Below are 57,671 nucleotides of genomic sequence, written 5' to 3'. Positions count from 1 at the left end.
AGCGAGACGCTATCGACGCCCTCGGCGCAGCCCTCAGCCCGACCGGTGACGACCCTGACGCCCCACCCGCCGCAGCCGTCGTCCGCTGACGTTGCCGTCAGCGTTGCCGTCAAACGCCACAGGAGCCCCGCCGGAATTTCCTTCCGACGGGGCTCCTCGATTCCCTCAGATCTCTTATCGGGACGCTTTAGTGGCTTATAGATCCCTGGCCTGACGCCCCATTGCCGTGGACCGAAAACAGGGCGCTCTCAATTGCGTCACGAAGATGCGGACGCGCGTTTCCTGCGTCAGCCTTTCCCAGCAGGATCGGAAGGAATTCTGAATCCGGGTAACCATCTCCCTCAGCATCCTTCATAGCCCACACTTGCAGCCAGATGGCGATCATCATCTCGTTGCAAGCTCGGGCTTGTTGCAGTGCATCCGAACTTCCCTCCGAGAAAATTAAGCGCGCCGATATCCCCAGCCGGTGCCCCAAGGCCAGCAGGAACACTTCCTTGGACTCGGACTCCAGGACCGCAAGCACTCGATCTCGAATATTCATTGATCCATGTCCCAGAAATCCTCGTCCGTCATTGGGCGGCTGCTGCCATAGGGTTCGCGAGGCAAGGAATCGACATCGTATCCGCGATCCCGCAGGACCTTGATCCGAGTGTTTCCATTCGCGATCGTCCCGTCCGGCTTCACTCTCAGCGCCTCCTTCGCCCCTGGCCTCAAGGAAAAGAGGATATCTTCCGTGTCTTGCTTGCCCCAGAAGTCCAGCGAACTCTTATCGAGCGAGCTGTCAGGGTGCAACGACTTCAGAGGCGGATCGCAAGGGCCAGAATTGTGAACCAGGACCGGAGTGGCCCCCGCCAGCACATAGTACGTGTGGATGCCCTGGACAGTGAGGTCGTGGGTGCGCTGGCGCTTGGTGAAGGAGCGGACCTCGTCGACGGCGACAGTGGCCCCGTCGGGAGCACGCAGAGACATGCCGGGAGCGAGCTCGCCGGCGTCCAGCCACTTCTCTTCGCTCTCCACCCAGAAGGGGTGGGTGGTGGTGGAGACAAGAGAGGCGGGGCCGTCTTCGGTGGTGATGGCGAGGTCGACGAAGTGCTTGTCGTCCTCGGTGACGATGGTGGCGACGACCTCACGGGTGGTTGTCTCACCGGTCTCGGGATCGGTGACGACGACCTTGTCACCTATCTCGACGTCTTCGATGCTCTTGGTGGTGCCGTCAGCGAGGAGGACCGTGGTGCCTGGAAGGAAGCTGTGACAGGAGGACTTGCTGAGTCCCTTCTTGGCGGTGAGGAGTGAGGCGGCAATGATGGCGAGGTCCGCGCTGGACTGTGCACTTCTCCCGTTGAAGAACCCGGAGGCTATTTCTTCTCCACTGCCCCACATGGCAGTGATCTGCTCTACCAGGTTCTCCCCGTTTAGCGGATGATACTTAAGGAATTTTTCCCAAGCTGCTTCGCACTCCAATGCACTTACACAGTTCCAGCCATCAGAGATGTTACTCTGAATGAATTCAATTCCTCCGTAGAGAAACTCGGCCGCACGATCTTTTCCGTGACTGAGGAAAGTCTCGAACCATCCCTTTCCTCCGCCGCTTCCGCCCGTGTTACCCAGAACGTCGGCGATGGGCTCGTAGTGCCCCCACTTGATCGGGTCTTCCTTCGCCAGCGCGTTCAGGAGCTCACTGCGATCCTCGTTGCTTCCCCAGTCGAGGTATGGACAGGTAATCGGGTCGCAGCCTTCTCCGCCTTCTTCTGCCGGTCGGACGAGGCCGGTGGGATCGGAGTAGGTGATCGGGCTGTTTCCCGCGTAGGCGTAGCCGTGGAAGGACTCCGTGTCGGCCAAGTTCATGATGGGGTCGACGGAGATGAAGCGGCCGATCGCGGGGTCGTACTCGCGGGCGCCGAGGTGGGTCAGGCCGGTGGCGGTGTCGGTGGTGCCGCCGACGAAGCCCTTGGTGCCGGGCCAGAGCTCCGGTTGCTCGCCGCGCGTGCCGCCGAAGGGCAGGCTGCGGCGCTGGGTCATCGACAGGTCGCTCGCGTCGATGGCGAGGTGGCTGGTGCCGTGGTGGTCGGCGATGGTGAAGGAGACCGTGCCGTCGTCCTCGATGACGGCCTGGTGGCCGCCGGGGAGGTCGACGTAGCGGGTGGCCTTCGGCTCCGTGGTGCCCTTGGCAAGGGTGACCTCGGTGTGGCCGAGGTAGAGGGTGGTCTCGGTCGGGGTGCGGCCGATGAGCCGGTTGCCGTCGGCGTCGTAGAGGTACTCGGTGACCTGGTCGTCCTCACCCTCGATGGGTTCGGTGACCTTGGCCAGGTGTCCCTCGGGGTCCCAGGTCAGCCGCTGGGTGTCGCCGCCGAGGGTGCGGGCGGTGGTGTTGCCGGACTCGTCATAGCCGTAGCTGTCGCGGGCCGTGCCGGTCGGTCCGGTGGTGGTCACCGAGGCCAGTGTGTGCGGCTGCGGGCTGCCGGGCGCGGGGTAGTCGTAGGCCCGCTCGATGTCCTTGGCGGTGTCGCCGGTGGTGTCGTGCTGGGTTTCAGTCAGCCGGTTGCCGGTCTTGTCGTAGGTGTAGGAGTGCCAGTAGGGGGCCGGGCCGCCGAGCACGCCGGCGCTCGGGGCGTCGGCGCAGGTCTGGGTGGGCTGTGTCCACGCTTGGGTGAGGCGGCGCAGGTAGTCGTAGGTGAAGCACTGGTTGTCGGTGCCGGAGCGGGAGACGTCGGTGATGGACAGGACGTTGCCGGCCTCGTCGTAGCGGTATGTGTTGTGCCGGTCGACGCCGTTGATGTCCTGCCGCTCCACGCGGGAGGTGGCCAGGCGCTGGGTGCCCTGCTCGTAGGTGTTGGTGATCTCGGTTCTCGGGCTGCTGCCGGAAGCACCGAGTGAGTACATCAGCGGCAGGCCGACGTGGTTGTAGGTGACGTCGGCGTCGTAGTCGCGTCCGAACACCGAGGTCGTGCGCAGGGTGCGGTCGTCGTAGACGTAGGTGGCGCCGCCGCCGGGCAGGGATCCGGCGGCCGAGTAGTTGAGGCTTCCGATCAGACCGGAAGACTTGTAGGAGGTGGCGGTGTGGTAGGTGCCCGCCAGGGCTCCTTCGGCGGAGGGGATTTCAACGGCGGTTCTGATCGGCCGGTAGTACCGGTCATATGCCGTCACCTTGGAGGTGTACGCGTTCCCGTTGTGGTAGCGGACGGCCTCGGCCAGGTGCCCCTTGGCGCCGCTGATGGTGTCGTAGACCCACTTGGCACGCAGTGTTCCCGTCGCCGAACCCTCGCGCAGTTCGGTCTGGCGGCCCAAGCCGTCGTAGACGTGAGCGAGGGTGGTGCCGCGTGCGTCGGTGGCCGATGTCAGCAGGTTGCGGTCGTCGTAGCGGCTTGTCGTAGTGCCCTTGTCGGGGTCCTTGGCCGTGATCTGTCGGCCGAGTTGGTCGTAGGTGTATTCCCAGGTGTTGCCTGCGGCATCGATGACCTTCGACAGTTCGCCTCGTGAGGTGTAGCGGTAGGCAATGGTGTCGTAGGGAGCGTCGGCCGCGCGGAGGTGGTGCCGACGCAGCTCAGTGCTCTGTCCGCGGGCATCGGTGAGGGTGGTGGTGGCCATTCCGCCCTCTGGCGGAATCACAGTTGTGCGGTCGCCGCCGTAGAGCTTCTCGGTGGTGCCCAGAACGGTTCCGCCGGTGCCGTTTCCGGCGATCTGCCGGACCTCGGTCTCCCGGCCGAGGCCGTCATAGGTGTAGTGGGTCTGGGTCTGTACCGACCAGGCGTTGTCAGGGGCGAAGATCGCGGTTCCGGGGTCGCCTGCGCTGTAGTACGAGGAGAAGGTCTTGGTTTTCAGGCCGCGTTCGTCGTAGAAGACGTCCGCGATGAGTCGGCCCCCATCGGGACCGGGGGCCTGGGTCTGGCGTTCGCGGAGGAAGCCGTCGTAGATCGTGTAGGTCGTGTACTGGCCGGTGCCGTTGTTGCGGGTCTTGATGGCGACCGCGACCGGCTGGTTCTCGTTGACGTAGTAGGTGAACTCGTAGTCCGGGGGGGTGCCCGTGAGGCGACCGGCGAGCCAGACCTTGCTGGAGCGGCCCAGCGCGTCGTAGGCGAAAGCCGTCCGGACGTTGTTGGCGTCGTATGTGGCCTTCGGATGGCCGCGTAGCGGATCCAGTTCCGTGATGGTGGTCAGTGCCGAGGTGCTGTCTCCCTCGACGGCTGGCGGGCCTGTCTCTGTGATTTCCGTGGGAAAGCCGGTCGTCGGGCCGTAGGTGGTGGTCGTGGTGCGGCCGTCGGTGCGCGGCGCGCGGATAAGCGTGCCGTCGCCGGAAACTGTGACGGTGGCAGTCAGGTCGGTGGTGGTCAGCTCACGGCCGTAGGAGTCGAAGGTCGCGCCGGATTCCAGGTAGGTGGCCGTGGTGCCGTCGTGTTTCTTCAGCACCGCGCTCGCAGTGGCGTCGCCCTTGGTGGGGGCATCACCGTAGCCACCGCCGTCGTAGGCGGTGCGGATGTCGGAGATGACGTCACTGGAGCGGTCGGGCGTGGTGGCGCAGTCCTTGGTGACGGTCTCCACCCGGGAGGGCAGGGTGAGGATGTTCTTCTCGGTGTTGGTGGCGTAGGTGGTGCGGGTGCACCGGTTGTCTGCGGCGGTGGAGTTGTCGGCCCGGTCGTCCACTTCGGTGATACGTCCGGCGACGGTGTCGTACGTCTTCGACGAGGAGGTGATGCGCCACTGGCTGCCGGCGCCGTCGTCCAGGGAGGTCCAGGTCCTGGTGTGTGAGGTGCCGGTGAGGTTGGCGGTCACCGTGCCCCAGTCTCGGACCTTCCTGGCGGTTTCGTGGCGCCAGGGCCGGTTGACCGTCTTGCCGAGGATCTTTCCGCCGGGCGCGGAGTAGGTGACGGTCTTGTAGGCGAACCCGCTGGCCGCCTCGTGGTCGGTGATGGGGTCTCCCTCGCCCTCGCCGAGGGAGACGGTGACGGTCTTGGTGGTGTCCCCGGAGGTGTCCTTGCGGTCGCCGTGCATGCCGCGCAGGAAGTAGGTGTCCTGCTGCGTCTCCATGCTGGCGGTGTCCTGCCCACCGGTCTGCACCCGCACGTGCCCGTAGCCTCGCCACTGGGACCAGGTCTTGTGCTTCTCTTTGGTCAGACCGTCGTCATCGTCGTAGTGCCAGGCGGCTCCGCCCAGGTAGCTGTAGCGGGTGGCTTGATCCGGTGCTCCCCCGGTGCGGTCGGAGGCGGTGACGGAGGTGACGACGTACTTGTTGAACCAGTGCAGCTCCGGGTCTTCCTCCGCCGATCCGCCGATGTACTGCGGGAAGCAGCGGGTGGTGTTGGTCTGCGGGGTGGGCAGGGAGGCGGAGTCGCAGGCCGGGGTCGAGTAGTCGACGGTGATCTGGCCGCCGGACTCGTCGGCCACCGTGGACAGGCGTTCCTTGACGAACGGCGCGTACCCGTCTCCGGTCTCGTCCAGCCGGTTTTCCATCTGGCTGTAGTCGAGTGTGGTCTTCGGCAGGGTCACCGTCGGGCTGGCCGTGTGCCCGGTGCGCTGGATGCTGTCCAGCAGGAGCTGGTAGTCGATGTCCGCCATGCCCCAGCGGTGGCCGAGTTTCCAGGAGTCGACCTTGCCGTAGGAGCCGTCGGGTTTGAGGACGTGGGTGGAGACCTCGGTCAGCCGCTTGCGGGTCCAGAAGGTGGGCGACAGGCGCTGATCGCAGTCCTCGCCAGCCTCGCAGTTGAGGTCCCAGGGGGTGTCATACCAGTAGAACGCCTGGTCATCGATGGTGTCCGCGGCGCAGCTCACCCCGGTCTTGGGCAGGCAGCGTTCCGAGCTGGTGAAGTCGACCTTGGCCAGCGGCTCGGCGGTGTACATGCTGGAGGACTTCAGCCCGTACTCGATGCGGTCCAGGTGGCCGCCGCGATCGTAGCGGGTGTCGTCCGACGCCTTCAGGTTGCGCCCGTAGGAGTTGGTCTCCTTGTCGTAGTAGTAGGCGACCGCATTGCCGTGCCGGTCGACGACGTAGTCCAGGTTCCAGCGCCATGCCTGCCGGCACCAGGAGTCGGCGAAGGCGGAGGCGTGACAGGGCTCGCCCGCATCGTCGCCGAAGACGGGAACGGTCCAGGTAGAGGCGGTGGTCTCCTTGCCCGACGCCCAGCCCGGGAGGCGGTTGTAGCCGAAGTAGTAGCGATTGCCCTGCGGGTCTGTCAGCCGCCAGTACTCACCGTTGTCGTCGCCGTTGCCCCGGTTGGTGGAAGTGAGCCTTGTGATTCTGGTGCCGTCGTCCCGCTTGAGCTTCCAGTTGTCTTCACCGGCCGGTACCAGTTCGCCGCTCTTTCCGTTGAAGGATATGAAGGCATTGTCATAACCCCAGCACTGGTCTCCGGGTTTGTTTCCGTCCGCGTTCTTCACTCCGTCGTCGGCGCAGGGCTTGTAGCGGCGCTCGATGTAGCCGGGCCACAGTTCGAAGCCGTCGCCCACCCAGGACGACTGGTTGTTCGTCGTTCCCGTCCGGCCGTCGATGGCTCCGGAGGAGTAAGAGAGGCCGACGCTCGGCTTCATGCCTCCGGGGACCTCGGGCACTGGCATGTCGTAGGACCAAGTGAAGTCGCCGGTGTTGAGATTGGTGTTCCAGGTAGCCGACGGGGAGAGCTGGGTGGCCTTGTAGTCGCCTTTCACACCCTGGTCATCGGCGACTGCGGCCAGCACGGTCGGTGCGTCCGAGCGTAGGGTTACGCTGTCAGAGGTCAGCTTCTGCTGCTCAGTGTCATTGGTGGTGGGGACAGCCCGGCGTGTTGAGCATTTTTTCTTCTCCGGGGTTGTCAGCGCGCACTCGGGCAGTTCCACCAGGGTCAGCCGGGAGGCGTAGCCGCCACCGTATGACTGCGCGAAGGCCGAGTAGTCGACTGTTACACCGGTCTTGCCGGATTTGCCGTCGGTCTGCGGTTCAAGGGTGAGAAGCAGGCCCTCCACTCCTGCCTTGGCAGTCTGTTCGCGCCCCCGTACCCGTGCCTCGACGCTCCCTGCAGCTGCGGCCTCGGCAGCCTTGGCCCGTACTCCAGGGTGTCCGGTTTTCGCCTCCGCCGGTACTTCGAGAGCGACCGGCAGCCCCTTCGCTTTTCTGGGAGGAGGCTCGTCGGAACTTCTCGCTGCGGCCTCGGGAAGCTTCACTACGGCTGTGCCGGCCTTGGGCCAGGCCGCCTTGGGCTTCTCTTTCGGGGTCTTCGGCCCTTTGTGAGTATCACGCGGCCTGACCTTGATGCCCTCTTTTCCTGTTACCGGCGTGCCCAGGTCGAGCGACTGAGAAGGGTTCCCGTCATCGGCCACGACTGCGGGTGCGGAGACCGCCTGCAGCAGCGTTCCCACCATCACTGCCGAGACGGCCAGTGCCGTGCGGCGTCGCAACTTCGATCCAGCTCGGATCACCGTTCTGGCACTCATCTCTGTCTTTACTCCTCATCACAAGAGCCGCACCCGGGCGAGGGACAGCCCAGATTGGCGAAGCAACAGAAATCCGGGGGCTGCCAGGAGCAGCTGCCGGTGCGCCGCCAAGGGCAGCCGTGGCACACCGGATCCGTGGTCAGTTCGGGTCCGGTATCTCGGTCGGAGTTCCATAGAACTGCCCGGCCAAGTAAGACACCTGGTCATCACTCAGTGCGCCTTGGAAGATCCATACGTCATCCGCCAGACCAGGCCAGTGCTCACTGCCTGTACCCGCTGTTGTCAGCCTGCCGACCTGCAGAGAACCAGTGGCTTTGAAAGGCAGTACGTTTTCCGCCCACGGAATGCGGTCCGTGCATGAGGCGTCGTCCGCGTCGCCGTTTCCGTCTTCATCGGCGCAGAGGACTTCGTCCAGGACCCCGTTCACATATAGGCGCACTTCCTTGGAGAAGCCGTCATAGACCAGTGCCAGATGGGTCCAGTCTTCGTTCACGCTGTCAAGAGCGGCCGCGTTGTCCACACTGGTCACATCGGAAGTGGTCGAATCCTCACCCGGCATGGCCAGCTGCCAATGTCCTGGGACTTCAGCGTTGCTGCCTGGTGTGTAGCGCACGGCGAAGGCGCTTTGGTGAGAACCTTCCGCACTGAGCAGGGTCACCGGGGCCTCGGGGATCGCGGCGGCCTTGGCCCAGGCTGTCGCGGTGAAGCTGGCGCTGGTATCGACCGGCACAACATCGGTGGCGGCGTAGTCGTCCACGCCGTCCAGCTCCAGGTAACCGGAGTCGATCCACGGATCCATGCCGCTGACCACGCCGCCGTGGAGGGTCATGGGGCGGCCCTCCGAGGAGGAGTCCGGGGTGGTGACCGGGGAGGCCCCGTCGGTGGACTCGAAGTTCCAGCGGCCCTTGACCAGCGGGCGCTGCTTGAACAGCTGCTGGATCTCGGCCGCGGAGGCGGGTCGGTCGAAGAGGCGGACGTCGTCGATGGCGCCGGGGAAGAAGTTGCCGATGACGCCGCTGTAGGAGCCGGCGCCGAGGTACATGGACTGGTTGGCGTAGAAGGCGCCTTCCAGTGTGGTGGATCCGGCCTTGGTGCCGTTGACGTACAGGGTCAGAGTGTCGGCGACGGTGTCGTGGACGCCGGCCAGGTGGGTCCACTGCCCGGCGTGGGCGGTGGCGCCTTCCGGCTGCATGGCGCGGATGAGGCCGGAGCCCGCGCTGTCGGAGGCGTACTGGTTGACCGCCCACCGGTCGTTGGCGGCCGAGTAGTACAACTCGAAGCCGGGGCGTGCCTGGCCCGCCTGGGCGGCGATGATCGCCGCGTGGCCGGGTTTGTCGTCCAGTTTGGCCCAGGCGGAGATGGTGAAGCTGCGTGCGGTGTTCATGTGCGGGCCGCTGGTCTGCCCGATCCTGGCGTAGGCGTCGGTGCCGTTGAAGTGGGCGGCCTTGCCCGCCATGCCGGGCTCGCCGGGGGTGACGCCGCCGTGGAAGCGGGCGGGCAGCACGTCGCCGTGCCCGGTGATCTGGGTGGCGTCCGCCGCCTCGTCGAGAGGGAAGACCGCCACCGCGGGGCGTCCGGGGTCGCCCACCTGCTGGTGGGCGCCGAGTTTGCCGACCTCGTTGGCGGTGAGCGGCTTGTCGAAGAGCTGGAGGTCGTCGATGGCGCCGGGGAAGAAGTTGCCCGTGGTGCCGTTGTAGGAGCCGGCGCCGATGCTCAGGCCGCGGCGGGCGCTCCATGGGGTGGCGTACGGGGTCTGGCCGATCAGGGTCCCGTCGACGAACAGCTCCAGCATGTCCCGGGCGGAGTCGTAGGAACCCACCAGGTGGGTCCAGGTGCCGGCGCTCACCCCGCCGGGGGTGTCGGCCATCGCGCGGACGATGCCCGCGCCGGCCTGGTCGGAGGTGTACTGGTTGAACACCCAGCGGTCGAACGCCTGGGAGTAGTACAGCTCGAAGCCGGGGCTGTGGTTGCCCGGCTGGGCGGCGACGATCGCCGCGCGGCCGGGCATCGCGGAGAGCCTGACCCAGGCGGAGACGGCGAATCCGCGGCTGGTGTCGACCACCGGGATGTCGGTGGCCGCGTAGTCGTCGGTGCCGTCGAACTCCACGGCGGTGCCCTTCTTGCCCGCCGCCCCGGGGGTGGCGCCGCCGTGCAGGGTCGCGGTGCGGGCCGGGGTGGAGCCTTCGGCCTGGGTGGCGCCGGCCTCCTCGTCCATCTGCCAGGTGGCCCGCTCGGGCTGCCCGGCCTTGACCCGGAAGTGGTAGGTGCTGATCTCCGATCCGTTGCCGGCCGCGTCGAAGGACATCACGGTGACGAAGTTCGCCCCTGGCTTCGCCGGGAGCAGGTCGATGTTCCTGGCGTCGCCGCCGGAGGTGGTGACCTGGTTGGACGGCAGGGGGTCGCTGTTGAGGCCGTACCGGTAGCGGGTCACATCCGTCGAGGAGGAGTCCACCGTGAAGGTGCCGTACTGGCCCACCCCGTCGTACCAGGGGTCGTCCGGGTTCTCCGGGTCCGAGGCCGGATACTCGCCCGAGGAGACCGCCGGGGCCTTGGGCTTTTGGGTGTCGTAGACGAAGTAGCAGCCGGTCGGGTCGCCCGCGTAGGACCACGGCGAGTAGTTCCCGTACCCGGTCGAGTCCGTGTCCCGCACCCGCGCGTACCAGTGGATCTGCGTGTGCTTCGGGATCGTCGTCGGCAGTTTGACGGAGAAGCTGGAGCCGGACTTCTTGTAGCCGGTCAGCGACGGTTTCCAGCGGGCGATCAGACCCTTGCCGTCCCCGTTGTCCCACTTGGCCTGGAACTGCACCGCGACGTTGTCGCCGTCGGGGTCGGTGACATCGCTGGCGTAGATCGTGCCCAGGCTGCGCACCCGCGCCGCATCCGCCGGCCGCTTGCAGGTGCCGCCGTACTCCATCGTCAGCTGCGACATCTTCAGCTGGTACGGCGGGCGGTTGTACACCACCCGCAGGAACGCCTTGTCCGAGAACCGCTTCCATCCGTAGCGGTCGGTCTCGCTGGAGGCCCGCAGCCCGAACGTCATCGTCGACCACTTTCCGTTCGCGGCCTGCTGGACCGCCGACTTCACGTTGAACTCGGCATCCTTCGCGGCGCAGCCCGAGTAGCCGTAGGCGAAGGACTCCGTCTTGAGGTGATCGATCCAGAAGTCGGAGTTGTTCTGGGTGTTCCAGGTCGTGGAGGAGGAGATGCCCTTGGTGCGCCACAGCTGCACCCCGCGCGCCGTACATGAGGCCGACCACACGTTACGGACGACGAACTCCGCCGACAGGATCGACTTGCCCGCGAACTTGGAGACCGGTATCCGGTAGAACAGCCGCTTGGTGTCGTACGGCTTGCAGTAGTCCCAGCCGCAGTAGCCCATGCCGGAGTCCGGCTCGCCGTTGAACTTCCACTGCGGGGAGGAGGCCCAGTACTTCGACGCCATCGTCCAGGCCGAGGCGCGCGGCGAGTACCACTGCGGGTCGATGAACACCGGGTAGACCGTGTCCGCTCCGCGCAGCACCTCCTGGTCGGGGGTGAGGATCAGCTCGCTCCCGTCCTCGGGGACCTCCACGTCCAGCGGCGCCAGCTTGCCCGACTCGCCCGCGCCGGGCTCCCCGCCGGCCTCCCCGGTTTGGGCGGCCGTCTCCTGGGACGGAGCCTTCTGCGCCGCCGCCTCACCGGTCCCGCCGGTGCTGGAGTCCCACATCAGCGGCGTCGGCGCCTCGAAGACCACGCCCTTGGCGCCGTCGTCGATCGCCTCCAGCCCACCCTGGGCGGTCTCGCGGACGTCCATCCCGTCGGCCGCCAGGCTCAGGCGCAGCTCGGCCAGCTCAGGACTGGCCGCCGCCTGCGCCGACTTGACCACCAGCAGCTGGGTGAAGCCGTCCTCCTGGGCCCCCATCCGCAGGTCCACCCCGGGCAGAACCTCCGGATAGGTGGCCGTGTCACCGTCCAGCCGCGGCTCCGGGAGCTCCCCCGGCCAGGTCAGGGCCAGCTCGCGTCCGGCCTTCTCCATCCGCACCAGCGGGGCGTCGCCGCCGCCGGAGAACTCCAGCCCCACAGTGGCCGCCTTCGGCGCCACCGCCCCATCGGGGGTCGCGGCCAGACCGGTGTCGACCGGCTGCCACTTGCCCTTCACCCGGGTACGGACCGGACGCAGATACTCGCGCGCCTCCAACTGCCCGTCCGGGGTGGCGTAGACGTCGCTGCTCTCACCGCGCAGCGACAGGACCTCCACGCTCTCACCGGAACGTTTCGCCTGCGCCAGCGCCTCGTCCTCGGAGAACGCCGACGGCTGCTTCGGCTCTCCGTCCTCGGTGAGCACGCGCTGCGGCCGAGACTGAGCCCACGCCTCCTCGGCGAGGCCGGGTGTCAGCCCCGCGACCAGCACGGCCCCCAGTGCGATGACCACCGGGCCACCGAAGCCGCGCGTGCGGGCACGACGAAACATCCCCCGACCCCCCAGAGAAGACATGAAGATCACGTAAAGGTCCGGAGGAGAACGTAAACGCTTCACCACAAGCCCGCCAGCCCCACCAAGCGGACATCTACCTCTCAATGAGGCACCGAACACGGACAGTTACGTGATGTGTGTCACGTGCACGTGCTGGTCGCGGTGGACCTGAGGCACATTGCAGTTGGGAGAGCGCCCCGTACGCTCCGAGACACAGAAGGTCCGCCGCGAGCCTGATCAGCGGCGTTCCCCTCCACGAGGTGTCGCGGTGGATGGGGGCACGCCTCCATCGGGGTCAAGGCGGACCGATACGGCCCCGGTCGCCTGCCGACAGGCGACCGGGGCCGTCTTCGGCGGCGGGTCAGCGGATGCCGAGGCTCCGCAGGGCGCGACACTGGGCCGGGGAGGGCTTTGCCGGGAAGAGGATGTAGCAGATGCCTCCCGTACCGCTTCTGACCTGGCCTTTGGCGTTGTAGCGCTTCGTGCGCAGCCAGATGTTCTCGAACTGCCGGCGCTTGTAGACGCGGCGGACGGCCTCGTTGCTGTCGCTGGCCGGGTCGTTGGCGATGACGTCGCCGTCCTCCGTGAAGCCGATGACGGTCATCAGGTGGCCCGCGGTGCCGTAGCCCGCGCCGTCGAGTTCGGACTCCATGAAGGACTGGGAGGTGATCAGGGGGATGCCGGCGCGGACCAGGAGCTCGGCGTCCGCGAGGGAGTCCAGGCGGGTCACGATGCCCTGCATGTCGCGGTAGGTGGCCGCGTAGGCGGTGTTGAACGGCCAGTTGCCGCAGCCGGAGTACTGGTAGTCGTAGGTGAAGCGGGCGGCGTGGCAGACCTGGGGGTCGGCGTAGTCGGGGTTGACCCAGGACAGATCCTCGGCGGTGGGCCTGCGGCCCCAGTACTCGATGATCATCTGCGAGGAGGTGGGGCTGCACCACGCCTCGCCGCCGTTGTCGTACTCCGGGTACTGGCCGATGTGGGTGTTCTGCGAGTAGCGCGGAACGTCCAGCTCGACGCCCACGGCCACGCCCGGCGCGGAGGCCGGGACCTCGAAGCGGGCGGGGACGTCGGAGCCCATGGCGCCCAGGCGCCAGACCACCGGGGTGGCGTCGGTGCCGGGGGCGCGGTGGAGGGTGGCGCGCAGCCGGTAGGAGGCCAGGCGCAGGCCGGTGGAGGTGTCGTCGACGGCGAAGGTGTCGGTCCAGACGCTGGACTTGCCGTCGCCCTGGTCGTCCACGGAGGTGCGGCGGATGTCCTCGTCGCCGGCGGCCCAGACGCCCAGGGTGTACCAGGGGGTGTCGGTGCCGTCGGTGTAGGTGCCCCGCATCTCGATCCGGATCCAGGTGCCGGCCGGGGTGTGGGCGTTCCAGGAGGCGACGAGTTCACTCGCGGGCACCGGCGGGCGGTGGACGGGCGAGGTCCACACGGCGTACTCCCAGGCGGCGGTGCGCCCGGTGTGCGGGTCGGTGTAGTCGGTGGTGCCCGCGGGTGCGGCGATGGCGATGCCGGGGCGGCGGCCGGCCGCCACGCGGGTGCCCTGTCCGGTGCCGGAGCGCCAGTCGGCGGCGGAGGTCCAGGCGCGGTAGTCCACCGTGGAGCCGACCCGCGGGCCGTTCCCCCCTCCGTCCCGGCCCGCCCCGGGGGTGGAGGGGGAGGCCGGAAGCGGGGAGGCGGCGGCCGGGGAGAGGGCGGTCTGGGATGCGACGGCCGCTGCGGCGGTGGCGACGGCGGCGGCGAGTACGGTGCGGCGGGTGGCCGGTCTGCTGTCGGTCATGGCGGTGGGTACCCCGGTCCTTCCGTGAGTCGGTGCGCGTGCGGTGTCGCGCGTGGGTGCTGCGCCGATACGGCGGCGGTGGTGGTGGTGCCGCGGACGCACCGCGGAGTGTCCACATCTTCCCGCCGCCGGATCTTCGGGGCCAGTGCTGCGGGCTCCGTACGCCCGAAAACATTGGTGTCGACCAGTGGCGTTGTCCGGCCGGTCGTAGGCTGGAGCGGTGATTCCCCGTGCCCGCTCCGATCTGGCCGACCTGAACGGTCCGGACGGCCTGGACGGCCTGGCCGACCTCGTCCGGCGGCTGCGCTCCCTGCCGCCGTCGTGCGGGCCGGTGCGGCTGGTGGCGGTCGACGGGCACGCCGGGTCCGGCAAGAGCACGCTGGCCGGGCGCCTGGCTGCTCGGCTGGGCGGGGCGCCGGTGCTCCATCTGGACGATCTGGCGAGTCACGACGCCCTGTTCGGGTGGACCGGCCGTTTCCTGGAGCAGGTGGCCACCCCGCTCTCGCGCGGTGAGCCGGCCCGGTACGAGGTGTACGACTGGGAGCGCCGGGTGTTCGGCGGAGCGCGCACGCTGCCGCCCGCGCCGGTGGTGCTGGTGGAGGGGGTCGGCGCGGGCCGCCGCGCCCTGCGCCCTCGTCTGGCCTGTGTCGTATGGCTTGAGGTGCCGCGCGAGGAGGCCTGGGCCCGGGGACGGCACAGGGACGGGCCGGAACTCGCGGGCTTCTGGGACGGCTGGGAGCGCGCGGAGGAGCGGCACTTCGCCGCCGATCCCACCCTCCCCCACTCCGATCTCCTGGTACGGCGGTGCGCGCGGGGATATCTGGTGCTTCCGGGGCCGCGAGGAGTTCGGGAGAAGTCCGCCGAGAATTACGGTGGGTGACGTGGCGTCAGCGGTACGCGCTTCAGCCGTACCGGGCCGTGTGTTCCCTCCCGCACCGGCTTGACCGGCCCCCGGTCCTGGTTCTACGTTCTCCCTGGAAGGCCTGCACAGGCCGTTCCCCTACGAAGCCCCCGGTTGTTCCCCCGTGATCGGGGGCTTCGTCCTGTCCGGATCCTGTCCGGATTCCGCCCGGAGGGCTCCGGCGCGTTCTCACCGTCCGTCACCGAACGCCTGCCACCGGCCCGTCGGCGTCCGTCTCACCTCCGGCCCGCCCATACGCCGTCTACGCCCGAAACCGGGGCGCGGGTACCATGCCAAAGGCTGCGGACGGGCTGGGTCCTGCCCTGCTGCCTGCGGCAACTCCCTTTCGCAGCATGGTCGTTGAGCGTCGTTGAGAACCACCGCCGCCGTCGGGTGACCGCCCGGCGCATACCTTCGGGGGACGTTTCGTGGGGGACGTGAGGGACTACGGCACGCAGCACGTCCACGGTCCGCAGGCCCCCGCCGATCTCGCCTGGCTGCGCGGCGTCGACGCGTACACCGTGGGCTCCTACACCCATGCCGAGGAGGAGTTCCGCGCCGCCGTGCGCATCGACCCGGGCATGGCCGACGCCTGGCTGGGGCTGCACGCCCTGCGCGTGGACACCGCCACCGCTCTGCTGCGGATGCACGAGCACCGCCACCGCTTCGGCGAGCAGCGCACCCGGCACGGTCGTGCCCTCAACTCCTGGTACTGGCTGGGCTGGTGGGTGCAGCCGGTGCTGGAGAGCGAGCGCGACCTGCTGCTGGCGCACGCCTCGCACTGGCTGGACGGCCGCCGTACGGCGGATCTGGACCGGGCGCTGGCCGAGTGCCCGCCGGTGGAGGCCGACCCCCAGGTGCGGTTCCTGCACGCCTGCCGTGCCTATCTGGCCAAGGACTGGGAGCTGCTGGTCCGGCACACCGAGCCGCTGGTGGGCGATCCGCTGCTGGGGGTGGAGGCGAGCCTGTTCGCGGGCATGGCCCGGGTGCGGCTGGAGATGTACGGGCAGGCCGAGCCGCTGCTGGCCGCCGCCCTGATGCGCTGCCGCAGCGAGCAGCCGCAGCGCAAGGAGCTGCGCTACTGGCTGGCCCGGGCCCGGGAGGGCACCGGGCGCAGCGCGTCGGCGCTGCCGCTGTACCGGGCGGTGTACCGGGTGGATCCGGCGTTCATGGACACCGCCGCCCGGCTCACCGCCATCGCCGAGGGCGACGGGCTGGACGACGCGCCGGAGGCGGCGTCCGCGGCCGTGACGGTCGTGGACGCCGCCGACGGGGCGGGGGATGTGCCGTTCGACGGCCTGCCGGGTGACATGCCTGCCGGCGGGGGGTGGTCCGCCGACGGTGCGGACCTCGCCGATCCGGCCGCCGGGGGCCTGCTCCCCGGGGGTGCGACGGGCGGCGGCACGGGCGGTGGTGTGAGCGGCGGCGTGAGCGGGCCCGTGCCGGTGGAGGCGGACTGGGCTCGGGAGCGGTCCTTTGGCCGCCGGGGGACGGCCGGGCGCTTCCCGGCGGGGCCGGCCGACCCGGTGCTGCTGGCCCGCGCGATGGAGGAGCTGGAGCGCATGGTCGGCCTGGAGCCGGTCAAGCGCCAGGTGCGGGCGCTGTCGGCGCAGCTGCACATGGCGCGGCTCCGTGCCGAGCAGGGGCTGCCCGTCCAGCCGCCCAAGCGGCACTTCGTCTTCTCCGGCCCCTCGGGTACGGGGAAGACGACGGTGGCGCGGATCCTGGGGCGGGTGTTCTACGCGCTGGGCCTGCTGGGCGGCGACCATCTGGTGGAGGCGCAGCGCTCCGATCTGGTGGGCGAGTACCTGGGCCAGACGGCGGTCAAGGCGAACGAGCTGATCGACTCCGCGCTGGGCGGGGTGCTCTTCGTGGACGAGGCGTACAGCCTGTCCAACACCGGTTACGGCAAGGGCGACGCGTACGGCGACGAGGCGCTCCAGGTGCTGCTCAAGCGTGCCGAGGACAACCGGGACCGGCTGGTGGTGATCCTGGCGGGCTATCCGGAGGGCATGGACCGGCTGCTGGCCGCCAATCCGGGCCTGGGCTCGCGTTTCACCACCCGGGTGGACTTCCCCAGCTACCGCCCGCCGGAGCTGACGGCCATCGGCGAGGTGCTGGCGGCGGAGAACGGCGACGTGTGGGACGAGGAGGCGCTGGAGGAGCTGAGCAGCATCAGCGGCCATGTGGTGGACCAGGGCTGGATCGACGAGCTGGGCAACGGCCGTTTCCTGCGCACCCTGTACGAGAAGTCCTGCGCCTACCGCGATCTGCGGCTGTCGGACTACCCGGGCGCGCCCTCCCGGGAGGAGCTGGCGACGCTGCGGCTGCCGGATCTGATGCAGGCCTATGGCGAGGTGCTGTCCGGCCGCGGCCCCGAGGGACCGCGGCGCGACCCCCCCTCGTTCACCTGACCTCCGCTCCGAGGCGGTGCGGAGGCCCGGTACGGGGCGCGGCCCCGGACCGCCCGGGCCGGAGGGGCGCGGGTCAGTGGGTCGCGGGTCAGCGGGAGGACGGCCCCGTGCCGTGGCTCTCGGCCAGCGCGCGCAGCGCCTTCGCGTCCCGGATGGCCTGCTGTTCGGCGACGCCGGGCTGAATGCCCATGGCGGGCAGGGTGGTGCCGTCGGCGAGGTCGAGGAGGACCCAGGGGTCGCCGGGGCGGAGGTTCACCTTGATGATCTCCGCCCATTCCAGGTGGCGGACGGTGGTGAGGTTGACGACCGTGACGCCGCTCTCCTCGGCGACCACCTTCGGGCGGCTGAGCAGGGCGAGGACGCCGAGGAACAGCAGGCCGGTGAGGACGAAGGAGGCCCGCTCCCCCGCACCGAGCCCTTCCAGCATCATCGCGACCGTGGTGAGGGTGGCCAGGATCGCGACGCCGACCGACAGCAGGACGGCGCGGGTGCGGGCGGGCCGGAAGGTCACCGGCAGTTCGGGGCCGGAGCCGGGGTCTGCGCCGGGCTCGGGGGCGGGGGCGGGCACGTGCGTCGCTCTTTCGGTGGGTCGGTGCTTCGTCGTCTCGGTGCCTCGGTGGGTGCCTGCGGCCTCAGAGGCGGCAGGCGTGGATGCCGGTGGTGAGGATCGCCCGGGCGCCCAGCTCGTACAGGTCGTCCATGATCCGCTGGGCCTCCCCGGCGGGCACCATGGAGCGCACCGCGACCCAGCCCTCGTGGTGCAGCGGCGAGATGGTGGGCGACTCCAGGCCCGGGGTGAGGGCCACGGCCTGCTCGACCTTCTCGGCGCGGATGTCGTAGTCCATCATCACGTAGCGCCGGGCGACCAGGACGCCCTGCATGCGGCGGAGGAACTGCCGCACCTTGGGGTCGTCGGCGGGGGCTCCGGTGCGCCGGATGACGACGGCCTCGGACTCCAGGATGGGCTCGCCGATGATCTCCAGTCCGGCGTTGCGCAGCGTGGTGCCGGTCTCGACCACATCGGCGATGATCTCGGCGACGCCGAGCTGGATGGCCGTCTCCACCGCGCCGTCGAGGCGGACGACGGAGGCGTCCACCCCGTTGTCGGCCAGGTGCTTGGCGACCAGGCCGGGGAAGGAGGTGGCGATGGTCATGCCGCCGAAGTCGCCGACGTCGCCCGCCGTGCCGGGGCGGGTGGCGTAGCGGAAGGTGGAGCCCGCGAAGCCGAGCCGGAGGATCTCCTCGGCGGCGGCCCCGGAGTCCAGCAGCAGGTCGCGGCCGGTGATGCCGATGTCGAGCTTGCCGGAGCCCACGTAGACGGCGATGTCGCGGGGGCGGAGGAAGAAGAACTCGACCTCGTTGTCGCTGTCCACCAGGACCAGCTCGCGGCGGTCCTTGCGCTGCTTGTAGCCGGCCTCATGGAGCATCGCCGACGCAGGCTCGGACAGTGAACCCTTGTTGGGGACGGCGATGCGCAGCATGGGGCGGTCTTCCTTCGCTTCTTCGGGCCGGTGCGAGCGGCGCGCGGTGAGGTCGTGCGGGCAAAGTGGTGCGGGTGGGGAGGCGCGGTCGGCGGTGACGGCGCCGGAGGGGATCCGGGGGACGCTTCCTACAGGTGAGCGTATACGTCGTCCAGGTCGATGCCCCGGGCGACCATCATCACCTGAAGGTGGTACAGCAGTTGGGAGATCTCCTCGGCGGTGCGCTCGGCTCCCTCGTGCTCCGCGGCCATCCACACCTCGGCGGCCTCCTCGACGACCTTCTTGCCGATGGTGTGGACGCCCGCGGCCACCAGTTCGGCGGTGCGGGAGGTGGCGGGGTCGCCGGTGGCGGCCTTCTGCCGGAGCTCGCCGAAGAGCTCCTCGAATGTCTTGTTCGCCATGGTGCCCCCTACCCTACGCCGGTCGCGGGCCCGCTCACCGCCAGGGCTCGGCGACGGTGCGCAGGACGGCGGCCGTGGCGACGGCGGCGGTGACCGCCTCGTGGCCCTTGTCCTCGCTGGAGCCCTCCAGCCCGGCCCGGTCCAGTGCCTGCTCCTCGGTGTCGCAGGTCAGCACGCCGAAGCCGACGGGAACGCCGGTCTCCACGGAGACCTGGGTGAGGCCGGAGGTGACGCCCTGGCAGACGTAGTCGAAGTGCGGGGTGCCGCCGCGGATGACGACGCCGAGCGCGACGACCGCGTCGTAGCCGCGGGCGGCCAGCACCTTGGCGGCGACGGGCAGCTCGAAGCTGCCGGGCACGCGCAGCACGGTGGGCTCGTCGATGCCCAGCTCGCCCAGGGCGCGCAGCGCGCCGTCGAGCAGGCCGCCCATCACCTTCTCGTGCCACTGCGCGGCGATCACGGCCACGCGCAGGTCGCCGCAGTTCTTGACGGTCAGTTCGGGGGCGCCCTTACCGCTCACGTTGCTCCTCGTCGGTGGGTCGTTCGGTGGGTCGTTCGGTGGTGGGCCGGAATGTCCGGTGGGGCCGGTGTCACCGGCCGCCGCAGACGGAAACCGGTTCCCCCTCCAGCCAGGGCAGATCGTGCCCCATACGGTCCCGCTTGGTGCGCAGGTAGCGCAGATTGTGCTCGCCCGCCTGGACGGGCATCGGCTCGCGGCCGGTGACGCGCAGACCGTACCGGGCGAGGGCTCCGGTCTTGTCGGGGTTGTTGGTCATCAGCCGCAGGGAGCGCACACCGAGGTCGGTGAGCATCCGCGCGGCGGCGGCGTAGTCGCGGGCGTCGGCGGGCAGACCGAGCTCCAGGTTGGCGTCGAGGGTGTCGCGCCCCGCCTCCTGGAGCTGGTAGGCGCGCAGCTTGGACAGCAGGCCGATGCCCCGGCCCTCGTGTCCGCGCAGGTAGACCACCACGCCGCGGCCCTCGGCGGCCACGCGGCGCAGGGAGTCCTGGAGCTGGGGTCCGCAGTCGCAGCGCAGCGAGCCGAACACATCGCCGGTCAGGCACTCGGAGTGCACCCGCACCAGGACGTTCTCGGCGCCGTCGACGTCCCCGGCGACCAGGGCGATGTGCTCCACGCCGTCGGTGGTGGAGCGGTAGCCGTGGGCGCGGAAGTCGCCGTGGGCGGTGGGCAGGGAGGTGACGGCCTCGCGGCGGACCGCGGGGAGGTCCGGGGTGGCGGGGGCGGCCTGCTCGCGGGAGCGGCGGTAGGCGATCAGCGCCTCGATGGAGACGATCGCCAGGCCGTGCTTGCGGGCGAAGGGCACCAGCTCGGGCAGGCGCAGCATGGTGCCGTCCTCGCCGGCGATCTCCACGATGGCGGCGGCGGGGCGCAGTCCGGCCAGCCGGGCGAGGTCGACCCCGGCCTCGGTGTGGCCGGGGCGCTCCAGCACGCCGCCGGGGCGGGCGCGCAGCGGGAAGACATGGCCGGGGCGCACGAAGTCGCCGGCCCCGCGGGCCGGGTCGGCCAGCAGCCGGATGGTGGTGGCGCGGTCGGCGGCGGAGATGCCGGTGGTCACGCCGTGGGCGGCGGAGGCGTCCACGGAGACGGTGAAGGCGGTGCCCATCGACTCGGTGTTGTCGCCGACCATCTGCGGCAACTCCAGCCGCTCCAGCTCACCGGCCTCCATCGGCGTGCAGATCAGACCGCGGCACTCGCTCATCATGAAGGCGACGACCTCGGGCGTGATCAGCTCGGCCGCGACGATGAGGTCTCCCTCGTTCTCGCGGTCCTCGTCGTCGACGACCACCACCGGGCGTCCGGCGGCGATGTCGGCGATCGCGCGCTCGACCGGGTCCAGCGCCGGGGCGTCGCCGGCCGCACCGCCGAACGCGTCGGCCGCTGCCCCGGGGTCGGCGGGGCGCGGGTTCCAGGTGTGCAGCACGGTCATGCCGGGGCTCCTTCCAGAGCTGGGTCGTTCGCCGACTTCGCGCGGGAGCGCAGCCACCAGTCGCGCAGGCCCCACAGGACGAGGACGAAGTAGATGACGTAGACCAGGCCGGAGAAGGCCAGGCCGCTGCCGAAGGCGAGCGGGACGCCGACCAGGTCCACCAGCAGCCAGGCGAACCAGAACTCCACCCATCCGCGGGCCTGGGCGACCATCGCCGCCAGGGTGCCGACGAAGATGTAGGCGTCGGCCCACGGGCTCCAGGACAGCTGCGGGTAGAGGGTGAACAGTCCGCCGACGGCGAGGGTGCCGGCGGCCGTTCCGGCCAGCAGCCAGCCGCGTTCGCGCCAGGTGGCGAACCGTACGGTGATCCTGCCGTCGGCGCTGCCGCGCTCCTCCCCGGAAACCGAGGAGCCGCGTCGCCACTGGTACCAGCCCCACACGGCGACGCCGATGACCAGCAGCTGCTTGCCGACGCCGCCCGAGAGCTGGGCGGAGGCGTAGGCGGCGACCAGGATGGTTCCGGCCAGGAACTGCGCGGGCCAGGTCCAGATGGAGCGGCGCCAGCCGAGGGCGAGGGCGATCAGGCCCATGACGTTGCCGACCATGTCGGACCACTTCACGCTCTGGCCGAACGCCTCGAAGGCGGTGCCGTTGAGGGCTGTGTCGAGCCACTCCAGCGCGCTCATCGCAGGACCTCGGCGAGCTCGGCGTCCTCGGCCGCTCCGGCGGTTCCGGCGGTTCCGGCGGTTCCGGCGGTTCCGGCGGCGGCGCGGTGGCCGAGCAGCCGCTCGACGTACTTGGCCAGGACGTCCACCTCCAGATTGACCGGGTCGCCGACGCCCTTCACGCCCAGTGTGGTCAGGTCAAGGGTGGTGGGGATGAGGCTGACGGTGAAGTCCGCCTCGCCCGCCTCGACGACGGTGAGGCTGACGCCGTCCACGGTGATCGAGCCCTTCTCGACGATGTAGCGGGTGAGTCCGCCCGGGGCGGCGATCCTGACGATCTCCCAGTTCTCGCCGGGGACGCGCTCGGTGATGGTGCCGGTGCCGTCCACATGGCCCTGGACGATGTGGCCGCCCAGCCGTCCGCCCAGCGCCATGGGACGCTCCAGGTTGACGCGGTCGCCGGCGGACAGGGCGCCGAGGCCGGAGCGCTTGAGGGTCTCGGCCATCACGTCGGCGGTGAACTCGCCGTCGGCGGTGTCCACGACGGTCAGGCAGACGCCGTTGACCGCGATGGAGTCGCCGTGCCCGGCCCCCTCGGTCACCAGCGGGCCTCGCAGCCGGAAGCGGCTGGACTCGGCCAGTTCCTCGACGGCGACGACCTCGCCCAGCTCTTCGACGATTCCGGTGAACACTCAGGACTCCTTGGGCATGTGGACGGCGGGGGCGGAAGCGGACACAGCGGGTATGGCGGGTACGACGGGTACGGCGTCGATGCGCAGATCGGGCCCGATCCGGTCGACCGCGGTCACCGTCAGTCGCAACACATCGGCGATGGTGGCGATTCCGGCGTCGGCGAGGGCGGCGGGCCCGGTGCCCAGGAGGGCCGGGGCCAGGTAGGCGGTGACCCGGTCCACGGCGCGGGCCGCGACGAAGGCCCCGGCCAGGATGGCGCCGCCCTCCAGCAGCACGGACCGCACACCGCGGTCGTGGAGGGCCCCGAGCAGCGCGGCGACGTCCAGGCCGCCGCCGGGCCCGCTGCCGTGTCCGGAGGGTCCGCCCGTTCCGGCGGCGCGCGGCAACCGCACCACCTCGGCGTGCCCGTCGAGGTGGGCGGTGGCGGCGTCCGGCAGATCGTCGGCGACGGCGATCAGGGTGGGGGCCTCGCCGTCCAGGACACGGGCGCCGGGCCGGACGGCGCGGGCCCCGGTGTCGGCGACGACGCGCAGCGGCTGGACGGCGCCGGGGACGCCGCGCACCGCGAGGTGGGGGTCGTCGGCGCGGGCGGTGCCGGAGCCGACGAGCACGGCGTCGGCCTCGGCGCGCAGCCGGTGGACGTCGGCGCGGGCGGCGCCGGAGGTGATCCAGCGGCTGGTGCCGTCGGCGGCGGCGGTACGGCCGTCGAGGGTGGCGGCGTACTTCCAGCGCACGTATGGGCGGCCCAGGCGCACCGAGGTCAGCCAGGGGGCGTTGACCTCGGCGGCCTCCTCGGCCAGGAGGCCGCCCTCGGTGTCGATCCCGGCGGCGGCCAGGGTCTCCGCGCCGCCGCGGGCGGCGGGGGTGGGGTCGGCGACGGCGTAGACCACCCGGGTGACGCCGGCGCCGATCAGGGCGCGGCTGCACGGGCCGGTGCGGCCGGTGTGGTCGCAGGGCTCCAGGGTGACGACGGCGGTGCCGCCGCGGGCCGCCTCGCCGGCCTCGGCGAGGGCGTGGACCTCGGCGTGGGGGCCGCCGGCGCGCCGGTGCCAGCCCTCGCCGACGACGTGTCCGGCGGTGTCGAGGACGACACAGCCGACGACGGGGTTGGGGCTGGTGGAGCCGAGGCCGCGGGCGGAGAGGGCGACGGCGCGGCGCATGGCGTCGCGTTCGCGCTCCCGCGCGGTGGGCGCTGCGGCTTCGGTGGCCACCGGGTCCTCCTGCCTCTTCGGGCACGGACTCCGGGGCGGTACGGGAAACGAGCGGTCTCACGGGTTGGACGGGACGCCGGAGCGTGGGCCGGATTCTCCGGGCCCCGCGGGGCGCCCGAGGATCCGCCTGCGGCGGCGTACCGGCCGTCTCGCGGCCCGCCGCGCACTGCCTCCCATCCGGACTTTGACCGTCGGTCCAGGAATTTCACCTGGTCAACCGGCCGCTGGCAGCGGCCGGGTCGCGGACTGTAACCGCCGGTTCGGAATTTCACCGACCCCGGAGTGCGCTTGACGTTGGTACGCGGCCAGTGTGCCACGTCCGGATCGGACGGCACCAGAGAGGGCCTGTGGACCGGCTCACAGCGACAAGCGGCGCCCTGGTCCGTACCCGCGCAGGCCGGCCGCTCCGCCGGGCCCGCGGCGGGAGCTGTCCGCATCGCGTCACCGCGGGCTGAACAGCTCCCGCCGTGCCGCGTCCAGGGCCGTCACCAGGCCGCCGCCGAGCACCGGGCTCCCCTCGACCGTGCCGCACAGCACCTCGGTGGCCAGCGGGGACATCCCGGCCAGACGGCCGGCCACCCGTTCCGCGAGCGGTCGCCCTCCGGCCCGTCCCACCTCGCCGCCGAGCACCACGCAGCCGGGGTCGAGGACCGAGGCGACGGCGGCGGCGCCCACGGCGATCCGTTCGGCCAGCGCGTCCAGGAACGCCTCGGCGCCGGCTCCCCCCTCGCCGGCCACCGCGGCGCGGACCACCGCCTCCGCGGCGCGGACGCCGTCCCCGGGGGTGTGCCGCGGCGGCCGCAGGCCGTGCCCGCGCGCCAGCGCGCACACCGCCGCGGCGCCGGCCAGGGAGTGGAAGCCGCCGTCGCAGACCGTCGCCGACGGCAGCCCGGCCGTGCCGGGTACCGGCAGGAAACCGACCTCGCCGGTACCGCCGGAGGCGCCGCGGCGCAGTGCGCCGTCCAGGATCACGGCGGCCCCCACTCCGTGCCCCAGCCAGAGCAGGACGAAGGTGTCGCGGCCGCGCGCCGCGCCGAGGCGGTGTTCGGCGATGCCCGCGAGGTTCACCTCGTTCTCCAGTACCACCGGGACGCCCAGCCGTTCGCGGATCGTGGCCGGGACGCGGGCGTGCCAGGCCGGCAGCGTGGTGCTGCGGCCGAGGGCCCCGGTGGCCGGGTCGATCATGCCGGGGGCGCCGACGGTGACGGTGTGCAGCGTGGTGACGCCCCTCTCGCGCAGCGCCTCCCGCAGGGCGGTCACCGTCCGCTCCACGGGGTCGTCCCCGCGGTCCGCGGCGTCCCCGCCCTCTGTGCCGTCCGCACCGTCCGCGACGGACAGTTCCGCGCCGCCGGCCGCGCCGCCCGCGAGGTCGGCCAGGGTGAAGGAGACGCCGCCGGTGCGGACGTCGACGGCCGCGACATGGGCGCGGTCGGCGACGAGGCCGTACAGCCGGGCGTTGGGTCCGCGGCGGCTCTCCCCCGCCTCGCCGGCGTCCCGGACCAGCCCGTCGTCGGCCAGGCGCCGCAGCAGGTCGGCGACGCTGGGGCGGGACAGTCCGGTCAGCTCCTTGAGCCGGCCGGCCGTCAGGGGGCCGTGCTCCACCAGCAGTTCCAGCGCGATCCGGTCGTTGATGGCGCGGGCCGTGCGGGGCGAGGCGGTGCGCGCGGGACGGACCGGAGGGGTGGGGGCGCCGGGCTCGGGCCGTGGGGGCGTGGTCATGCGGGAATCCTCGCAGATTTTCTTTTTCATTCAGGAAGCCTTCCTGATAGTTTACGCGCATGCCCTCCTCACCCATCGGCCGAGCCCGGCGCTCGGTCGCCCTGGTCTTCGCCCTGCACGGCGCGGTCTCCGGCGGTTTCACCACCCGCATCCCCTGGCTCCGGGACCAGCTCGACCTGAGCAACGGTCAGCTGGGACTCGCCCTGGCCTTCCCCGCGATCGGCGCCTCGCTCGCCATGCCGCTGGCCGGGCGCATCATGCACCGCCACGGCGGGCGGGCGGCCGTACGCGCCCTGCTCGCCCTGTGGTGCGCCTCACTCGCCCTGCCCGCCCTCTCCCCCCATCTGGCCGTGCTCTGCGCCGCGTTCCTCCTCCTGGGCGCCGCCGCCGGGATGGCGGATGTGGCCATGAACGCCCAGGGGGTGGAGGTGGAACAGCGCCACGGCCGCTCGATCATGTCCGGGCTGCACGGCATGTGGAGCGTGGGCGCGCTGCTGGGCTCGGCGGCCGGCGTGGGCGCCGTCCACCTCGGCCTGGACGCCCGGATCCACCTCGCGCTGGCCGCCGCCGTCCTGGCCGCGGCCGTTCCGGCGGCCTGCCGCGGCCTGCTGGACGTACGCCCCGCGCCGGGGCAGGAGGCGCCGCCGCGCTTCGCGCTGCCGCCGCGTTCGGCCCTGCTGATCGGTGCGGTGGGCATGTGCGCGGTGCTCGCCGAGGGCGCCTCGATGGACTGGTCCGGGGTCTACCTGCGGGACGTCACCGGCGCGTCGGCGACGGTCGCGGCCGCGAGCTACACCGCGTTCGCCTGCACCATGGCCGCCGCCCGCCTGGCCGGCGACGCCGCCGTGCGCCGTATCGGCCCGGTGCGCACGGTGCGAATCAGCGGCGTCCTGGCCACCGTGGGCGGCGCGCTGGTGGTGACCGCGCCCGGCCCGGTGGCGGGCGTCGCCGGGTTCGCCCTGCTGGGCGTCGGGATCGCCGTGGTGGTGCCGCTGGCCTTCGCCGCCGCCGGGCACAGTGGTCCGGCTCCCGGGCAGGCCATCGCCGGCGTCGCCACCATCACCTACACCACCGGGCTGGCCGCGCCGACCGTCATCGGTCTGCTCGCCGAACTGGTCTCGCTGCGGGCGTCGTTCGCCCTGGTCACCGCCGCCACCGCCGTCCTCGTCCTGGCCGCCGGGGTGCTGGGCGCCCCGCGCCGGGGCGGTGTCGTCGCCCAAAGCGCCGGGGAGGCGCGGGCGGAACTGCGGGGAGGCTGACCGAAACGGCACGGGCGGGCGCGAGCACGGGAGAGCGGCGGGCACGGGAGGACGGTCAGGAAAGGCCGTCCGCGAGACGGGTGATCAGATCGTCCACCTCGGGCCGGCCGCTCCACCGGGCCACCAGCCTGTCCCGCAGCCCCCGCAGTTCCCGGCCGATCATCACGCTGGACGCGGCGGAGGCCTCCGCCAGTACCGGCCCGGCCACGGCCACCGCGGCCTCAGGGTCTCCGGCGCAGGCGTGTCCGTCGGCCAGCCGCAGTGTGAACAGCAGCCGCGTGGGGCGCGTACGCGGTCCCAGGTGGTCCAGCGACGTCCGCGCCGCCTCGACGGCGAGACGGGCGACCGACCTGTCCGAGGTCATGGCGGCGATGTCGCGCAGCGCCCCGGCGGCGCCGGACTCCACCCGCACCGGCCCGGGGAAGGTCGCCAGCCAGGGCACCTCCGCGGTGCCCCGCTCCCCGAAGCGGTCCAGGCCGTCCCGGGCGAGGGCGATGTGCCGCAGGCACTGCCGTACGTCGCCGCCGAGCGTGTGACCGCGGGCCTCGCACAGATGGGCCATGGTGGCCGCCCAGTGGCGGCCGGGGGCCGCCTCCCTGATCGCACGCGCGTAGGCCAGCGCCGAGGGGGCGTCGTTCTCCAGCTTCGCCAGCGTGCTCATGTCGATGAGCAGGGCGACCCGCATCGCGCTGTCCCCGCATGCGGCCGCCCAGCGGACCCCCTTGTCGAACCAGGCCATCGCCAGCCCGTTCTGACCGTGCAGCATCCGCAACTCGCCCGCGAGCTCCGCGTAGGCCGCGGCGAGGCGGAGCAGTGCCCGCCTCGCCGGTTCCCGGCAGCCGGCCGTCTCCAGCCGCCGCACGATCGCGTGCAGGGTGCGCTCGACCTCCGCGGCCAGTGCGGGCGAGGGCCGCTCGTCGCCGGCCCGCTCGTACACCGCCAGCAGGCCGGCCAGGACGTGCACGGTGTCGATGTCGGCGCCGGCGCCCGGCGGGGCCCCTGGGGCACGGAAGGCGCCGTGGATCGCGGACGCCTCCTCAAGGGGCGGCACCGCGCAGTCCTCCCCGCCGTGCAGCGGGCACGTCATGGCGTAGCTGGGCAGGCGCGAGGGCCACACCAGCCCGTCCGGCAACGCCAGTCCGATGCCGCGCGCCGCGCCCTCCCCGGGCAGCGGGGCCGCCCGGAGCACGCCGGCGGCCGGGGCGCAGGAGCGCGCCTCGGCCACCGCCGTCCAGACGGCCACCAGTTCCCCGCCCGCTCCCAGAACCTCGTCCAGGCGGCGTACCAGTGGGGGCAGCGGCTGGCGTACCCCGCTCTCCAGTTTGCTGATCGCGCTGTGGTCGTAGCCGACCCGGGCGCCGAGCTGGGCCTGCGTCAGTCCCAGATTCCGCCGCCAGTGGCGCAGCCTGCCGCCGAACTCGGCCCACGGCTCCGGGGCACGGGACGGGGGTGTGCGCTTCGGTGTCTCGCCGTCGTCCACCGGACCTCCTGGGCGCCGCGGGGAGGGGGGGAGACGGGGTGGGTGTCCGCCCCGTCGCCCGCGCGCTGGGCCGGGGATTCTAGCGCGCGCGGTCCCCGGCCGGAACCGCCCCGCGCCCGGTCAGGGGCGCGGGGCTCCGTCTCAGGGCACGGCGGTCGTCCCGGACCGCCGCCGGGCGCGACCGGCGCTCTCGTCGTGGAGCGCCGCCAGGTACCGCTCGGCGTCCAGGGCGGCCGCGCATCCGCTGCCGGCCGCCGTGACGGCCTGGCGGTAGGTGTGGTCGACCACGTCCCCGGCCGCGAACACCCCCGGCACTCCGGTACGGGTGGACGGGGCGTCAACCAGCACGTACCCGGCCTCGTCGAGGGCGAGCTGCCCGGTGAACAGCTCGCTGCGCGGATCGTGGCCGATCGCGACGAACAGCCCCGTCACCGCCGTCTCCTCCGTGGCGCCGGTGACCGTGTCCCGCAGGGTGATGCCGGTCAGGCCGGTATCGCCGTGCAGGGCCGTCACCTCGCGTTCGAAGGCGAAGGTGACCTTGGGGTCGGCGAAGGCCCGCCGCTGCATGGCCTTGGATGCCCGCAGGGTGCCGCGGCGGTGGACGACGGTGACCGAGCGGGCGTACCGGCTCAGGAAGGTGGCCTCCTCCAGAGCGGTGTCGCCGCCGCCGACCACGGCGACGTCGTGGCCGCGGAAGAAGAACCCGTCGCAGGTGGCGCACCAGGACACCCCCCGTCCGGACAGCTCGTCCTCGCGCTCCAGGCCGAGTTTGCGGTAGCCCGACCCGGTGGCGACGATCACCGTCCGCGCCCAGTGCCGCCGGCCCGCGCCGTCGGTGATCTGTTTGACCTCCCCCGCCAGGTCGACGGCGGCGACGTCCTCGTCGACCAGTTCGGCGCCGAACCGTCCGGCCTGTGCGCGCATGGCGTCCATCAGGTCCGGTCCCTGCACGCCCTCGGGGAAGCCCGGGTAGTTCTCCACCTCGGTGGTGGTGGCCAGCGATCCGCCGATGAGGGCCCGTCCGCAGAAGACCAGCGGGCGCAGCGCGGCGCGGGCGGTGTAGAGGGCGGCGGTGTAGCCGGCGGGGCCGGAGCCGATGACGGCGACCTCCCGGATCCCGGCGCTCACCGGTCCCCCCGCCCCTCCGTGCCCTCGGGCCGGCCCGTGTACAGCAGCAGGTTGCGGGAGTCCGGTCCCGCGTCGCGCACCCGGTCCTCGGTGGCGGCGTCGGCGAGGGCCTCGTCCAGTTCCTCGGGTGTCGCCCCGGGGTGCTCGGCCAGGTGGACCGCCGCGGCGCCGGTCACCTGGGCGGTGGCGGCGGAGGTGCCGGAGAGTCCGGTGTAGTGGCGGTCGCCCCGGGAGCCGGCCGTGGTGATGCCGGTTCCGGGGGCGAACAGGTGTACGCAGTAGCCGTAGTTGGACCAGGCGGGACGGCTGTCGTCGCGGTCGGTGGCGGCCACGGTGATGGCGGTGGTCTGCCGGGCCGGGGTGGTCTCGCAGGACTCGATCCCGTTTCCGGACCCGTCGCCGTTGCCGGCGGCCGCGGTGTACGCGATCCCCTTCCGCGTCATCTCGTAGAGCTGGAGGTCGAGCACCGATCCGGGCTCGCCGGAGAAGCCCAGGTTGACCACCGCGGGCCGCCGGGCGTTGGCGGTGATCCAGTCGACGGCGGACATGATGTGCTCCATCGTCCCGGTGCCGTCGCAGCCGAGGGCGCGCACCGACTCCACCGTGGCGCCCTTGGCGACACCGGTCCACCGTCCGGCCGCGATGGCCGCCGTCGCGGTGCCGTGCCCGTGGCAGTCGCCGTCGCCGCCCGGCCCCGGGGTGATCGCGTCGTACGCGCCGCGCGCCCGGCCCGCGAACTCCCCGTGGCCGGTGCGGACTCCGGTGTCGACGACGTACACATGCGTCCCGGCTCCGGTGCCGTGGAAGGCGTAGACGCCGTCCAGCGGCAGGTCCCGCTGGTCGATGCGGTCCAGGCCCCAGGAGGGCGGCCATATCTGGACGCCGCCGGCGGCGGCGGACACCGCGCCCCCGTGCTGCAGTCCGGCGACCCGGTAGACGCGGTCGGGGGTGATGGAGCTGACGCGGGTGTCCCTGTAGTAACCGGCCAGCTGCTCCTCGGTCAGCGAGACGGAGAACGCCTGCGAGGCCGCGTAGTACACCCGGCGCAGTTCGCCCCCGTGGTCGGCGGTCAGCTGCCGGGCCCGTTCGGTGACCGCCTCCCGTGTCGCCTCCGTGCCGTGGACCTGGACGATGTGGACGGCCGGCGCGGAGGGAGCGAGGGGCGCGGAGGAGGGCCGGTCGGCCGGGGCCGCGAGGGCCACCGGGCCGGCGACCAGGAAGGGCAGTGCCGCGCCGACCGCGGCGACCGCCGCGGCGGCGGCCCTCGGCAGGGATCTCTTCATGGGGGGTCGGGCCTTTCGCTTACGGTCGCGGGGAGCTGACCCGCGAGAGTGGGAGACGGGCGGACACGCCGCACCGCCGGAGGGCGAGGGGGGCGTGCCGGCCGCCGCGGCGGCCGGCACGCGGGGGCGTCACAGGTTGTTCAGCCAGATACGCAGCGAGGTCGGCCCGTCGTAGCCGACCATGCGGCTGCCGGCCTCCCGGCCGCTTTGGATGTTGAGCAGGGCCGGGATGCCGCGGACTCCGTACCTCCGCGCCAGGTCGGGGTTGCGGTCGACGTCGACGCGCGCCCAGACCCAGGCGCCGTTGTCCTCGGTGTTGTACTTCTGGAGGTAGGGCTTCTGCCTCTGGCACCAGTAGCACCAGGAAGCGGTGAAGTCGAGCACCACGGGCTTGGTGTACGACCACTCCATGACCTGGGCGTAGTTGGCCGAGGTCACGTCGACGACACCGGGGATGCTGTCGGCGGCGGACGCCTGGGCCGCCGCCGCGGGAGCGGTGGGAGCGGCGGCGGCCTGCGCGGCCGCTCCTGTGAACAGCAGCGCGACGGCGGACGCCGCGACGGCCAGTCTGCGAATCATGATCCTTTTCCTTTCGTGGGGTGGAACAGGATGGGGCGAGCACAGCGGCGGGAAGCCGCCGCACAGATGGGGGGGAAGCGGGTCCCGGTGGGGAACGGGCCCCGGGCCGGTGCTCAGGCCTCGGAGGTCTCCGTGGGCAGGCCGTGGGCGACCCAGTCCTCGATCCCCTCGCGGTACTTGCGCACGTCCGTGTAGCCGAGCGCCACCAGCCGGGCGCCGACGAGTTCGCTGTTGCGGCACGGCACGTTCGCGCAGTACACGACTACGGGGACGGTGCGGTCCGGCAGTACGGCGGGCGCGAGTTCGTCGGTGAACCGCTGCGCGTCCTCGTAGGGGAACCCGGGGATGTTCACCGCGCCGGGCAGGTGCTCGCGTTCGTAGTAGGCCGCCGGCATCGTGTCGACCACGACGGTCTTCCCGGCGTCCATCTCGGCCTTCAGTTCGTCCCTCTTCACCAGGGGTAGCACGTCAGCCTCCTGTCTTCGTCATGCCGCTTTCGGGAAGGTCCGGGAGCCCGGAGCGGCCGGGAGGAGGGGTCCCGGGGGTGCGGGAGGCCCGCGGGCCCCTGCGGACCGCCGCCCGGCCCGCCACCGCGTAGAGCGCGAAGGCGGCCACGACGGCGTTGACCGCGGGGATGCCGATGCCCGCGTACTCGCCGGTCAGCGCGCCGGCGGCCCAGCACACCAGGGACAGGGGCATCCAGTCGGCGATCCCGCCGGGCAGCCCGCCGTGCGAGCGGGCCCGGTCGAGGTCCGCGCGGAACCGCCGCACCACGTAGTACTCGGCGATGATGATCCCGGCCACCGGCGGGGCGAGCACCCCGATGGTCTCCAGGAAGCCGGTGAAGTCGTCCATCACACCCGCGGCGGACAGCGTCGTGCCCACCGCACCGATCACCAGCGTCACCGTCCGGCGGCCGACGCGTCTGCCGAGGATCACATCGATGCTGTTGACGGTGGCCAGCGCGGACGAGTACAGGTTCCAGTCGTTGATCTTCAGGATCGCCGTCGCCAGGATCAGCGTGCCCAGCAGGCCGGACGAGGTGGTGATGATGCCGACGATGTCGGCGGTGCGGGCCGCGTGGCCGAGCAGCACCGCGGTGAGCCCGATCAGGTACTCCCCCAGCGTCACGCCCAGGAGCGTCTGCTTGACCACGTCGGACGGTCTGCGGTTGAAGCGCGTCATGTCCGGGGTCATCAGCGCCCCCAGGATGAACGCCCCGGCCACCAGCGTCGTGCCCTCGGCCAGGGACAGCGCCGGCCCCGGCGGGGCCGCGGTCACCAGATGTCCCAGCGAGTGGTCGGCCAGGGTGTCCACCACCGACCAGCCGGCCAGCAGGAGGAACGCGGGGACGGTCAGGTAGGCCGTCCACGCCATGGTGTTGAAGCCGAACACCGAGACGGCCGTGACCGCCGCGCCGCCCGCCAGCGCCCAGGCCCATGGCGGCACCCCGCCCGCGAGGTTGTGCATTCCCTGCGCGAACACGCCGTTCTGCACACCGAACCAGCCGGCGAGGCTGAACGCCACGAGCATGCCCACCGCCGCGGAGCCCTTGCGGCCGAAGCCCGACCAGCGGGCGAGCACCGAGGTCGACAGGCCCTCCCTGACCCCGGCGACACCCAGCAGGATCGTGACGGCCTCCAGCATCACCGAGCCGACGGTGATGGCGATCACCGCGTCGGTGAACGTCATCCCGTAGCCCAGGACCGCGCCCACCATGAACTGCTGGAAGGAGGAGACCTGCCCGAACCGCTGCACCGCCACCGAGATCCACGAGTAGCGCGCCTCCTCGGGGACCCGGCTGAGCGAGTAGTCGTCCAGCGCCTCGCCCCGGCCGGGCTCGCCGACGGCTCCCCGCCCGGCCTCAGCGGGCGCCATGGGACACCTCCCCCACCGGGGCGGCTGCGGGCACGGCTCCGGCCGTGCCGGCCTCCGGCGCCCGCTCGCGGACCACCACGAAGCCCTGTCCCGGCACCGGTCTCCAGCTCAGCTCCCGCCGGTAGAAGCGCTCCAGGAAGGCCACCCGCTGGTGGTAGAGGAAGAACGACGAACCGTCCCCCGTGGACCCGGCGGCCCCGGTGGCCCCAGTGGCCCCAGTGGCCCCGGCGGAGTCGGCGAAGAGGGGCAGCTCCGCCAGGAAGTACCGCACCGCGCGCCGCAGTTGCTCCTCGCTGGGGGCGGCGCCGGGCGGCAGCCTCCGGTCCAGCACCCAGCGGGACGCCTCCAGGCAGGCGGCGCGGAAGGAGGCGTCTTCCCGGAACAGCAGGTGCGCCTCCGCCAGGAGCTGCCCGTAGCGTGCCGAGCCGCCCAGCCGCTCCATGCCCAGGACGAGTCTCCGCGGCTCCTCGACCCCCAGACTCCGCAGCGCGGTGGTGATCTTGTTGTGGACGTACCGGCCCTGGCTCCGCGCCTTGTGACGCGCGCGGCCCGGCTCGCACCCCAGCGCTTCCAGCGTGTAGGCGGCCACCGTGTCCGGTACGAAGAAACACACCCGCTCGAAGCGCTCCATCGCCCAGCCCGCCAGGGCGGTCAGCCGCCGCGTACTGAAGTAGCTGTTGAACGGGCTGACCCCGATGCAGGCGACGGCCGCTTCGGGAAGTAATTCACGGCAGTTCTCGGTAAGTGGTTCGATCTCAAACACAATCCACCTCGGGTCGTGGTTCGGACAGCCCCCCATCCGATCGGGTCACGGCCTGCAAACCGATGAATGGGATGATGGCGGCCGGACGGGAGGCCGGGTAGTGCCGACCGGTTATGCCGTCCGCGCGCACCCGCCCCGGGCGGATCCGCTCACCTGCCGACGGAAGCCCACCGACCCGCACGCGCGGAAATCGACAGAATTTGCACCGTGCTCGATCCGGCTCTGGTGCGGGCGGACGGAATCCGCTTAGCCTCCGATCATGGAATTACAGATCCGCCATCTGCGTCTGCTGCGCGTCGTCGCCGACACCGGGAGCCTCAACAGGGCGGCGGCGGCGCTGGAGCTGCCCCAGCCGGCCCTGAGCCGCCAGGTACGGAGGCTGGAGGAGCTGCTCGGCGGGGCCCTGTTCGAACGCGGCCCCCACGGCACCCGGCCCACCGCCCTCGGCAGCACCGTCCTCGACCACGCGGAGTGCGTCCTCCGCATCCTCGACGACTTCGGGCAGCGGTTGCACGACCACCGCGAAGTCCGGAGCCGGGCGCTGCGGGTGGGCTGGGCCGACAGCGTGCTCCACGAACCCCTGCTGAACTCCCTGCGGCGGCTGCCGTGCGGGGAACACCCGCGGATCGTGGTCACCGGCTCCACCCGGGAGCTGGTGGACCTGCTGCGGGCCGGGGAGATCGACATCGCGCTGCGCGACCACACTCTTGGGCAGGACGGCCCGCTCCCGTCCGCGGACGGTCCGGTCGCGCAGATCGCCTGGGGGCACAGTCCGGTACTGCTCGCGGTCGCCGCCAACCGGCCGCAGGCCACCGCGGAACGGCTCACCATGGCCGATCTGGCGCATGAGGAGTGGATCTCGGTCACCGGCCCCGACGGCTGCGACGGTAAACTCCGCGCCCTGTGCGCCTCCTACGGATTCACACCGCGCATCGCCCACGACATCCCCGTCTCCGGGCCTCGCTGCGATGTGATCCGCAGCCGCGGCTGCGTCGCCCTGAGCCAGGCGTGCCGACCGCTCCCGCCCGGGGTGGTCCACCGCTCCGTGGACGACCTCGGACTGCGGGTCGGCCATCTGGTGGCGTTCCGCAGGGACAGCCGGATCGCCGCGCAGGTGCCGGCGCTGGTCGCGGTCCTCTCCGCGGCGCGTCCGCGGCCGGTCACCGCATGACCGCCATGGACGTGGAGATCCAGGACCTGCGGGTGCTGCGCGCGGTCGCCGACACCGGAAGCCTGGCCGGCGCCGCCCGGGCGCTCGGCCTCAGCCAGGCCGGCGTCAGCCGCCGCGTCCAGCGCGTCGAGCGGGCCACCGGCCTGGCCGTCCTGTACCGCGACCACCGCGGTGCCCTCCTCACCGCGACCGGCCGGCTGCTGCTGGACTGCGCCGACGAACTGCTTCCGGTGGTCGACCGGCTGCTGGCCGCCGGGGCGCACGGGGGTCCGCCGGGCCCGCCGGCGGAGCGCCTGCGCATCGGGGCCGTACCCCACCCCGCTCTGCCGCTCGTCGCCACCCGTGCCCGCGCCCTGCTGCCGTCGGCCGCCGTCGAGGTGCGCGCCGGAGAGTGCGGCACCGTGGACTGCGGCACCGGGGGCTGCGGTACCGGGGACTGCGGCGCCGCCCTGCCGGACCTCTTCCGCCTGCACCGCCTGGACCTGGTCGTGTTCCGGCACTTCCCCCATCTGGACGGGCCCCTGCCGGAGGCCCTGGGCACGGCCGTGCTCGCCGAGGAGAGCCTGCTCGTCCGGACCGCGGCCGACCACCGGCCGGCGGAGCGGGCCTCGGTCTCCCTCCTCGACCTCGACGGCCGGACGTGTCTGCTCCCCGCCGGCCGCCGGCACGCCGCCCTGCACCACCGCTTCATGACCGCGGTGCGGCGCCGCAACGTGCACGTCGAAGTGCGCTGGGCGGCCGACGAGGCCGAGGCCGCGGCGCTGGCCTGCGCCACCGGCGGTGTACTGCCGGCCTATCCGCTCCCGGCCCCGGCGGCCGGAATGGTCTGCCTCCCGCTGGACGACACCGCCGTCCGCCACCGGCTGCTCCTGGCCTGGCGGCCCGGTGACCGCGCCGCCGCCTGGGCGCACCGGCTGGCCGAGGAGGTCCGGGAGTCCTACGCGGGCGGGGGCGCGGGCGGAATCTGAACCGGGGCTCCGGGCACACCGCCGGAGCCCCGGTTCCGAGGGCCGCCCCGCGTCCCTCGGAACCGGGCCCGTTGCCGTTTCAAACGGCGACGGGCCCGGCCGGAGGTGGAGACAGGATTCGAACCTGTGTGAACGGCTCTGCAGGCCGTCGCCTCGCCTCTCGGCCACTCCACCGAAAACGGGATCCGGGGTTCTCGCCGCCGAACAGAAAAAGCGGCCGACCGCGCCGCCTTCCGCCGACACCCTGAACGCTAACAGAATTCCCCCTGTTCGGGAACAGTTTGTTTCCGGCCGCCTTCTCTCGCGAACACACAGTCCCTTTCTCGCGTAACAGCCTATGCTTTTCCGGTGCATTTCCATGCCACCCCTTCATACCCCCGGGTTAATTCCAGGAAGGCATTTTCGAAACCTCACGCACCTCGGCCTCCGGGTTCTCTCCCGGACCGGGCTCCCCGGGCGGCCCCCGACCGCCCGTCCTGGCGGGTCGCTCCGGCCGCGCACCGCCCACTGACATCCCCGAAAGCGCCCCGTACCATGTGGGCCGATCGATTCCGGTCACATCCGATCACACCCCCGGCGCGCCCCGAAGCAGTCCAAAGCACCCCGAAGCGCGCCGGAACGCACCACCGCGCGAGCACGAAACGGAGAACCCATGGGCCTCGGTCTGCGCTGGACCCTGCACGGCGACGGTCGCACACCGGCGCCCGGAGCCGTCGTACGGCCCGACGAGCGGCTGTCGTGGCCGCGGACGGCCGGGCTGGGGGCACAGCATGTGGTCGCCATGTTCGGCGCCACCTTCGTCGCTCCGGTGCTCATGGGCCTGGACCCCAATCTGGCCATCATGATGTCGGGCGTCGCCACCATGGTGTTCCTGCTCATGACGCGCGGCCGGGTGCCGAGCTATCTGGGCTCCAGCCTCTCCTTCGTCGGCGTCGCCGCGGCGATCCGGGCCTCGGGCGGTGACAGCGCGACGATCACCGGGGCGCTGCTGGTGGTCGGCGTGGTGCTGCTGCTGGCCGGCCTGGTGGTGCAGCGGTTCGGCGCGCGGGTCATCCACGCGGTGATGCCGCCCGTGGTCACCGGCGCGGTCGTGATGCTGATCGGCTTCAACCTGGCACCGGTGACGGCCTCGACGTACTGGCCGCAGGACCAGTGGACGGCGCTGCTGACCATGCTCTTCACCGGACTCGCGGTGGTGGCGCTGCGCGGTTTCTGGTCCCGTGTGGCGATCTTCCTCGGGCTGGTCTTCGGCTACGTCGTCTCCTGGGCCATGGACCGCCTCTTCGGGAAGATCCACTCCCCGGCGGGCGGCGGGGAGGCCGTCGACCACTGGCGGCTGGACCTCTCGGGCGTCTCCGAGGCCGACTGGATCGGACTGCCCTCCCTCCACGCCCCCGAGTTCCAGTGGTCGGCGATCCTGGTGGCGCTGCCGGTGGTGATCGCGCTGATCGCGGAGAACGCGGGCCATGTGAAGGCCGTGGGCGAGATGACCGGTGATCCGCTCGACGACGAGCTGGGCACCGCGATCGGCGCCGACGGCGCGGCCACGGTGCTGTCCACCGCGGTCGGCGGCCCGGCCACCACCACGTACTCCGAGAACATCGGCGTGATGGCCGCGACCCGCGTCTACTCCACCGCCGCTTACTGGGCCGCCGCCTGCTTCGCCGTGCTGTTCGGGCTCTGCCCGAAGTTCGGCGCGGTGATCGCCGCGATCCCCGGCGGTGTGCTCGGCGGGATCACCGTGATCCTCTACGGCATGATCGGCCTGCTCGGCGCGCAGATCTGGCTCGCGGGCCGGGTGGACCTGCGCAACCCGCTGAACCTGGTGCCGGTCTCGGCGGGCGTCATCATCGGCGTCGGCGGCGTCAGCCTGGAGATCACCGACAGCTTCGAGCTGAACGGCATCGCACTGGGCACCATCGTCGTCCTCACCGGCTACCACGTGCTGCGGGCGCTGGCACCGGCGCACATGCGCGCCCAGGAGCCGCTGCTGGACGAGGGCACCTCCTCCTACGACACCGAGGCCGCGGACGGCGGCGCGGACGGCGCCGCCGGCGCGGAGGACGCGGACGGCACCGGGCCCGGCAAGCGGTAGGCGGCGGGCGGCGGTACGGCCGCCTGTTCGCCGCCGCCCGCCGGCCGCCGTTCCCGCGCGGACCGTGGTTCGCCGCCCGTTCGGGGGTCGCCCGATCCGGGGGACTTCCCGCTCTGCCCCCTGCGCCCGTCCTCTTTCTGCCACGCTGAGCGCATGACGATGACGCAGTCCGGGTCCGCCGCCGGACCCGCCGCCGCGGACAGGACGGACCAGGCGGGCGGGGCGGAAGGGATGGACGGAGTGATCGCGCGGATGCGCGCGCTCCAGGAGGAACTGCCGCCGCACGACGGGGTGGCGGCCTTCAACCGGGTCTACCTGGCCGTGACGCTGTCGGTGCGCCACAGCCTCGTCGACGGCCTCCTGCCCCGCCCCCGCTCCGCGGCGGCCCTGGCGGCGGTCTTCGCCGGACGCTACCCGGCCGCCGTCGACCTGGCAGCCGCCGGGGGGCCCGTTCCCGCCTGCTGGCGCCCGCTGTTCCGGGCGCGCCACCACACGGGCGTGCATCCCGCGCAGTTCGCGCTGGCGGGGGTCAACGCGCACATCGGGTACGACCTGGCGCTGGCCGTGGTGGACACCGCCCGGGCGCACGGGTGCGAACCCTCCGCGCTCCAGGGCGCGTTCGACCGGATCGGAGACGTCCTGGTGGAGCTGGAGGAGCGGATCCGCGAGGATCTGGCGCCCGGCCCCGGTCCGCTGGACGTCGCCGACCCGCTCACCCATCTGATCGCCGGCTGGAACATGGAGCGGGCCAGGGACTCGGCCTGGTCGGCGGCGCGGCTGCTGTGGAGCATGCGGCGGCTGCCGGAACTGGCCGAGGAGTTCACCCGTCGGCTGGACACCGGGGTGGGCCTGGTGGGCCGCTTCCTGCTCACCCCGCTGGAGCGCCGCCCGGACGCCCGGCGGGAGAGGTCCCTCCAGGCGTCCGGATGCGCTTCCCGGCCGTCCTGGACCGCTCAGTCCTCGGGGAGTTCGACCGGGGCGATCTCGTCGTAGACGTCGCCCGGCCCGGGGTTGGCGGGGTCGGTGGAGCCGCCGAGGTGGTGCATCACGCCCCACACCGCGTTGAGGGCGGTCTGCACCGCGCCCTCGGCCCAGCCGGCCGTCCAGGAGATGTCGTCGCCGGCGAGGAAGACGCCGCGCTTGTCCTCGGGCAGCCGGTCCTGTGCGAAGTGGGTGAACAGCCGCCGCTGGTAGCGGTAGTGGCCCGGCAGGTTGGCCTTGAAGGCCCCCATGAAGTACGGCTCGTTCTCCCAGGAGACGGTGACCGGGTTGCCGGTGATGTGCTTGCGGATGTCGACGTCCGGATAGATCTCGCGCAGGGACTTGAGCATGACCTCCAGCCGCTCCTGAGGGCTGAGCGGCAGCCACTTCAGGGAGTCGTCGCACCAGGTGTAGGACAGGCACATCACGGCCGGCCGGTCCGGGCCGTCGTCCAGCAGGTAGGTGCCCCGCGTCATGCGGTCGGTGAGCGTCATGCTCATCACGTCCCGGCCGGTGCGCTCGTCCTTGTCCAGCCAGAACGGCCGGTCCACCGGCACGAACAGCTTGGAGGACTCCATGTAGTGGGTCCGCTCGATCGCCGTCCAGTGGTCGATGGGGAACAGGTCGTCGTCACAGTCGATCTTCGACAGCAGCATCCACGACTGGGCGGTGAAGACCGCCGCCCGGTAGGTGCGCACGTCGCCGGTGGCGTCGGTGACGGTGATGCGGTTGCCCGCGGTGCGGTGCAGCCGGGTCACGGCCGGGCGCGGGTCGCCGCCGTGCAGGGACTTCAGTGATGTGCCCTTCGGCCAGTGCACCGGCTTGGCCGGCTCACGCTCCCACAGCCGCAGCGGGAGCTGCTGGCTGCCGCCGACGATGCCGCGGTGGTCGTCGTCGGCGCCGGTGTAGACGACCCGCAGGATCTCCAGGATGGAGTTGGGGAAGTCGGTGTCCCAGCCGCCGGTGCCGAAGCCGACCTGGCCGAAGATCTCCCGGTGGCGGAAGGAGGAGAACGCCGGGGAGTCGCACAGGAAGCCGTAGAAGGTCTGGTTGTCGAGCTTCTCCACCAGACGCGACCAGATCTCGCGGATGCGCGGCACGTCGCGCGTCCGTATGGCCTGCTGCATGCCGGAGAAGTCGGCGCCCTCCTCCAGGCAGGCGTTCCAGGCCTCCATCACCTGGTGGTAGATCTCCGGCAGGTCGTCCAGGGTGCGGGCGTAGTGGGACTCGCCCTTGAGGTCGACGACGGTGGAGGGGGTGTCGGGCGCCAGCGGGTTGGGGAACGGCCTGGTCTCCAGCCCCACCAGGTCCGCGTAGTGCCAGAAGGCGGTGGACGACGGCGGGAAGCGCATCGCGCCCATCTCGGCGGTCAGTTCGGGGTCGCAGCCCTCGAAGCGGGCCGTGCGCAGCCGCCCGCCGATCCGGTCGGCCTCGTAGACCACCGGCTTCAGGCCCATCTTCATCAGCTCGTACGCGGTGATGATCCCCGACAGCCCGCCGCCGACGACCGCGACCTCGGTGCCGTGCTCGGTGGCGGGCACCTGGCCGAGGCCGGCGGGGTGGGCGAGGTAGTCGTCGTAGGCGAAGGGGAAGTCCGGGCCGAACATGGTGACGGGCGGTTCGGTCCGCGCCTGTGCGTGCTGCTCGTCGTGGACGGCGGCGGGCACCGTGGAGGTCATGGGTGGTTCTCCTGGTGGTACGTGGCAGGCCGTGTCCGGGCGGTCGGCCCGGGCCGGCGGCCGGCTGCGGTATCGGGTGGGGCGGGGCGCGGGGTGTGGGGCCGGTGCCTCAGGTGAGGGAGGCGTACAGCTCGGGGCGGCGGTCGCGCAGATAGGGGTTGTCCGCGCGCGACGCCCTCAGCCGCCCGGGGTCGACGTCGGCGGTGATCAGGTCCTCCCCCGCGCCCGCACGGGCGCGGACCGTGCCGTCGGGGGCCGCCAGGCAGCTCAGTCCGGCGAAGGTGATCGCGCCCTCGTCCCCGTTCCCGTCCGCGCCCTCGGTGCCGCAGCGGTTGGCGTAGGCGATGTAGAGCTGGTTCTCGAAGGCGCGGGCCGGCAGGAGGGTCTCGGCGACGATCTCGTACGGCCGCATCAGCGCGGTCGGCACCAGCAGCAGCTCGGTACCGGCCAGCGCGTGGGCGCGGACGTTCTCGGGGAACTCCACGTCGTAGCAGACCAGCATCCCGACACGGACGCCGTCGAGGTCGGCCTGGACGACGGGGGTGTCGCCCGGCCGGAAGGCGGAGGTCTCGAAGCCGCCGTACAGATGGGTCTTGCGGTAGTCGGCCAGCCGGGCGCCGTCGGGGCCGACGAGCCCGGCCGAGTTGTACACCGCGTCGCCGTCGCGCTCGGGGTAGCCGTAGGCGACGGCGATCCCGTGCTCGGCGGCGATGCGGGAGACCGCCTCGGCGCCGGGGCCGTCGGCGGGCTCGGCCAGCTCCGCCACCCGCTCCCCGATCGCGTACCCGGTCAGGTACATCTCGGAGGCGACCAGCAGCCGGGCCCCTCGCGCGGCGGCCTCGTGGGCGGCGCGGTCGAGGGCGGCCAGGCTGTCCGCGGTGGAGCCGGGGACACCGCCGGGGCCCTGGAGCAGCGCGGTGCGCAGCGGCGTCATGGGACCTCTTCGCGTTCACGTCGGACAGCCGTACCGGGCGTGCCGGGGTACGGCTGCGGGATCTGGGGACGCCTCGACGGTACGGTCCGCCCGCTCAGCCCCACAAGCCGCACTCGTTGCGCACCCGGCATCGATCCGTTGCGCATTGGGGCCGTGATGCGTCGATTCGTTGCGTACCCGGCCGTACACCCTGGAACGTCTCAGGCCGGCGACCCCGAACCGTAGCGCCGCAGCAGCGGGGAGAGGACGAGCACCGACCGGGTGCGCTCGACGAACGGTTCCCCCGCGATCCGCTCCAGCACCCGCTCGAAGTGCCGCATGTCGGAGGCGAAGACCTGGACGACGGCGTCCGCGTCGCCGGTCACGGTGGAGGCGGAGGCCACCTCCGGGTAGCGCGCCAGTCCCCGGCGGATGTCCTCGGGGGAGGTCTTGTGGCGGCAGTACATCTCGACGAAGCCCTCGGTCTCCCAGCCGAGCACCGCCGGGTCCACCCGTACGGTGAAGCCGGTGATGGCGCCCTGCTCGCGCAGCCGGTCCACCCGGCGTTTGACGGCCGGGGCCGACAGCCCCACCTCGGCGCCGATGTCGGCGTAGGAGCGCCGGGCGTCCTCGGCGAGGGCGCGGACGATGCGTTCGTCGAGCTCGTTCAGTCGCACTGCGGATGGGCCACTTCTGTCGTGCGGGCGGTACTCGGGGCGCCGCGGTGATCGTGCCGCCCCGGCAGCGAAGTACAGCACACCGGACCGGCGGGGCGTTCTTCCGGCGGTCCCGGGCCGCGGCGCGGAAGGCCGGGAATCCTCACCGAGGCATCACACGGGGCGGCGGCGCGGCCCGGGAGGGCGCATGTCCGGATTTCCGGACGCCCCTTTCCGGCCGCATCCCTGCGAACCGGGCATCCCCGCGTCCGTCGGCGGCGGCACGGCGGCCTCTTCCCCTTCCCCTTCCGCGCGGCTCTCACTGGCGACCGGAAGACGCGCTTCTATACGGTGTGGCCCAACAGACGGAGCCGGACGCGGGGGAGAGAACGTGTCGTTCGACGATGAGTGGAAACAGCTGGTGGAGGCCGCCAGCGAGCGGAAGGCCACACAGATGCGCCTGAACCGGCTCGACGGCGGCGGAGGAGGAGGCGTCTCGACGTCCTCCGGCGAGCTGGAGGTGTCGCAGAAGGACCTGGCCGCCGTCGGGGACGCGGCGTTCGAGCTCCACGGACGGCTGCGCAAGGACGGCGACCTCGCCCGGGAGAGCAGCAACAGCGCCGCCGCGGGCCTGAAGGGCGACTTCGAGATCGGCGGCGCCCTGGACCACGTCGCGACCCGGTGGCAGGAGCAGCTGCGCACCCTCACCGACGCCTGCGCCCACATCTCCAACCACATGGAGTACAGCAACAAGGCCCACGCCAACGACGAGCAGCACATCAGCTCGCTGTTCAACAGCGTCTCCGCGCTCGACGAGGGCTTCGACGAGAGGACCCGGCTCCAGTGAAGCTCGACGCCCTCCGCCACGCCGACTTCTCCAAGCTGAACAAGGCCGTCTCCGACTGGTCGAAGATGGTCGGAAAGCTCAGCACCCTGAAGGACGACGCCCGCTCACAGCTCAAGGGCAAGGCCGACAAGGCCGACTGGACCGGCATGAACGCCGCCGTCACCCGGGAGTTCGTGGCCAAGACCACCGGCGAGTTCGCCGACGCCCACACCCAGGCGTCCTCCATACACAACATCCTCAAGGACACCCACGACGAGCTGGTGGAGTACCGCAGGCAGCTCAACGACGCCATCGAGCGCGGCCTGAAGAAGAACCTGACGGTCATCGCCAACACCGACGGCAGCTTCACCGTCACCATGAACATCCACCCCGACCGCGCCGCCGACGGCACCGACGTCCCCGACCACACCCCCGAGGACGTCACCGCCCTGCGCGACGAGGTGCAGGGCATCCTCGGCAAGGCCGCCGAGAGCGACTCCAGCGCCGCCAGGGCGCTCAGGGCCCTGGCCGACCAGACGCCCTACGGCTTCTCCGACGCCTCCTACGCCGACCGCGACGCCGCCGCCGAGGCGATGGAGGCCGCCGACCGGGCCGTCGAACTCGCCAAGGACCCCGAGGACATGTCCCCGCAGGAGTTCGACGACTTCAACTCCACCATGGCGCGGTACAAGGACGACCCCCTCTTCGCCGAGCGGTTCGCCACCGGGCTGGGCCCTCAGGGCGTGCTGGACTTCTGGGCGGGCATCAACGACCCGCACACCAACATGCAGCTCGGCCAGGCCCGGGTGGACAAGTACGGCGCCCTGCAGGAGAACCTCGGCCTGACCCTGGCCACCGCCACCCAGTCCGACAGCCCGGCCATGCAGCGGTGGGAGCGGGACATGGTCGGGCTGACCGGCGAGTTCGTCCCGAGCAAGGACAACCCCCGGGCCGTGGGCGCCCAGGTGATGAGCAACCTGATGCGCTGGGGCGACTTCGACGACAAGTTCCTCAAGGACTACGGCGACGAGCTCATCCGGGTCGAGAAGGAGCGCAGCGGCAACGGCCGCAGCGCGGAGCTGGCCTGGCACTTCCCCATGGGACCGATGCTCAACCGGACGGGCACCGACGAGGGTTCGGACCCGATGACGGGCTTCATGATGGCGCTGGGCAGGAGCCCGGAGGCCGCCACCGACTTCTTCAACGGCACCTTCGTCACCAAGGACGAGGACCACGACTTCACCCGGGACACCGACGGCAACGGCAAGGAGGGCAAGGTCGGTCTGACCAACTTCCAGTACCTCTTCGAGGAGCGCGACTGGCCCAAGCAGTACGACTCCGAGTTCGAGGAGAGCATCGCCGGGCAGAACGCCATGGGCTGGGCCCTGGAGGCCGCCGCGACCGGCCACCCGGCCGGTGAGCAGCCCGGCTCGGACACCCCTCCGCACAGCCCGGAGCAGGCCCGGCTGGTGGAGCAGATCTTCGACTCCGTCTCGGACGACACCGAACGCCTCACCGAGCGCGGCTACCTGTCGGACAGCATGGGCCAGATCGCGGCGGAGTACCTGCCCGACATCAACCGGGCCATGGCGGACGACAAGTACGGGAACACCAACCTGCTGTTCCCCGTCGCCGGCACCGCCGCCGAGCTGGACCACAACGACGTCACACGCTTCCTCGTCAGCGTGGGCCAGAACCCGGAGGGGTTCTCCAGGGTCGAGATGGGCCAGAAGGCCTACATGACCAACCTGATGGACTACCACCTGAACCCCGACCTCCCGGAGGACAGGCGGTATCCGCAGAATCCCCAGACCACGATCGAGGACATCGCGCGGAGATCCGGGGAGATCAGCGGCACACTGTCCATCGGCCGCCAGGAGGCGGTACTGGGAGACGCCCATCAGCAGGACGAGGACTACAAGAAGTCGATGGGGCAGGTGAAGAACATCGTCTCCGGCACCATCGGCACCGGCATCGGCGTGGGGACGAGTTTCGTCGCGACCCCCGTCGCGGGGGCCGTCGCGGGCGGTACCGCGAACACCGTCAGCAGCGTCGTCCTGGAGCAGATCTTCGGTGATCTGGAGCCGAGCAACCTCAAGGACGCCGGGGAGAACGTGGGCGAGAGGTGGGAACGCTCCAGGGAGAACAGCCTGTGGCACGGCCAGACGGCCGCCATGGAGGCTGCCAAGGCACACGATCGGCCGTACTCCGATCAGGTGGCGGACTGGGTGAGGCGCGGCAACGAGGACGGCTTCGACAGCGCCTCGGTCAATGTCTCCCAGATGGCGGACGACCTCGACACGGAGATCCCCGGATGACCATTCGACGCGGCCCCGTCGTTCCCTCTCCGCCCGCCGGGGCGCGCGTCGGACCGAGACCTCCGGGGAGGCACATGCGATCAGGGTCCCAGCTCACGCTCCCGGCCGTCTTCGTGCTGCTCCTCGGCCTCGGAGCGACCGCCTGTTCCGCGCAGGAGAAGAACTACGAGATCCCCTCCTCCATGTGCGGCACGGCCGTGTCCCCGGGTCTCACGGAACCCCTCCTGCCACCGGGAGACGAGATCTCCACCGCTGTCTCCGACAGGGCGGACGGGATGACGCGCTGCCTCGTCTACGTCGACGACACGCAGGTGCTCACCTTCAACATCGAGTGGTGGGAGAAGGGGACTCCGCCGGCCAGGTTCGCCTCCGTTTTCCCCAACGTCGAGCCCGGTGACAAGGAGACGGAGGACGGCAGGTTCATCTACTCCGACACCGGAGCCGTCGGAAAGGTCACCTGTCCCGAGCCGCGGAAGCCTGATGACGATCTCTTCGTCGCAGCAAGGGTCGATGAACCCGGCAAGCCCGACGAGGCGGCGATGAAGGAGCTCATCGCCGCCTACGCCGAGGCCGTCGGGAAATCCGGCGAGTGCACCTGAGCCCCCGCCGGGCCGGGCGCTACCGTCCGGCCCGGCCGGTGGTGCCCGGGCCGGACGGCTCGCCCGGCTCGTTGAGGCGCGAGTGGCGGATGCCGTAGGAGAAGTAGAGCGCCAGACCGCCGGCCAGCCAGAGGCCGAAGACGGTCCAGGTGACCGCGTCCAGGCCCGCCATCGTCCACACGCAGAAGCCGAAGCCCAGCGCGGGCAGCAGCGGTGAGAGCGGAACGCGGAAACCCCGGGGCGTTTGCGGGTGGGTGCGGCGCAGGACGACGACGGAGACGTTGACCAGCGCGAAGGCGAACAGCGTGCCGATGCTGGTGGCGTCGGCGAGCCGGCCCAGCGGGATCACGGCGGCCAGGGTGCCGCAGAAGGCGGCCACGATCAGGGTGCCCGCGCGCGGGGTGCCGGTGCGCGGGTGCACCCGGGAGAACACCTGCGGGATCAGTCCGTCGCGGGACATGGAGAACAGGATGCGGGTCTGCCCGTACAGGACGGCCAGGACGACGCTGGCGATGGCGACGACGGCGCCGAGGGCCAGCAGGACGGACCAGAAGGCGCGTCCGGTGACCTCCTCCATGATCCCGGCGAGGGCCGCCTCGGTGCCGGTGAAGTCCTGCCAGGGCAGGGCCCCGACCGCGACGGCCGCGACCAGGCAGTACAGCACGGTGACGATCACCAGCGACAGGACGATGGCGCGCGGCAGGTCGCGCCGGGGATCCCTGGCCTCCTCACCGGCGGTGGAGGCGGCGTCGAAGCCGATGTAGGAGAAGAACAGCGTCGCGGCCGCGGCGTTGATCCCGGCCACCCCCAGAGGCGCGAACGGGGTGTAGTTCCCGGCGCGTACGCCGGTGGCGGCGACGGCGCAGAACATCAGCAGCGCGCCGATCTTCACCGCGACCATGACGGCGTTGGCGCGGGCGCTCTCGCGGGCGCCGCCGAGCAGGAGGGCCATGGCGAGCAGGACGACCAGCAGGGCCGGCAGGTTGACGATCCCTCCGTCGCCCGGGGGTGCGGAGAGGGCGGCCGGGATGGTGACGCCGACGGTGCCGTCGAGCAGTTCGTTGAGGTACTCGCCCCAGCCGACGGCGACGGCGGCCACCGACACCCCGTACTCCAGGATCAGGCACCAGCCGATCACCCAGCCCAGCAGTTCGCCCATGGTGGCGTAGGTGTAGGTGTAGGAGGAGCCGGATACCGGGATGGCGCCGGCCAGTTCGGCGTAGGACAGGGCGGAGAACAGGGCGGTCAGCCCGGCGAGGGCGAAGGAGACGGTGACGGCCGGACCGGCCTCGGGCACGGCCTCGCCCAGGACGACGAAGATGCCGGTGCCCAGGGTGGCGCCGATGCTGATCGCGGTGAGCTGCCACACCCCCAGTGAGCGCCTCAGCAGGCCGCCTTCCCCGCGGCCGCTCTCGGCGACGAGGCGTTCGACGGGTTTGCGGCGCGTCAGCCGCGAGAGGGTCCTGCCGGGCCCTGGGGAGGGAGGGGAAACGGGGGAAGCGGCGCCCTGGTCCATCGCGGGACGACTCCTCGGGAGATCTTTCGCATACCGGTCACACGCGGATCCCTTTGAGCCTCGCACACCGCCCGGCGGTGGCCGGGGCAGGCGCGTACGCGCCGGTCCGTCGCCGCCCCGTACTTCACCCCGTACGTCGCCCGGCGGGCAGGGCTCTCACCCAGGTCCGGTCCTCGGTGAGGTAGGCGTCGACGACCAGTCCCGCACCGGCCAGCGCCTCCTCGAACTCCTCCCGGCCCAGCCGCCGGGAGAGGAACGTCTGGGTCCATGTGGCGTCCGGGAAGACGTACTCGCAGCGGATGGCGGACACTCTCGGGTCGCCGGTGGGGTCGGCGGCGGCGATCCGGATCAGTCCGCCGCCGGCCCTCCGCTCGCGGGGCACCCGCTCGTGCCAGTCCTCGCCCTCGCGCTGGACCAGCACGCATCCGTCGTCCGCGACGTGCCGGCGGCAGGCGCGCAGCAGCGCGTCACGCACCCGGACGTCGCCCGCGTGGACCAGGAAGGAGGACAGCAGGACGACCTCGAAGCGCTCGTCCAGTTCCAGCGTCTCGATGGGCGAGCACACGGTGCGGGCTCCGCGCACATGCTCCAGCATCCGCGGCGACTCGTCGACGGCCGTCACCGCGAAACCGCGCTCCAGCAGAGGGTGGGTCACCCGGCCCGTGCCGCAGCCCAGTTCCAGCAGGCTCGCCCCGGCGGGGACGGCCGAGGCGATGACGTCGGGTTCGTCGCCGGCCGGCAGGCGGGTGTAGACCTCCACCGCGCAGCCGTCGGGGGTGATCGCTCCGGGGCCGGTGCCCTCGTAGCCCTCGCGCGGTGTCCGGGTCTCAGGTCCGCTCATGGGCCCATCGAAGCAGCCGCGGCCCGTCCCGGAAAGAGGACCGGACGGGCCGCGGGCGCCGCGGGCGCGCAGGTCACCAGCTGGCGTGCAGCGGCTTGCCCTCGGCGTAGCCGGCGGCGCTCTGGACGCCGACGACGGCCTTCTCGGCGAACTCCTCCAGGGTGGCGGCCCCGGCGTAGGTGCACGAGGAGCGCACCCCGGCGATGATCGAGTCGATCAGGTCCTCCACCCCCGGCCGGGACGGGTCGAGGAACATCCGGGAGGTGGAGATGCCCTCCTCGAACAGGGCCTTGCGGGCCCTGTCGTAGGCAGACTCCTCGGCGGTGCGGTTGCGCACCGCGCGTGCGGAGGCCATGCCGAAGCTCTCCTTGTACAGGCGCCCGTCGGCGCTCTGCTGGAGGTCGCCGGGGGATTCGTGGGTGCCGGCGAACCAGGAGCCGATCATGACGTTGGAGGCTCCGGCGGCCAGCGCCATGGCCACGTCGCGCGGGTGCCGTACACCGCCGTCGGCCCAGACGTGCTTCCCGTGCCTGCGCGCCTCGGCGGCGCACTCCAGGACGGCGGAGAACTGGGGCCGGCCCACGCCGGTCATCATGCGTGTGGTGCACATGGCACCCGGCCCGACGCCGACCTTGACTATGTCGGCGCCGGCCTCGATCAGGTCCCGGGTGCCCTCGGCGGAGACGACGTTGCCCGCCACCACGGGGACTCGCGGGTCCAGCGCGCGGATCGTCTCCAGGGTGGAGAGCACGGACTCCTGGTGGCCGTGGGCGGTGTCCACGACGAGGGTGTCCACCCCGGCGTCGAGCAGTCCCTCGGCGCGGCCGGCGACATCGCCGTTGATGCCGACGGCGGCGGCCACCCGCAGCCGCCCGGCCTCGTCGGTCGCGGGGGTGTAGAGGGTGGCGCGCAGGGCGCCCTTGCGGGTGAGGATGCCGACCAGGCGGCCCTCGGCGTCGACGGCGGGGGCGAGCTTGCGGTGGGCGCCGTCCAGGCGGGTGAACGCCTCGCGCGGGTCGATGCCGGCGTCCAGCAGCAGCGGGTCGCGGGACATGACCTGGGCGAGCTGGGTGAAGCGGTCCACGCCGGTCAGGTCGGAGTCGGTGACGACGCCGACCGGCCGCCGCTCCCCGTCGACGACGACGCCCGCGCCGTGCGCCCGCTTGGGCAGCAGGGACAGCGCGTCGGCGACGGTCGCGGAGGGGTCCAGGACGATGGGGGTGTCCAGGACCAGATGGCGCTGCTTGACCCAGGAGATGACGTCGGTGACCACGTCCAGGGGGATGTCCTGGGGGATGACGGTGAGGCCGCCGCGGCGGGCGACCGTCTCGGCCATCCGGCGCCCGGCGATCGCGGTCATGTTGGCCACGACGATCGGGATGGTGGTGCCCGTCCCGTCCGGCGCGGAGAGGTCCACGCCCTGCCGGGAGCCGACCGCGGAGCGGTTGGGCACCATGAAGACGTCGTCGTACGTCAGGTCGTACGCGGGCCGCTGATCGTTGAGAAATCGCACGTACTTCATTGTTGCACGCCCGCCCCGGCCCCCGGCCATGGAGAAAAGGCCAGGTGAGCGGGGCTGTCGTCGTACGTTCCCACCAACGCCTGAGGGCTTGGGCCGAACTCCGCCGGCCCGGGCCCTCAGGGCGCGCTCTCGTCCGGGTCGGCCCGCTCCAGCGCGGGCCGGGGGCCGGGGCCGGTCTCGTGCAGCAGGTAGTCGGCGGCGGCGGTGTCGGTGACCAGGCTGGTCACCAGCCCGGAGCGGAGCACCGCGCCGATCGCCTCGGCCTTGCGGCGGCCGCCGGCGATCGCGATGACCTCGGGGATGCGGCGCAGCCGGTCGGCCTCGACGGTGATGCAGCGCTCGCCCAGGTCGCGGCCGATACGGCGGCCCTCGGCGTCGAAGAGGTGCGCGGACATCTCGGCGGCGACCCCGAGGGAGGCGTAGTGGGCGCGCTCCTGTTCGCCGAGCATGTCGTGGACGGTGGAGACGCCCGGCTCCCAGGAGCCGATGGAGACCGCGGCCACGGTCACCTTGTCGAAGTACTCGAACGCGGCGGCGATGCTCGTCTGGCCGCGCAGCGCGGCGGCGGTGGCCGCGTCCGGCAGCAGCATCGGCGCGTAGATCGGGTGGGCCTCGCCGCCGGAGACGGTGGCGGCTCGGCGCACGGCCTCCACCGAGCCGCGCTCGGCGGTGCCCGCGTCGTAGACGCCGGTGAGCTGGACGACGGTGCACGGCGGGAGCCGGTGCAGCGCGGTGGCCATGTGGATGGTGGAGCGGCCCCAGGCCAGCCCCAGGACGTCCCCCTCGGTGACCAGCTCGCCCAGCAGGTCGGCGGCGACCTCGCCGAGGTTCTCCGGGTCGGCGGCGTCCTCGGCGGCGTCCGAGGGCGACTCGACGACCACCGCGTGGCGCAGCCCGTAGCGGGCGCGCAGCGCGTCGGACCGCTCGGCGTCCAGTTCGGCCGGGACGCGGATCTCGATGCGTACCAGGTCCCGTTCCAGCGCGGTCTCCAGCACCCGGGCCACCTTGAAGCGGCTCACCCCGAACTCGTCCGCGATCTGGATCTTGGACTTGCCCTCCAGATAGAAGCGGCGCGCCATGGCCGCCGCCTGCATCAGCTCGGCGGGACCCATTCTCGTGGCTGACCGCCCGGTCGACACCGCACTCACCTCGCTACCGTTCCGCCGTACTCGTGTACGCGCCGTTCCTCACTCTGCGCGTTCATCCTCGCAGATGCGCGGCGGTCCTGATCCACTCCGTGCACGGTGCACCCATGCCCGCCCCCGCGCAGCCGTCCCTCAGGCTCCCCGGGCCGCCCTCAGTGGGCGCACGTGCCGGCGGCCCCGTTCGCGGCCTCCCGGGCCTGGGCGCGCAGCGCCTGCACAGCAGCTGCCGGGTCGTCCGCGCCGTAGACGGCCGAGCCGGCCACGAAGACGTCCGCGCCGGCCTCGGCGCACCGCTCGATGGTGGAGGCCGACACCCCGCCGTCCACCTGGAGCCACAGCTCCAGGCCGTGCTTGTCGATGAGCTGCCGGGTACGGCGGATCTTGGGCAGCATGACGTCGAGGAACGCCTGGCCCCCGAAACCGGGCTCGACGGTCATCACCAGCAGCATGTCCAGCTCGGGCAGCAGGTCCTCGTACGGCTCGATCGGCGTGGCGGGCTTGAGCGCCATGGAGGCCCGGGCGCCCTTGGCGCGGATCTCGCGGGCCAGCCGCACCGGCGCGGCGGCGGCCTCGGCGTGGAAGGTGACCGATCCGGCCCCCGCCTCGACGTACTGCGGCGCCCAGCGGTCGGGGTCCTCGATCATCAGATGGCAGTCCAGCGGGGTGTCGGTCGCCCTGCGCAGCGACTCGACGACCGGGACACCGAGCGTGAGGTTGGGGACGAAGTGGTTGTCCATCACGTCCACATGGAGCCAGTCGGCGCCCTCGGGTCCTCCGACGCGCCGCGCCTCCTCGGCCAGGCGTGCGAAGTCGGCGGACAGGATGCTGGGGTTGATCTGAACCATGGCCCCAGTATGTCGTGTCACCCGTCCGGCCCCGCCGCCAGGTGCGCCCCCGCGCGCACCGGCGCCGGCCCGCGGCTCAGGTGCGGCGCAGCAGGGCGAGGTACATCGCGTCGGTGCCGTGCAGATGCGGCCAGAGCTGGATGTCGGGGCCCTCGCCCAGGGAGGGCACACCGGGCAGCAGCGGGCGGGCGTCGATCAGCTCGGCGCTCTCGTGCCTGCGCACGTCGTCGACGACCGCGCGGGTCTCGGCCGGGTGCGGCGAGCAGGTGGCGTAGCCGACGACGCCGCCGGGCCGGGCCGCGCGCAGCGCCTCGGTCAGCAGTCCGCGCTGGAGCGGGGCGAAGCCGGCCAGGTCCTCGGGGCGGCGGCGCCAGCGCGCCTCGGGGCGCCGGCGCAGGGCGCCCAGCCCGGTGCAGGGCACGTCGACCAGGACGCGGTCGAAGGAACCGGGCCGCCAGGCGGGGCGGGTGCCGTCGGCGGTGACCACCTGGTAGGGGCCCGGGTTGCCGCGCAGGGCGCGGGCCACCAGGCGGGCGCGGTGCGGCTGCTTCTCGGCGGCGAGCAGGGCCGCGCCGCGTCCGGCGGCCAGCGCGCCCAGCAGCGCGGCCTTGCCGCCCGGTCCGGCGCAGCCGTCCAGCCAGCGTTCGTCGGGCCCCTCCAGGGGCGCGTTCGCCAGCGCGAGGGCGACGAGCTGGCTGCCCTCGTCCTGCACCCCGGCGCGCCCCTCGCGCACCGCCTCGATCGCGCCGGGTTCGCCGCCCTCGGCGAGCCGGACGGCGTACGGCGACCAGCGGCCGGGCACCGCCTCACCGGTGAGCAGCTCCCCGGCGGTGGCGCGGCCGGGGCGGGCGACCAGGGTGACCTCGGGCCGGTCGTTGTCGGCCTCCAGCAGCGCCTCGACGTCCTCGCGCCCGCCGCCGAGCGCGTCCCACAGGGCGGAGACGATCCAGCGGGGGTGGGCGTGGACGATCCCCAGGTGCTCCTCGGGGTCGTCCTCGTAGGGCGGGGCGACCTTCTCCAGCCAGCCGTCCAGGTCGTCGGCGGCGATCCTGCGCAGTACGGCGTTGACGAACCTCGCCCGTCCGTCGCCGAGCACCACCCGGGCCAGTTCCACGGTGGTGCTGACCGCGGCGTGGGCGGGGATGCGGGTGCCCAGCAGCTGGTGGGCCCCGAGCGAGAGGACGTCCAGCACCGGCGGGTCCACCTCGCGCAGCGGGCGGTCCACACAGGCGGCGATGATCTCGTCGTAGGTGCCCTGCCGGCGCAGCGTGCCGTAGACCAGCTCGGTGGCCAGGGCCGCGTCCCGCCCGTCGAGGTCGCCGCGCTCGCGGCCCTCGCGCAGCAGCGGGGGCAGGACGAGGTTGGCGTACGCGTCGCGCTCGTCCACGGCCCGCAGCGCCTCGTAGGCGATCAGGCGTACGGGGTCCTTCTTGGGACGGCGGTAGGGCTTGGCGGGACGGCGTGGCCGGCTGCTCACGGAAAAGGTGCTCCGGGTGGTGTCGGGGGGGGCGGCGCGCGGTGGGCGCCGGGGGCGCGGCGTTCCAGCCTAATCCCACCCGCCCGGGCGGGACGCCTCAGTCCCCCAGCCGCTCCCCCTGGGCGATGCGCACACCGCGCGCCCAGTCGGCGGCGGCCATCGGCCTCCGGCCCTGCGGCTGGACCCACAGCAGCTCGACGGCGTGCGAGCCGGTGCCGACGTGCACGGTGTTCTTGCCGACGGCCGGCTCGCCGGGGGCCAGGCCGGTGCGCTCGGGGGCGAGGGCGGTCTGCCGCAGCTTGAGCCGCTCGCCGCGGAAGAGCGTCCAGGCGCCGGGCGCGGGCGAGCAGCCGCGCACCACGCGGTCCACGCGCAGGGCGGGGGCGGCCCAGTCCACGCGGGCGTCCTCGACCGTGATCTTGGGGGCGAGGCTGACGCCCTCGGCGGGCTGGGGGACGGCCCGCAGCGTGCCGTCCTCGATGCCGTCCATGGTGGCGGCCAGCAGTCCGGCGCCGGCGAAGGCGAGCCGGGTCAGCAGGTCGCCGCTGGTGTCGGTGGGCCGGATCTCCTCGGTGACCACGCCGTAGACCGGTCCGGAGTCCAGCCCCTCCTCGATCAGGAAGGTGGAGGCTCCGGTGACCTCGTCCCCGGCCATGATCGCGTGCTGGACGGGCGCGGCGCCGCGCCAGGCGGGCAGCAGCGAGAAGTGCAGGTTGACCCAGCCCCTGGCCGGGACGTCGAGCGCGACCCCGGGCAGCAGCGCGCCGTAGGCGACGACCGGGCAGCAGTCCGGGGCGATCTCGCGCAGCCGGGCGAGGAAGTCCTCGTCGCGCGGGCGGGCGGGCTTGAGGACCTCGATGCCGGCCTCCTCGGCCCGCTGGGCGACCGGGCTCATCACCAGGCGGCGCCCGCGCCCGGCCGGCGCGTCGGGCCGGGTGACGACGGCCGCGACCTCGTGCCGCTCCGATGCGATCAGGGCGTCGAGGGCGGGTACGGCGACCTCGGGGGTGCCGGCGAAGACGAGCCTCATCGGTGCGGGACTACCTCTCGAAGACGGGTGCGTCGGAAACGGGCGCGGTCGGGCGGATACGCCGGGGCGGGCACGGGGCCGCGCCGGGCGCGGGAACGCACGCGGCGCGGGACGGCACACCAGTCTACGGTCCGCCGCGACGCCGGGCCCTACCGGGCACTCCGGGCACCGAACGGGGCGTACGGGCCCAAACGCGCCGCTCATGGGGGCTTTTTCACGCCCCCTCAGCGTGACTCCGGCACCCGGTGCGGCGTTGGTCAATGCAGCTTGACCGAAACGGCCGCAGACGCGGCCGGCCGATCCCACGCCGGTTCGAGAGGCTTGACCATGGCCGACCACGCCACCCCCGACGCCCGGGCACGGGCCAGCCTGCACCTTCTGGTGCGGGACATCGAGCGGGTCCGCCGGCAGGTGGACGCACTGCGCACGCTCACCGCGCAGCTCGGCAACGTCTACCGGCCGCGTCGCACGGGGCCGTCCACGGGCTTCGTCGTCTACGGCAGGGCGCCCGCGCCGACCGTGCGGCTCGCCCAGGAGCTGCGCGACAGCGTCGAGACGCTGGTGACGGCGGCCGTCGAGTTCGACCGCTCGCTGGGTTTCTCCTGGGACGCGGTGGGCTCGGCGCTCGGCGTGACCAAGCAGGCCGTCCACCGCCGCTACGGCTCACGCCGGCCGGAGCCCCGGACGGGCGGTGCCGCGACGGTGACGGCGCCCGCGGCCGTCTCACAGACCACCGCGCAGACCGCCGCACGGACCGCCGCACGGACCGCCGCCCAGGCCGCGGCTCCGGCCGCCGACGAGGCGGAGGCGGAGGCGGAGCGGCGGCCCGACCGGGACGGGGAGGGCGGCCGGGAGGCCGGGGCCGTCGCACGCGCCGTGGCCGCGGGGCCGGGCGCCCCTCCGGCGCCCGGGCAGCGGGCGCAGCCGCCGGAGCCCCGCACGGGCGCCCTCCCCTCCCCCCGCAACGGCTGATCCCGGGCCGTCTCCCTCTCCGCCCGGCGCCCGGCCCCTCCCCCTCGGCCCGGCGCCGGGCGGTCCCGCCTCCGGGGCGGTCCGGCGGGCGGTCAGCCGATGTCCTCCGGATCGACACGGACGCGTACGGGCTCGCTCCCACGACGGGCGAGCCGGGCCGCACGGGCGGCCTTGAGCGCGGCGGCGAGTGCCGCGCCACTGCCCGGCGGTACCCTCACCAGGGCCCTCTCCCACCGTTCGCCCGGCGGCGGGCCGCCCGGACGCCGGGGGCGGCCCGCGTCGGGCACCGGCAGCGGCACCGGCCCCAGGACCTCGGCGTCGGGCGGCAGTTCGGCCGCGGCCAGCAGTCCGGCGACGGCTTCGGGCGGTCCGGTCACCGCCGCCATCCGGGACACCGGCGGGAAGCCCAGCTCGGCCCGCTCGGCCAGCTCGCGCCGGGCGTGTCCGGCCGGATCCCAGCGCACCAGCGCCTGGACGGGCCGCAGCGAAGGCTCGGCCATCACCACCACCGTGCCGCCCTCGCCTTGGGGGCGCACCAGTGCGGCGGCGTCCAGCCAGCGGCGCAGCGCCTCCTCCCCCGCGCGCAGGTCGGGGCGGGACAGCAGCGCCCAGCCGTCCAGCAGCAGGGCCGCCGCGTAGCCGGGCCCCTCGGCGACCGGCTCCGCGCCGGGGGTGCTGACCACCAGGGCGGGCCGGTCGGGCACGGTGTCCAGGACGTGGTCGCGGCCGGAGGTGCGGACGGGTACGGCCGGGAAGGCCCGGCCCAGTTCCTCGGCGGTGCGCCGGGCTCCGAAGACCCGCCCCCGCAGACGGGTGCCGCCGCACTCCGCGCACGCCCAGCCGGGCGTGTCGCGCCCGCACCAGCCGCAGCGGGGCGGGGCGTCGCCGCCGGTGGCCTCCAGGGGGCCGGCGCAGTGGGCGCAGCGGGCGGGTTCGCGGCAGCGGTCGCAGGCCAGCCGGGGTACGTAGCCGCGCCGCGGCACCTGCACCAGCACCGGGCCGCGTCGCAGGGCCTCGCGCACGGTGCTCCAGGCGAGGGTGGGCAGCCGGGCGGCGCGCGCGGCCGGGTCGCGCGCCTCGTCGCCGTCGCCGACGGTGCGGACCAGGGGGGCGCTCGCCCGCACCGCGTCGCGGTCGGCGGCCAGTGGGCGGGCCCAGCCGGTCTCGACGAGCTGGGCGGCCTCCACGGTGCTGCCGTGCGCGCCCAGCAGGAAGCCGCAGCTCTCCCGGGCGGAGCGCAGCAGCAGTACCTCGCGGGCGTGCGGCATCGGTTCGCGGGGGTCGCGGTGGCTGGAGTCCCCGTCGTCCCAGATCGCGACCAGCCCCAGGTCGTGCACGGGCGCGAACATCGCGGCGCGGGTGCCCACGACGCAGCGCACCCGCCCGCGGTTGACGGCCAGCCAGCGGCGGTAGCGGGCCTCGGCCCCGGCGTCGGCGGTGAGCAGGACGTGCCGGCCGTCGCCGATCAGGGCGGTGAGGGCGGCGTCCACCCGTGCCGCGGCCCGCCCGTCGGGCAGTACGGCGAGCGCGCCGCGGCCGGAGGCCAGGGCGGCGGCCAGGGCGGCGGCCAGTTCGCCGGGCCAGTGCGGGCCGGGCAGCGCCGTCCACACCGCGCGCGGGGACTCCCCCGCGGCCAGCGCCCGCAGATAGCCGGGCCCGGCCGGATAGCGCGCCCAGGAGGACGCCCCGGGCGGCGGGGGCGGTGGCGGAGGCGCGGCGGGGTCCCCCGCCGCGGGCGCCTTCTCCGCGCGGGCCATGCGCGGGGGCACGGCGAGCTGGACGACATCGGCCAGCGCTCCGGCGTAGCGGTCGGCAACGGCCCGGCACAGCCGCAGCAGGCCGGGGCCGAGGACGGGCTCCGGGGAGAGGACCTGGGCGATGGGGGCGAGGACGCCGGGGAAGTCGGAGTCCGCGCGGCGCTCGACGATGAAGCCGTTGACCAGCCCGCCGCCCTCGCGGCGTCCGCCCCGCTCCCCCGCGCCGAAGCGCACCCGCACCCGCGCCCCGGGCCGGGCCTCGGCGTCCATGGCGGCGGGGACGGCGTAGTCGAAGAGCCGGTCGAGGTGGAGCAGCCCCTTGTCGACCAGGACACGGGCGACGGGGTCGCGCTCGGCGGGCTCGGCGCCGCGCCAGGTGCGCGGCCGGGCACGGGGCGGTTTGGCCCGGCGGACGGTCTCGCGGATCAGCGCGAGCTGCTCGCCTCCCGGCGGGTCCTGTGCCGGAGGCTTGTCCGGTCGCCCGTTCTCGCTGCTCACAGCCCTCAGTCCTACCAGAACCCAGTGACACGGCCCGGCCCCCGCGGCTTCCGGTGGGGAGTCGCGGGGGCCGGGCCGGTGCCGGCGGGGGCCGGGGGGCCTACAGCCCGGCGGCCTCACGCAGTGCGTCGGTGCGGTCGGTGCGCTCCCAGGTGAAGTCGTCCAGCTCCCGGCCGAAGTGCCCGTAGGCGGCCGTGGCGGCGTAGATCGGGCGCAGCAGGTCCAGATCCCGGATGATGGCGGCCGGGCGCAGGTCGAACACCTCACCGATGGCCTGCTCGATCCGCCCGGGATCCACGGTGGCCGTGCCGAAGGTCTCCACGAACAGGCCCACCGGCTCGGCCTTGCCGATCGCGTAGGCCACCTGCACCTCGCAGCGGGCGGCCAGCCCCGCGGCCACCACGTTCTTGGCGACCCACCGCATGGCGTAGGCGGC

General features: G+C 72.5%; 42 protein-coding genes, 1 tRNA gene, 1 pseudogene and 1 riboswitch (1 of these 45 running past the window's edge). Of the genes and pseudogenes, 12 read left to right on the top strand and 32 right to left on the bottom strand.

The window, feature by feature from the left end:
- Positions 1-89: pseudogene (locus tag BM237_RS10340) on the top strand (tyrosine-type recombinase/integrase) (its annotated part extends 226 nt beyond the left edge of the window); the annotation flags it as partial.
- A 448-nt stretch (positions 90-537) separates the two neighbouring features.
- Here BM237_RS10340 and BM237_RS10335 read toward each other — a convergent pair.
- The 3 genes from BM237_RS10335 to BM237_RS10325 form a co-directional block, all read right to left on the bottom strand.
- Positions 538-7,326 (bottom strand): RHS repeat-associated core domain-containing protein, encoded by a 6,789-nt coding sequence (locus BM237_RS10335; protein ID WP_093849487.1) that lies wholly within the window; start codon positions 7,324-7,326, stop codon positions 538-540.
- Positions 7,327-7,537: 211 nt separating this feature from the next.
- Positions 7,538-11,848, bottom strand: a complete 4,311-nt coding sequence (locus tag BM237_RS10330; RefSeq protein WP_093849281.1) for a LamG-like jellyroll fold domain-containing protein — start codon at positions 11,846-11,848, stop codon at positions 7,538-7,540.
- Between the two features lie 364 nt (positions 11,849-12,212).
- On the bottom strand, positions 12,213-13,625 hold the full coding sequence (locus BM237_RS10325) for a C39 family peptidase (protein ID WP_093849280.1): 1,413 nt from the start codon (positions 13,623-13,625) through the stop codon (positions 12,213-12,215).
- A gap of 271 nt (positions 13,626-13,896) precedes the next feature.
- Here BM237_RS10325 and BM237_RS10320 point away from each other — a divergent pair, with 271 nt between their 5' ends.
- Positions 13,897-14,505 carry a uridine kinase family protein gene (locus BM237_RS10320; RefSeq protein WP_093849486.1) on the top strand — a complete coding sequence of 203 codons (609 nt, stop codon included), beginning with the start codon at positions 13,897-13,899 and terminating at the stop codon, positions 14,503-14,505.
- 449 nt (positions 14,506-14,954) lie between these two features.
- Entirely contained in the window at positions 14,955-16,940 is a 1,986-nt protein-coding gene (locus tag BM237_RS10315) for an AAA family ATPase (RefSeq protein WP_093849279.1), read from the top strand.
- 88 nt (positions 16,941-17,028) lie between these two features.
- Here BM237_RS10315 and BM237_RS10310 read toward each other — a convergent pair whose 3' ends face one another.
- The 9 genes from BM237_RS10310 to BM237_RS10270 form a co-directional block, all read right to left on the bottom strand.
- Complete coding sequence (locus BM237_RS10310; protein ID WP_093849278.1) at positions 17,029-17,508, bottom strand: PH domain-containing protein; 480 nt, start codon at positions 17,506-17,508, stop codon at positions 17,029-17,031.
- Positions 17,509-17,572: 64 nt separating this feature from the next.
- Complete coding sequence (hisG, locus tag BM237_RS10305) at positions 17,573-18,421, bottom strand: ATP phosphoribosyltransferase (RefSeq protein ID WP_093849277.1); 849 nt, start codon at positions 18,419-18,421, stop codon at positions 17,573-17,575.
- Between the two features lie 128 nt (positions 18,422-18,549).
- Positions 18,550-18,822, bottom strand: coding sequence for a phosphoribosyl-ATP diphosphatase (locus tag BM237_RS10300; protein WP_093849276.1), 273 nt, complete (start codon positions 18,820-18,822; stop codon positions 18,550-18,552).
- 34 nt (positions 18,823-18,856) lie between these two features.
- Positions 18,857-19,342 (bottom strand): 6,7-dimethyl-8-ribityllumazine synthase, encoded by a 486-nt coding sequence (gene ribH, locus BM237_RS10295; RefSeq protein ID WP_093849275.1) that lies wholly within the window; start codon positions 19,340-19,342, stop codon positions 18,857-18,859.
- Positions 19,343-19,412: 70 nt separating this feature from the next.
- Positions 19,413-20,768 (bottom strand): bifunctional 3,4-dihydroxy-2-butanone-4-phosphate synthase/GTP cyclohydrolase II, encoded by a 1,356-nt coding sequence (locus tag BM237_RS10290; protein WP_093849274.1) that lies wholly within the window; start codon positions 20,766-20,768, stop codon positions 19,413-19,415.
- A complete protein-coding gene (locus tag BM237_RS10285; RefSeq protein ID WP_093849273.1) occupies positions 20,765-21,454 on the bottom strand; it encodes a nicotinamide mononucleotide transporter family protein in 690 nt (229 codons plus the stop codon). The genes BM237_RS10290 and BM237_RS10285 overlap by 4 nt, the downstream gene beginning before the upstream one ends.
- On the bottom strand, positions 21,451-22,125 hold the full coding sequence (locus BM237_RS10280) for a riboflavin synthase (protein WP_093849272.1): 675 nt from the start codon (positions 22,123-22,125) through the stop codon (positions 21,451-21,453). The genes BM237_RS10285 and BM237_RS10280 overlap by 4 nt, the downstream gene beginning before the upstream one ends.
- Positions 22,126-23,286, bottom strand: a complete 1,161-nt coding sequence (gene ribD / locus BM237_RS10275; protein ID WP_093849485.1) for a bifunctional diaminohydroxyphosphoribosylaminopyrimidine deaminase/5-amino-6-(5-phosphoribosylamino)uracil reductase RibD — start codon at positions 23,284-23,286, stop codon at positions 22,126-22,128.
- A 210-nt stretch (positions 23,287-23,496) separates the two neighbouring features.
- A riboswitch (FMN riboswitch) is annotated at positions 23,497-23,627 on the bottom strand.
- Between the two features lie 151 nt (positions 23,628-23,778).
- Complete coding sequence (locus BM237_RS10270) at positions 23,779-25,056, bottom strand: ROK family transcriptional regulator (protein ID WP_093849271.1); 1,278 nt, start codon at positions 25,054-25,056, stop codon at positions 23,779-23,781.
- A gap of 59 nt (positions 25,057-25,115) precedes the next feature.
- On the opposite strand from BM237_RS10270, the gene BM237_RS10265 reads away from it, so the two are divergent.
- Positions 25,116-26,315 carry an MFS transporter gene (locus BM237_RS10265; protein ID WP_093849270.1) on the top strand — a complete coding sequence of 400 codons (1,200 nt, stop codon included), beginning with the start codon at positions 25,116-25,118 and terminating at the stop codon, positions 26,313-26,315.
- Positions 26,316-26,370: 55 nt separating this feature from the next.
- On the opposite strand, the gene BM237_RS10260 is transcribed toward BM237_RS10265, so the two are convergent.
- The 7 genes from BM237_RS10260 to BM237_RS10230 all read right to left on the bottom strand — a co-directional run bounded on the left by BM237_RS10260 (position 26,371) and on the right by BM237_RS10230 (position 33,426).
- Positions 26,371-27,795 carry a helix-turn-helix domain-containing protein gene (locus BM237_RS10260; RefSeq protein WP_093849269.1) on the bottom strand — a complete coding sequence of 475 codons (1,425 nt, stop codon included), beginning with the start codon at positions 27,793-27,795 and terminating at the stop codon, positions 26,371-26,373.
- 141 nt (positions 27,796-27,936) lie between these two features.
- Complete coding sequence (trxB, locus tag BM237_RS10255) at positions 27,937-28,923, bottom strand: thioredoxin-disulfide reductase (protein WP_093849268.1); 987 nt, start codon at positions 28,921-28,923, stop codon at positions 27,937-27,939.
- Positions 28,920-30,206, bottom strand: a complete 1,287-nt coding sequence (locus BM237_RS10250) for a S8 family peptidase (RefSeq protein WP_093849267.1) — start codon at positions 30,204-30,206, stop codon at positions 28,920-28,922. The genes trxB and BM237_RS10250 overlap by 4 nt, the downstream gene beginning before the upstream one ends.
- A 129-nt stretch (positions 30,207-30,335) precedes the next feature.
- On the bottom strand, positions 30,336-30,785 hold the full coding sequence (locus BM237_RS10245; RefSeq protein ID WP_093849266.1) for a thioredoxin family protein: 450 nt from the start codon (positions 30,783-30,785) through the stop codon (positions 30,336-30,338).
- Between the two features lie 113 nt (positions 30,786-30,898).
- Positions 30,899-31,252, bottom strand: a complete 354-nt coding sequence (locus tag BM237_RS10240; RefSeq protein ID WP_093849265.1) for a rhodanese-like domain-containing protein — start codon at positions 31,250-31,252, stop codon at positions 30,899-30,901.
- 1 nt (position 31,253) lies between these two features.
- Positions 31,254-32,663 carry a purine-cytosine permease family protein gene (locus tag BM237_RS10235; RefSeq protein ID WP_093849264.1) on the bottom strand — a complete coding sequence of 470 codons (1,410 nt, stop codon included), beginning with the start codon at positions 32,661-32,663 and terminating at the stop codon, positions 31,254-31,256.
- Entirely contained in the window at positions 32,650-33,426 is a 777-nt protein-coding gene (locus BM237_RS10230; protein ID WP_217655822.1) for a tRNA-dependent cyclodipeptide synthase, read from the bottom strand. Before BM237_RS10230 ends, BM237_RS10235 begins: the two co-directional genes overlap by 14 nt.
- Before the next feature lie 259 nt (positions 33,427-33,685).
- Between BM237_RS10230 and BM237_RS10225 the strand changes: the two genes are divergently transcribed.
- Both BM237_RS10225 and BM237_RS10220 read left to right on the top strand, forming a co-directional pair.
- A complete protein-coding gene (locus tag BM237_RS10225) occupies positions 33,686-34,597 on the top strand; it encodes a LysR family transcriptional regulator (protein ID WP_093849262.1) in 912 nt (303 codons plus the stop codon).
- On the top strand, positions 34,594-35,565 hold the full coding sequence (locus BM237_RS10220; RefSeq protein WP_093849261.1) for a LysR family transcriptional regulator: 972 nt from the start codon (positions 34,594-34,596) through the stop codon (positions 35,563-35,565). The genes BM237_RS10225 and BM237_RS10220 overlap by 4 nt, the downstream gene beginning before the upstream one ends.
- A 103-nt stretch (positions 35,566-35,668) precedes the next feature.
- Here BM237_RS10220 and BM237_RS10215 read toward each other — a convergent pair.
- Positions 35,669-35,739, bottom strand: a tRNA-Cys gene (locus BM237_RS10215).
- 478 nt (positions 35,740-36,217) lie between these two features.
- On the opposite strand from BM237_RS10215, the gene BM237_RS10210 reads away from it, so the two are divergent.
- Entirely contained in the window at positions 36,218-37,660 is a 1,443-nt protein-coding gene (locus BM237_RS10210; RefSeq protein ID WP_093849260.1) for a uracil-xanthine permease family protein, read from the top strand.
- A gap of 231 nt (positions 37,661-37,891) precedes the next feature.
- Entirely contained in the window at positions 37,892-38,653 is a 762-nt protein-coding gene (locus BM237_RS10205) for a DUF5995 family protein (RefSeq protein ID WP_093849484.1), read from the top strand.
- Here the strand turns inward: BM237_RS10205 and BM237_RS10200 are convergent.
- From BM237_RS10200 to BM237_RS10190, 3 genes are all read right to left on the bottom strand, one after another.
- Positions 38,614-40,320, bottom strand: a complete 1,707-nt coding sequence (locus BM237_RS10200) for a flavin monoamine oxidase family protein (protein ID WP_093849259.1) — start codon at positions 40,318-40,320, stop codon at positions 38,614-38,616. The genes BM237_RS10205 and BM237_RS10200 overlap by 40 nt on opposite strands.
- A gap of 109 nt (positions 40,321-40,429) precedes the next feature.
- Complete coding sequence (locus BM237_RS10195; RefSeq protein ID WP_093849258.1) at positions 40,430-41,254, bottom strand: carbon-nitrogen hydrolase family protein; 825 nt, start codon at positions 41,252-41,254, stop codon at positions 40,430-40,432.
- Between the two features lie 200 nt (positions 41,255-41,454).
- Entirely contained in the window at positions 41,455-41,910 is a 456-nt protein-coding gene (locus BM237_RS10190; RefSeq protein WP_093849257.1) for an Lrp/AsnC family transcriptional regulator, read from the bottom strand.
- Positions 41,911-42,280: 370 nt separating this feature from the next.
- On the opposite strand from BM237_RS10190, the gene BM237_RS10185 reads away from it, so the two are divergent.
- The 3 genes from BM237_RS10185 (at position 42,281) to BM237_RS10175 (ending at position 45,632) form a co-directional block, all read left to right on the top strand.
- Positions 42,281-42,736, top strand: a complete 456-nt coding sequence (locus tag BM237_RS10185) for a hypothetical protein (RefSeq protein ID WP_245793536.1) — start codon at positions 42,281-42,283, stop codon at positions 42,734-42,736.
- Positions 42,733-45,033, top strand: coding sequence for a DUF6571 family protein (locus BM237_RS10180; protein ID WP_093849256.1), 2,301 nt, complete (start codon positions 42,733-42,735; stop codon positions 45,031-45,033). The genes BM237_RS10185 and BM237_RS10180 overlap by 4 nt, the downstream gene beginning before the upstream one ends.
- A 74-nt stretch (positions 45,034-45,107) precedes the next feature.
- Positions 45,108-45,632: a hypothetical protein gene (locus BM237_RS10175; RefSeq protein WP_093849255.1), complete on the top strand. Its 525-nt coding sequence runs from the start codon at positions 45,108-45,110 to the stop codon at positions 45,630-45,632.
- 19 nt (positions 45,633-45,651) lie between these two features.
- Here the strand turns inward: BM237_RS10175 and BM237_RS10170 are convergent, their stop codons facing one another.
- From BM237_RS10170 to fmt, 7 genes are all read right to left on the bottom strand, one after another.
- Positions 45,652-47,148, bottom strand: a complete 1,497-nt coding sequence (locus BM237_RS10170; protein WP_093849254.1) for an amino acid permease — start codon at positions 47,146-47,148, stop codon at positions 45,652-45,654.
- Positions 47,149-47,272: 124 nt separating this feature from the next.
- A complete protein-coding gene (locus tag BM237_RS10165; protein WP_093849253.1) occupies positions 47,273-47,989 on the bottom strand; it encodes a class I SAM-dependent methyltransferase in 717 nt (238 codons plus the stop codon).
- Between the two features lie 73 nt (positions 47,990-48,062).
- Complete coding sequence (locus tag BM237_RS10160; protein WP_093849252.1) at positions 48,063-49,511, bottom strand: GuaB1 family IMP dehydrogenase-related protein; 1,449 nt, start codon at positions 49,509-49,511, stop codon at positions 48,063-48,065.
- Positions 49,512-49,627: 116 nt separating this feature from the next.
- Positions 49,628-50,623 carry a sugar-binding transcriptional regulator gene (locus BM237_RS10155; protein WP_173915070.1) on the bottom strand — a complete coding sequence of 332 codons (996 nt, stop codon included), beginning with the start codon at positions 50,621-50,623 and terminating at the stop codon, positions 49,628-49,630.
- A 185-nt stretch (positions 50,624-50,808) separates the two neighbouring features.
- A complete protein-coding gene (gene rpe, locus BM237_RS10150; RefSeq protein ID WP_093849250.1) occupies positions 50,809-51,501 on the bottom strand; it encodes a ribulose-phosphate 3-epimerase in 693 nt (230 codons plus the stop codon).
- Positions 51,502-51,577: 76 nt separating this feature from the next.
- Entirely contained in the window at positions 51,578-52,978 is a 1,401-nt protein-coding gene (locus BM237_RS10145) for an RsmB/NOP family class I SAM-dependent RNA methyltransferase (RefSeq protein WP_093849249.1), read from the bottom strand.
- A 97-nt stretch (positions 52,979-53,075) separates the two neighbouring features.
- Positions 53,076-54,008 (bottom strand): methionyl-tRNA formyltransferase, encoded by a 933-nt coding sequence (fmt, locus tag BM237_RS10140; RefSeq protein ID WP_093849248.1) that lies wholly within the window; start codon positions 54,006-54,008, stop codon positions 53,076-53,078.
- 327 nt (positions 54,009-54,335) lie between these two features.
- On the opposite strand from fmt, the gene BM237_RS10135 reads away from it, so the two are divergent.
- A complete protein-coding gene (locus BM237_RS10135) occupies positions 54,336-54,980 on the top strand; it encodes a hypothetical protein (protein WP_093849247.1) in 645 nt (214 codons plus the stop codon).
- 92 nt (positions 54,981-55,072) lie between these two features.
- Here the strand turns inward: BM237_RS10135 and BM237_RS10130 are convergent, their stop codons facing one another.
- On the bottom strand, positions 55,073-57,235 hold the full coding sequence (locus BM237_RS10130) for a primosomal protein N' (protein ID WP_093849246.1): 2,163 nt from the start codon (positions 57,233-57,235) through the stop codon (positions 55,073-55,075).
- 100 nt (positions 57,236-57,335) lie between these two features.
- The coding region (locus BM237_RS10125; RefSeq protein WP_175540960.1) for a methionine adenosyltransferase domain-containing protein at positions 57,336-57,671 on the bottom strand (336 nt) is incomplete at its 5' end.

Source organism: Streptomyces mangrovi (assembly GCF_900114215.1).
Lineage (GTDB): Bacteria > Actinomycetota > Actinomycetes > Streptomycetales > Streptomycetaceae > Streptomyces > Streptomyces barkulensis.
The sequence above is the reverse complement of the archived record's forward strand: the minus strand, read 5'-3'. Positions and strand labels throughout refer to the sequence as shown.

Bases quoted from the DNA above. Each gene is read 5' to 3' on its own strand.
- BM237_RS10335 (WP_093849487.1), bottom strand. From the start codon at position 7,326: ATGGTGGGAACGCTGCTGCAGGCGGTCTCCGCACCCGCAGTCGTGGCC.
- BM237_RS10330 (WP_093849281.1), bottom strand. From the start codon at position 11,848: ATGTTTCGTCGTGCCCGCACGCGCGGCTTCGGTGGCCCGGTGGTCATC.
- BM237_RS10325 (WP_093849280.1), bottom strand. From the start codon at position 13,625: ATGACCGACAGCAGACCGGCCACCCGCCGCACCGTACTCGCCGCCGCC.
- hisG (WP_093849277.1), bottom strand. From the start codon at position 18,421: ATGCTGCGCATCGCCGTCCCCAACAAGGGTTCACTGTCCGAGCCTGCG.
- BM237_RS10300 (WP_093849276.1), bottom strand. From the start codon at position 18,822: ATGGCGAACAAGACATTCGAGGAGCTCTTCGGCGAGCTCCGGCAGAAG.
- BM237_RS10290 (WP_093849274.1), bottom strand. From the start codon at position 20,768: ATGACCGTGCTGCACACCTGGAACCCGCGCCCCGCCGACCCCGGGGCA.
- BM237_RS10285 (WP_093849273.1), bottom strand. From the start codon at position 21,454: ATGAGCGCGCTGGAGTGGCTCGACACAGCCCTCAACGGCACCGCCTTC.
- ribD (WP_093849485.1), bottom strand. From the start codon at position 23,286: ATGCGCCGCGCCGTCGCCCTCTCCGCCCGCGGCCTCGGCTCCACCAGC.
- BM237_RS10270 (WP_093849271.1), bottom strand. From the start codon at position 25,056: ATGACCACGCCCCCACGGCCCGAGCCCGGCGCCCCCACCCCTCCGGTC.
- BM237_RS10265 (WP_093849270.1), top strand. From the start codon at position 25,116: ATGCCCTCCTCACCCATCGGCCGAGCCCGGCGCTCGGTCGCCCTGGTC.
- BM237_RS10250 (WP_093849267.1), bottom strand. From the start codon at position 30,206: ATGAAGAGATCCCTGCCGAGGGCCGCCGCCGCGGCGGTCGCCGCGGTC.
- BM237_RS10245 (WP_093849266.1), bottom strand. From the start codon at position 30,785: ATGATTCGCAGACTGGCCGTCGCGGCGTCCGCCGTCGCGCTGCTGTTC.
- BM237_RS10235 (WP_093849264.1), bottom strand. From the start codon at position 32,663: ATGGCGCCCGCTGAGGCCGGGCGGGGAGCCGTCGGCGAGCCCGGCCGG.
- BM237_RS10225 (WP_093849262.1), top strand. From the start codon at position 33,686: ATGGAATTACAGATCCGCCATCTGCGTCTGCTGCGCGTCGTCGCCGAC.
- BM237_RS10220 (WP_093849261.1), top strand. From the start codon at position 34,594: ATGACCGCCATGGACGTGGAGATCCAGGACCTGCGGGTGCTGCGCGCG.
- BM237_RS10210 (WP_093849260.1), top strand. From the start codon at position 36,218: ATGGGCCTCGGTCTGCGCTGGACCCTGCACGGCGACGGTCGCACACCG.
- BM237_RS10205 (WP_093849484.1), top strand. From the start codon at position 37,892: ATGGACGGAGTGATCGCGCGGATGCGCGCGCTCCAGGAGGAACTGCCG.
- BM237_RS10200 (WP_093849259.1), bottom strand. From the start codon at position 40,320: ATGACCTCCACGGTGCCCGCCGCCGTCCACGACGAGCAGCACGCACAG.
- BM237_RS10195 (WP_093849258.1), bottom strand. From the start codon at position 41,254: ATGACGCCGCTGCGCACCGCGCTGCTCCAGGGCCCCGGCGGTGTCCCC.
- BM237_RS10175 (WP_093849255.1), top strand. From the start codon at position 45,108: ATGCGATCAGGGTCCCAGCTCACGCTCCCGGCCGTCTTCGTGCTGCTC.
- BM237_RS10170 (WP_093849254.1), bottom strand. From the start codon at position 47,148: ATGGACCAGGGCGCCGCTTCCCCCGTTTCCCCTCCCTCCCCAGGGCCC.
- BM237_RS10165 (WP_093849253.1), bottom strand. From the start codon at position 47,989: ATGAGCGGACCTGAGACCCGGACACCGCGCGAGGGCTACGAGGGCACC.
- BM237_RS10160 (WP_093849252.1), bottom strand. From the start codon at position 49,511: ATGAAGTACGTGCGATTTCTCAACGATCAGCGGCCCGCGTACGACCTG.
- BM237_RS10155 (WP_173915070.1), bottom strand. From the start codon at position 50,623: ATGGGTCCCGCCGAGCTGATGCAGGCGGCGGCCATGGCGCGCCGCTTC.
- rpe (WP_093849250.1), bottom strand. From the start codon at position 51,501: ATGGTTCAGATCAACCCCAGCATCCTGTCCGCCGACTTCGCACGCCTG.
- fmt (WP_093849248.1), bottom strand. From the start codon at position 54,008: ATGAGGCTCGTCTTCGCCGGCACCCCCGAGGTCGCCGTACCCGCCCTC.
- BM237_RS10135 (WP_093849247.1), top strand. From the start codon at position 54,336: ATGGCCGACCACGCCACCCCCGACGCCCGGGCACGGGCCAGCCTGCAC.